At 68.4% G+C, this 56,214-nt stretch carries 50 protein-coding genes and 1 tRNA gene (2 of these 51 running past the window's edge); 24 read left to right on the top strand and 27 right to left on the bottom strand.

The window, feature by feature from the left end:
• Positions 1-27, top strand: partial view of a 4-hydroxy-tetrahydrodipicolinate synthase gene (gene dapA, locus J2P76_RS20520; RefSeq protein ID WP_207409691.1) — the end only. 873 nt of this gene lie to the left of the window's left edge; the window shows 27 of its 900 coding nt (coding positions 874-900); its start codon lies off the left edge, out of view; the stop codon is at positions 25-27.
• A 9-nt stretch (positions 28-36) separates the two neighbouring features.
• Positions 37-1,164 (top strand): outer membrane protein assembly factor BamC, encoded by a 1,128-nt coding sequence (gene bamC, locus J2P76_RS20515; RefSeq protein WP_207409690.1) that lies wholly within the window; start codon positions 37-39, stop codon positions 1,162-1,164.
• Between the two features lie 100 nt (positions 1,165-1,264).
• Here bamC and J2P76_RS20510 read toward each other — a convergent pair whose 3' ends face one another.
• The 3 genes from J2P76_RS20510 to mutS form a co-directional block, all read right to left on the bottom strand.
• On the bottom strand, positions 1,265-1,468 hold the full coding sequence (locus tag J2P76_RS20510) for an endopeptidase (RefSeq protein ID WP_207409689.1): 204 nt from the start codon (positions 1,466-1,468) through the stop codon (positions 1,265-1,267).
• Between the two features lie 291 nt (positions 1,469-1,759).
• Positions 1,760-2,956 (bottom strand): cupin domain-containing protein, encoded by a 1,197-nt coding sequence (locus tag J2P76_RS20505; RefSeq protein ID WP_207409688.1) that lies wholly within the window; start codon positions 2,954-2,956, stop codon positions 1,760-1,762.
• The gene (gene mutS, locus J2P76_RS20500; RefSeq protein ID WP_431603445.1) at positions 2,953-5,601 is read right to left on the bottom strand and encodes a DNA mismatch repair protein MutS; all 2,649 of its coding nucleotides are present in this window, start codon (positions 5,599-5,601) and stop codon (positions 2,953-2,955) included. The genes J2P76_RS20505 and mutS overlap by 4 nt, the downstream gene beginning before the upstream one ends.
• Positions 5,602-5,847: 246 nt before the next feature.
• On the opposite strand from mutS, the gene J2P76_RS20495 reads away from it, so the two are divergent.
• Positions 5,848-6,066, top strand: a complete 219-nt coding sequence (locus J2P76_RS20495; RefSeq protein ID WP_207409687.1) for a dodecin — start codon at positions 5,848-5,850, stop codon at positions 6,064-6,066.
• A gap of 79 nt (positions 6,067-6,145) precedes the next feature.
• On the opposite strand, the gene J2P76_RS20490 is transcribed toward J2P76_RS20495, so the two are convergent.
• Both J2P76_RS20490 and J2P76_RS20485 read right to left on the bottom strand, forming a co-directional pair.
• Complete coding sequence (locus tag J2P76_RS20490; protein ID WP_207409686.1) at positions 6,146-7,984, bottom strand: PhoX family protein; 1,839 nt, start codon at positions 7,982-7,984, stop codon at positions 6,146-6,148.
• 168 nt (positions 7,985-8,152) lie between these two features.
• Complete coding sequence (locus tag J2P76_RS20485) at positions 8,153-8,707, bottom strand: NADPH-dependent FMN reductase (protein WP_207409685.1); 555 nt, start codon at positions 8,705-8,707, stop codon at positions 8,153-8,155.
• Between the two features lie 251 nt (positions 8,708-8,958).
• On the opposite strand from J2P76_RS20485, the gene J2P76_RS20480 reads away from it, so the two are divergent.
• The 6 genes from J2P76_RS20480 (at position 8,959) to J2P76_RS20455 (ending at position 15,701) form a co-directional block, all read left to right on the top strand.
• Positions 8,959-9,504, top strand: coding sequence for an antibiotic biosynthesis monooxygenase (locus J2P76_RS20480; protein WP_207409684.1), 546 nt, complete (start codon positions 8,959-8,961; stop codon positions 9,502-9,504).
• A 124-nt stretch (positions 9,505-9,628) separates the two neighbouring features.
• Positions 9,629-10,927, top strand: coding sequence for an imelysin family protein (locus tag J2P76_RS20475; RefSeq protein WP_207409683.1), 1,299 nt, complete (start codon positions 9,629-9,631; stop codon positions 10,925-10,927).
• Positions 10,924-12,432, top strand: a complete 1,509-nt coding sequence (locus J2P76_RS20470; protein ID WP_347565350.1) for a di-heme oxidoredictase family protein — start codon at positions 10,924-10,926, stop codon at positions 12,430-12,432. The genes J2P76_RS20475 and J2P76_RS20470 overlap by 4 nt, the downstream gene beginning before the upstream one ends.
• Positions 12,433-12,455: 23 nt before the next feature.
• On the top strand, positions 12,456-13,529 hold the full coding sequence (locus J2P76_RS20465) for an imelysin family protein (RefSeq protein ID WP_207409682.1): 1,074 nt from the start codon (positions 12,456-12,458) through the stop codon (positions 13,527-13,529).
• Positions 13,519-14,616, top strand: coding sequence for a DUF1513 domain-containing protein (locus J2P76_RS20460; RefSeq protein ID WP_207409681.1), 1,098 nt, complete (start codon positions 13,519-13,521; stop codon positions 14,614-14,616). Before J2P76_RS20465 ends, J2P76_RS20460 begins: the two co-directional genes overlap by 11 nt.
• A 245-nt stretch (positions 14,617-14,861) precedes the next feature.
• Positions 14,862-15,701 (top strand): mechanosensitive ion channel family protein, encoded by an 840-nt coding sequence (locus J2P76_RS20455; RefSeq protein WP_207409680.1) that lies wholly within the window; start codon positions 14,862-14,864, stop codon positions 15,699-15,701.
• Here J2P76_RS20455 and J2P76_RS20450 read toward each other — a convergent pair whose 3' ends face one another.
• The gene (locus tag J2P76_RS20450) at positions 15,702-16,460 is read right to left on the bottom strand and encodes an IclR family transcriptional regulator (RefSeq protein ID WP_207409679.1); all 759 of its coding nucleotides are present in this window, start codon (positions 16,458-16,460) and stop codon (positions 15,702-15,704) included.
• Positions 16,461-16,632: 172 nt separating this feature from the next.
• Between J2P76_RS20450 and J2P76_RS20445 the strand changes: the two genes are divergently transcribed.
• Positions 16,633-17,625, top strand: coding sequence for a Bug family tripartite tricarboxylate transporter substrate binding protein (locus J2P76_RS20445; protein ID WP_207409678.1), 993 nt, complete (start codon positions 16,633-16,635; stop codon positions 17,623-17,625).
• A 57-nt stretch (positions 17,626-17,682) separates the two neighbouring features.
• Here the strand turns inward: J2P76_RS20445 and J2P76_RS20440 are convergent, their stop codons facing one another.
• A complete protein-coding gene (locus J2P76_RS20440; RefSeq protein ID WP_207409677.1) occupies positions 17,683-18,450 on the bottom strand; it encodes an RNA methyltransferase in 768 nt (255 codons plus the stop codon).
• A 120-nt stretch (positions 18,451-18,570) separates the two neighbouring features.
• On the opposite strand from J2P76_RS20440, the gene J2P76_RS20435 reads away from it, so the two are divergent.
• The 3 genes from J2P76_RS20435 to J2P76_RS20425 all read left to right on the top strand — a co-directional run bounded on the left by J2P76_RS20435 (position 18,571) and on the right by J2P76_RS20425 (position 21,992).
• Positions 18,571-19,353: an inositol monophosphatase family protein gene (locus J2P76_RS20435; protein WP_207409676.1), complete on the top strand. Its 783-nt coding sequence runs from the start codon at positions 18,571-18,573 to the stop codon at positions 19,351-19,353.
• Positions 19,354-19,520: 167 nt separating this feature from the next.
• Complete coding sequence (locus J2P76_RS20430) at positions 19,521-21,107, top strand: TerC family protein (protein WP_207409675.1); 1,587 nt, start codon at positions 19,521-19,523, stop codon at positions 21,105-21,107.
• Between the two features lie 21 nt (positions 21,108-21,128).
• Positions 21,129-21,992, top strand: a complete 864-nt coding sequence (locus J2P76_RS20425; RefSeq protein WP_207409674.1) for an undecaprenyl-diphosphate phosphatase — start codon at positions 21,129-21,131, stop codon at positions 21,990-21,992.
• Positions 21,993-22,070: 78 nt separating this feature from the next.
• Here J2P76_RS20425 and J2P76_RS20420 read toward each other — a convergent pair whose 3' ends face one another.
• The 3 genes from J2P76_RS20420 to J2P76_RS20410 form a co-directional block, all read right to left on the bottom strand.
• Complete coding sequence (locus tag J2P76_RS20420; RefSeq protein ID WP_207409673.1) at positions 22,071-22,841, bottom strand: UDP-2,3-diacylglucosamine diphosphatase; 771 nt, start codon at positions 22,839-22,841, stop codon at positions 22,071-22,073.
• Positions 22,834-23,343, bottom strand: a complete 510-nt coding sequence (locus J2P76_RS20415) for a peptidylprolyl isomerase (RefSeq protein WP_207409672.1) — start codon at positions 23,341-23,343, stop codon at positions 22,834-22,836. Before J2P76_RS20415 ends, J2P76_RS20420 begins: the two co-directional genes overlap by 8 nt.
• 134 nt (positions 23,344-23,477) lie before the next feature.
• Positions 23,478-24,167 (bottom strand): tetratricopeptide repeat protein, encoded by a 690-nt coding sequence (locus J2P76_RS20410; protein ID WP_431603435.1) that lies wholly within the window; start codon positions 24,165-24,167, stop codon positions 23,478-23,480.
• Positions 24,168-24,442: 275 nt separating this feature from the next.
• Between J2P76_RS20410 and cysS the strand changes: the two genes are divergently transcribed.
• The 7 genes from cysS to J2P76_RS20375 all read left to right on the top strand — a co-directional run bounded on the left by cysS (position 24,443) and on the right by J2P76_RS20375 (position 31,565).
• Positions 24,443-25,903 (top strand): cysteine--tRNA ligase, encoded by a 1,461-nt coding sequence (gene cysS / locus J2P76_RS20405; protein WP_207410619.1) that lies wholly within the window; start codon positions 24,443-24,445, stop codon positions 25,901-25,903.
• Positions 25,904-25,916: 13 nt separating this feature from the next.
• The gene (locus J2P76_RS20400; protein ID WP_207409671.1) at positions 25,917-26,561 is read left to right on the top strand and encodes a DNA-3-methyladenine glycosylase family protein; all 645 of its coding nucleotides are present in this window, start codon (positions 25,917-25,919) and stop codon (positions 26,559-26,561) included.
• Between the two features lie 33 nt (positions 26,562-26,594).
• Positions 26,595-27,560 (top strand): acetyl-CoA carboxylase carboxyltransferase subunit alpha, encoded by a 966-nt coding sequence (locus J2P76_RS20395; RefSeq protein ID WP_207409670.1) that lies wholly within the window; start codon positions 26,595-26,597, stop codon positions 27,558-27,560.
• Positions 27,561-27,701: 141 nt separating this feature from the next.
• On the top strand, positions 27,702-28,676 hold the full coding sequence (tilS, locus tag J2P76_RS20390; protein WP_207410618.1) for a tRNA lysidine(34) synthetase TilS: 975 nt from the start codon (positions 27,702-27,704) through the stop codon (positions 28,674-28,676).
• 247 nt (positions 28,677-28,923) lie between these two features.
• A complete protein-coding gene (locus J2P76_RS20385) occupies positions 28,924-30,189 on the top strand; it encodes an aspartate kinase (RefSeq protein ID WP_207409669.1) in 1,266 nt (421 codons plus the stop codon).
• Positions 30,190-30,259: 70 nt separating this feature from the next.
• Positions 30,260-30,352: transfer RNA gene (locus J2P76_RS20380), tRNA-Ser, on the top strand.
• A 298-nt stretch (positions 30,353-30,650) separates the two neighbouring features.
• Positions 30,651-31,565 carry an acetyltransferase gene (locus J2P76_RS20375; protein ID WP_207410611.1) on the top strand — a complete coding sequence of 305 codons (915 nt, stop codon included), beginning with the start codon at positions 30,651-30,653 and terminating at the stop codon, positions 31,563-31,565.
• Here the strand turns inward: J2P76_RS20375 and J2P76_RS20370 are convergent.
• The 3 genes from J2P76_RS20370 to ppc all read right to left on the bottom strand — a co-directional run bounded on the left by J2P76_RS20370 (position 31,549) and on the right by ppc (position 37,686).
• Positions 31,549-33,099, bottom strand: coding sequence for an ATP-binding protein (locus J2P76_RS20370; RefSeq protein ID WP_242697628.1), 1,551 nt, complete (start codon positions 33,097-33,099; stop codon positions 31,549-31,551). The genes J2P76_RS20375 and J2P76_RS20370 overlap by 17 nt on opposite strands.
• Before the next feature lie 156 nt (positions 33,100-33,255).
• The gene (locus tag J2P76_RS20365) at positions 33,256-33,819 is read right to left on the bottom strand and encodes a cysteine dioxygenase (protein ID WP_207409667.1); all 564 of its coding nucleotides are present in this window, start codon (positions 33,817-33,819) and stop codon (positions 33,256-33,258) included.
• A 1,011-nt stretch (positions 33,820-34,830) separates the two neighbouring features.
• Positions 34,831-37,686, bottom strand: coding sequence for a phosphoenolpyruvate carboxylase (ppc, locus tag J2P76_RS20360; protein ID WP_207409666.1), 2,856 nt, complete (start codon positions 37,684-37,686; stop codon positions 34,831-34,833).
• Between the two features lie 164 nt (positions 37,687-37,850).
• On the opposite strand from ppc, the gene queC reads away from it, so the two are divergent.
• On the top strand, positions 37,851-38,564 hold the full coding sequence (gene queC, locus J2P76_RS20355; protein WP_207409665.1) for a 7-cyano-7-deazaguanine synthase QueC: 714 nt from the start codon (positions 37,851-37,853) through the stop codon (positions 38,562-38,564).
• Between the two features lie 6 nt (positions 38,565-38,570).
• On the opposite strand, the gene J2P76_RS20350 is transcribed toward queC, so the two are convergent.
• Together J2P76_RS20350 and J2P76_RS20345 are read right to left on the bottom strand one after the other, a co-directional pair.
• Positions 38,571-39,743 (bottom strand): MFS transporter, encoded by a 1,173-nt coding sequence (locus J2P76_RS20350; RefSeq protein WP_207409664.1) that lies wholly within the window; start codon positions 39,741-39,743, stop codon positions 38,571-38,573.
• A 9-nt stretch (positions 39,744-39,752) separates the two neighbouring features.
• On the bottom strand, positions 39,753-40,307 hold the full coding sequence (locus tag J2P76_RS20345) for a GNAT family N-acetyltransferase (protein ID WP_207409663.1): 555 nt from the start codon (positions 40,305-40,307) through the stop codon (positions 39,753-39,755).
• Between the two features lie 130 nt (positions 40,308-40,437).
• On the opposite strand from J2P76_RS20345, the gene J2P76_RS20340 reads away from it, so the two are divergent.
• Positions 40,438-41,331, top strand: a complete 894-nt coding sequence (locus tag J2P76_RS20340; RefSeq protein WP_207409662.1) for a LysR family transcriptional regulator — start codon at positions 40,438-40,440, stop codon at positions 41,329-41,331.
• Positions 41,332-41,417: 86 nt separating this feature from the next.
• The gene (gene ilvD, locus J2P76_RS20335) at positions 41,418-43,277 is read left to right on the top strand and encodes a dihydroxy-acid dehydratase (protein WP_207409661.1); all 1,860 of its coding nucleotides are present in this window, start codon (positions 41,418-41,420) and stop codon (positions 43,275-43,277) included.
• Positions 43,278-43,499: 222 nt separating this feature from the next.
• Here ilvD and J2P76_RS20330 read toward each other — a convergent pair whose 3' ends face one another.
• The 3 genes from J2P76_RS20330 to J2P76_RS20320 all read right to left on the bottom strand — a co-directional run bounded on the left by J2P76_RS20330 (position 43,500) and on the right by J2P76_RS20320 (position 46,425).
• Positions 43,500-44,309 (bottom strand): SDR family oxidoreductase, encoded by an 810-nt coding sequence (locus tag J2P76_RS20330; protein ID WP_207409660.1) that lies wholly within the window; start codon positions 44,307-44,309, stop codon positions 43,500-43,502.
• 70 nt (positions 44,310-44,379) lie between these two features.
• Complete coding sequence (locus tag J2P76_RS20325) at positions 44,380-45,213, bottom strand: aldo/keto reductase (RefSeq protein ID WP_207409659.1); 834 nt, start codon at positions 45,211-45,213, stop codon at positions 44,380-44,382.
• 48 nt (positions 45,214-45,261) lie between these two features.
• A complete protein-coding gene (locus J2P76_RS20320; RefSeq protein ID WP_207409658.1) occupies positions 45,262-46,425 on the bottom strand; it encodes an MFS transporter in 1,164 nt (387 codons plus the stop codon).
• Positions 46,426-46,533: 108 nt separating this feature from the next.
• Here J2P76_RS20320 and J2P76_RS20315 point away from each other — a divergent pair, with 108 nt between their 5' ends.
• Positions 46,534-47,415, top strand: coding sequence for a LysR family transcriptional regulator (locus J2P76_RS20315; protein WP_207409657.1), 882 nt, complete (start codon positions 46,534-46,536; stop codon positions 47,413-47,415).
• A gap of 127 nt (positions 47,416-47,542) precedes the next feature.
• Here J2P76_RS20315 and J2P76_RS20310 read toward each other — a convergent pair whose 3' ends face one another.
• From J2P76_RS20310 to J2P76_RS20270, 9 genes are all read right to left on the bottom strand, one after another.
• The gene (locus J2P76_RS20310; protein ID WP_207409656.1) at positions 47,543-48,253 is read right to left on the bottom strand and encodes a 4-carboxy-4-hydroxy-2-oxoadipate aldolase/oxaloacetate decarboxylase; all 711 of its coding nucleotides are present in this window, start codon (positions 48,251-48,253) and stop codon (positions 47,543-47,545) included.
• A gap of 32 nt (positions 48,254-48,285) precedes the next feature.
• Positions 48,286-49,176, bottom strand: a complete 891-nt coding sequence (locus J2P76_RS20305; RefSeq protein WP_207409655.1) for a TauD/TfdA dioxygenase family protein — start codon at positions 49,174-49,176, stop codon at positions 48,286-48,288.
• A gap of 139 nt (positions 49,177-49,315) precedes the next feature.
• Positions 49,316-50,653: an NAD(P)H-dependent oxidoreductase gene (locus J2P76_RS20300; protein ID WP_207409654.1), complete on the bottom strand. Its 1,338-nt coding sequence runs from the start codon at positions 50,651-50,653 to the stop codon at positions 49,316-49,318.
• Positions 50,650-51,525 (bottom strand): phytanoyl-CoA dioxygenase family protein, encoded by an 876-nt coding sequence (locus J2P76_RS20295; RefSeq protein WP_207409653.1) that lies wholly within the window; start codon positions 51,523-51,525, stop codon positions 50,650-50,652. The genes J2P76_RS20300 and J2P76_RS20295 overlap by 4 nt, the downstream gene beginning before the upstream one ends.
• Before the next feature lie 81 nt (positions 51,526-51,606).
• A complete protein-coding gene (locus tag J2P76_RS20290; protein ID WP_207409652.1) occupies positions 51,607-52,278 on the bottom strand; it encodes a GntR family transcriptional regulator in 672 nt (223 codons plus the stop codon).
• Positions 52,279-52,353: 75 nt separating this feature from the next.
• A complete protein-coding gene (locus tag J2P76_RS20285; RefSeq protein ID WP_207409651.1) occupies positions 52,354-52,914 on the bottom strand; it encodes a 5'-3'-deoxyribonucleotidase in 561 nt (186 codons plus the stop codon).
• Positions 52,915-52,967: 53 nt separating this feature from the next.
• On the bottom strand, positions 52,968-53,534 hold the full coding sequence (gene thpR, locus J2P76_RS20280) for an RNA 2',3'-cyclic phosphodiesterase (protein ID WP_207409650.1): 567 nt from the start codon (positions 53,532-53,534) through the stop codon (positions 52,968-52,970).
• Positions 53,535-53,728: 194 nt separating this feature from the next.
• The gene (locus J2P76_RS20275; RefSeq protein ID WP_207409649.1) at positions 53,729-55,201 is read right to left on the bottom strand and encodes an efflux transporter outer membrane subunit; all 1,473 of its coding nucleotides are present in this window, start codon (positions 55,199-55,201) and stop codon (positions 53,729-53,731) included.
• A 15-nt stretch (positions 55,202-55,216) separates the two neighbouring features.
• On the bottom strand, positions 55,217-56,214 hold the final stretch of the coding sequence (locus J2P76_RS20270; protein ID WP_207409648.1) for an efflux RND transporter permease subunit. It continues 2,188 nt past the right edge of the window; the window shows 998 of its 3,186 coding nt (coding positions 2,189-3,186); its start codon lies off the right edge, out of view; the stop codon is at positions 55,217-55,219.

Genomic DNA, 56,214 nt, shown 5'->3' with positions numbered 1-56,214 from the left:
GCGCTCCAGGAAACGGGCCTGCTCTAAATAGTGAGGATGCGTATGAATCAACGTCATGCCGCTGCGTCGGCATTGATGGCCCTGGCATTGTTGGCAGGCTGCAGTGATGTCAACGAATTGCTGGGCAACGACGAGTCGGTCGACTACAAAAGCACGCGGCGTGGCGAACCGCTCAGCATTCCGCCCGACCTGACCCAGGCTTCCAGCGATCCGCGCTACCGCGCGCCCGCGTCGGGCAGCACCACCTATTCGCAATACCAGCAGCAGGGGCAGCAGCAGGTGGCCTCGGCCACGCAAACCAGCAATGTGCTGCCGCAGCGCAACGACATGCGTGTCGAGCGCGACGGTGACCTGCGCTGGCTGGTGGTCGACCGGCCGCCCGAAGAAGTCTTCCCCAAGGTGGTCGACTTCTGGACCGAAACCGGTTTTACCGTCAGCACCAACAGCCCCAAGGCCGGCCTGGTTGAAACCGACTGGGCGGAAAACCGCGCCAAGATCCCCGAAAGCTGGCTGCGCCAGGCGCTGGGCTCCATCCTGGACACCGCCTGGGATAGCGGCGAACGCGAAAAATTCCGCACCCGCGTCGAACGCGTCGACGGCCACACCGAAATCTACATCTCGCACCAGCAGATGATAGAAAAGCGCACGGGCCCCGATGACGCCCAGGTGGCCTGGGAACACGGCGACGAAGACCCGGGCCTGAACGCCGCCATGCTGGCGCGCCTGATGGTCTACCTGGGCACCGACGTCGATAGTGCCCGCAAGCTGGTGGCCCAGGCCGAGGCCGCGCCGCAGGCTCCCAAGGTGCAAGACGTGCGCGCCAACGGCGCGATGCTGGTGGTCGACGAATCCTTCGACCGCGCCTGGCGCCGCGTGGGCGTGGCGCTCGACTCCGGCGGCTTCGCCGTCGACGACCGCGATCGCTCGGCCGGCGAATACTTCGTGCGCTACGTCGACACCGATACCGGCGCCAAGCAGGATCAGCCCGGCTTCTTCAGCCGCCTGTTCTCGGGCGACAAAAAGGCCCAGGCCGCGCAGTACCGCATCCACCTGGCCCAGGACGGCGCCCAGACCCAGGTCACGGTGCTCGACAGCTCGGGCCAGCGCGACAACAGCGCCACGGCGCAGCGGCTGCTCAGCGTCCTGAAAGACAAAATGACCTGATCCGCCCCGGGCCCCGCGCCCACGAAAAAGGCCGCGACAATGTCGCGGCCTTTTTCGTTGCCTGGCCCCGCCTGAGGCGGGGCGGCCAGGCGGGGTGCTATCAAGACCCCGGGGTGGTCGAGCCGCCGCCGGGCGCCGGCGTGGTCGAGCTGCCCGGAGCCGGCGTCGTGGGGGCCGGGCTGGAAGGCGCGGGCATGGTGGTCGACGGCTCGGAGCCGGCCGGGCTCGCGGTGTCTTCCTTCTTGTCGCAAGCGGTCAGCGCGACGGCAACCACCGAAGCAAGAATCAAGGTTTTGCTGATCATGTTGGACTCCTGTTAGATGACGATCATGCGGCCCTGTTAGGGGAAACCAGTGTCCCTGTTAGGGGAAACCAGTAGTCAGGCTACAGGAATCAGCGGGGTGCTGACGTGTGGAAATTAAAGCGGTGGCATCCAGAACGTAACAATCTTTACTTATAAGTGTGGAGCATTTCTTGATGTTTCAACGTGCGCGTAGACCTTAGCGTTCTGTGCGAGATAGACACGCTTAAGTGTCCGGATCGTACAAAACTGCGTGGTTTACCGGCATATTGCGGGCCGGTTGTGGCGTTTGGGTCACACATCGGGCCGATAGTGCAGCCAGCCGGCGTCCAGCCAATCCGCCAGGCATTCCCGGGCCGCGCTGCCCAGGCGCCGGCAGCGCGGGTCGGCGCAGGCCAGGCGGCGGGCATCGGCCAGCGCGCGCAGGGCGGGGTCGGCGGGCGCCTGGGCGGTTTCGCCGTTGATGAACACTTGCTTGCCGCGGTAGAGCATGCGGCTGCGCCGGTCGAGTTCCAGCGCGCCGCTGGGCGGCCAGTGCGATGCCAGGTCGATGCCGGCGGGCGGCGCGGAGTCGAACACGGCCAGGTTGCTGGGCTCGGTCAGCCAGCAGCCCAGAAAGCGCGCCGCCAGCGCGTCGTCGAAGCGGACCTTGGCCAGGGTATCGAGGGTGGCTTGCACCAGCGCGTCGGGCAGGGCGGCCGGCGTGTCGACGGCAGCCTGGCCGGGGTCGCGGTACAGGGCGTCCAGGCGCGGGCCGGGCAGCGGCGGCTCGCCGTAGGGGCCGCCCAGCAGGCCGACGCGGGCCATGGCCTGGTCAGCGGCGGCTTCCAGCAGGCCGCGCGCCAGCGCCGCCTGCGTGGGCGCGCGAAAGCCGATCGAGATGGTCATGCAGCCGTCGCCCAGCGCGATGCCGTCGTGCGCGGCTTGCGGCGGCAGGTACAGCATGTCGCCGGGCTCGAGTACGACGTCGTGCTCGGGCGTGAAGCGGCTGAGTATCTTCAGGGGCAGGCCGGGCTGCAGCGACAGGTCTTGCTGGCGCCCGTAGCGCCAGCGCCGGCGGCCGGCCGCCTGCAGCAGGAAGACATCGTAGCTGTCGAAATGCGGCCCCACGCCGCCGCCGTCGGACGCCACGCTGATCATGATGTCGTCGAGCCGGGCGTCGGGAATGAAGCGGAACTGCTGCAGCAGCGCCGAAGCCGCGTCGCTGTGCAGGTCCACGCTCTGCACCAGCAGCGTCCAGTCGGGCTCGCCCGCCTTGGGCAGGCGTGCGAAGGGGCCTTGTTCCATCTGCCAGGCGCCGTCTTCGCGCCAGATCAGGCGCGATTCGACATCGTCGCGGCGGGCCAGTTTTTTCAGGGCGGCGATGTTCAGCGGCGGCTTGAAGCCGGGCATGGCCTGCCGGATCAGCAGGGGCTTGCGCTGCCAGTAGCGGCGCATGAAGTCCGCGGGGCTGAGCCCGCCGAGCAGCGGCAGGGGCAGGTGGGTTTTCATGGCATGCAGGCCTTCAGGCGGTACAGCGCATCCAGCGCTTCGCGCGGCGTCAGGCTGTCGGGGTCGATCTGGGCGAGTTCGTCGCGCAGTGCGTGCAGAGCGTCGGACTCGTCGGACTGGTCGCTGGCGGCGCCGGCCTGCGCATCGGCGTCGATGGCGGCGGCGAACAGGCCCAGCTGCGGGGTGGGCGCGCCTTGCGCTTCCAGGCGTTCCAGCTCGCGCGAGGCATGGCGGATCACGGCGGCCGGCACGCCGGCGCGCTGCGCCACCTGGATGCCGTAGCTGCGGCTGGCGGGGCCGTCGCGCACTTCGTGCAGGAACACGATGCCGCCCGCCGATTCGGCGGCGGCCAGGTGCACATTGGCCGCGGTGGCCTGCTCGGCCGGCAGCCGCGTCAGCTCGAAATAGTGGGTGGCGAACAGCGTCAGCGCGCGGTTGTGGGTGACCAGGCGCAGCGCAATGGCCCACGCCAGGGCCAGGCCGTCGTAGGTGGAAGTGCCGCGGCCGATCTCGTCCATCAGCACCAGGCTGTGCGGCGTGCTGGCCGCCAGGATGGCCGCCGCCTCGGTCATTTCCATCATGAAGGTCGACCGCCCGCCGGCCAGGTCGTCGGCCGCGCCGATGCGGGTGAAGATGCGGTCGAGCTTGCCGATGGTGGCGCGCTGCGCCGGCACGAAGCTGCCGGTGCGCGCCAGCAGGGCGATCAGCGCCACCTGGCGCATGTAGGTGGACTTGCCGCCCATGTTGGGGCCGGTGATCAGCAGCATGCGGCGCGTGGCGTCCAGGCGGCAGCCGTTGGGCGTGAAGCGTTCGATGGCGCGTTCCACCACCGGATGGCGGCCGGCTTCGATATCGAGTTCGGCCTGCTCGGTAAGTTCGGGGGCGGTCCAGCCATGGCGCCGCGCATGTTCGGCCAGGGCGGCCAGGGTATCCAGCTCGGCCAGTGCGCCCGCGCAATCGGACAGCGGGCGCACGTGCTCGGCCAGCGTGTCCAGCACCTGCTCGTACAGCCATTTTTCGCGCGCCAGGGAGCGGTCTTGCGCCGACAGCACCTTGTCTTCCCAGGACTTGAGCTCGGGGGTGATGTAGCGTTCGGCGTTTTTCAGTGTCTGGCGCCGGCGGTAGTCTTCGGGCACCTTGTCGGTCTGCCCTTTGGTGACTTCGATGTAGAAGCCGTGCACGCGGTTGAATTCGACGCGCAGGTTGCCGATGCCGGTGCGTTCGCGTTCGCGGGCTTCCAGCTGCACCAGGAAGTCGCCGCCGTCGGCGGCCAGGGCGCGCAGCTCGTCCAGATCGGCGTCGAAGCCGGCGGCGATGACGCCGCCGTCGCGGATGGCCACTGCGGGCTCTTGGGCGATGGCGCGGCGCAGCAGGTCGGCAATGGCGGGGTCCGGAGACAGGTGCCCGGCCAGTTCGGCCAGGCGCGGCGAGGCGGCCAGCGGCGCCACCAGCTCGCGCAGCGCCGGCAGGGCGGCCAGGGCATCACGCAGGCTGGCCAGTTCGCGCGGCCGCACCGAACGCAGCGCCAGCCGCGACGAGATGCGCTCGACATCGGGAAAGGCGTCCAGCGCGTCCCGCAGGGTTTCCAGCAGGCCGGCCGCGCCGAAGGCAGGGGCGACGTCCGTGCGGCCGGCCAGCAGGGCCGAGATGGCCTGCTGGCGCGCCAGCGCGGGGGCGTTGTCGCGCAGCGGGTGATGCAGCCAGCGCCGCAGCAGCCGGCTGCCCATGGGCGTGCGGCAGCCGTCCAGCAGCGAGAACAGCGTGGGCGATTCTTCGCCGCTGAGGGTCTGGGTAAGTTCGAGATTGCGGCGCGTGACCGGGTCCATCAGCACGTACTGGCCGGGCCGGTCGACCGCGATGCCCTGCACGTGGGCCAGCGCCTGCGATTGCGTGCGCGCGGCGTAGCGCAGCAGCGCGCCGGCCGCGCAGATGGCGGCCGGCATGTCGTCGACGTCGAAGCCGGCCAGGGTGTCGGTCTTGAAGTGGGCCAGCAGGTGCGCCCGCGCGCCGTCGCTTTCGAAGTGCCAGTCGGGCACGCGGGTGCGCGCGCCGTCGAAGGCCAGCGCCAGTTCGGCGCTGTCGGCGCACACCAGTTCGGCGGGTGCGATGCGGTGCAGTTCGGATTCGAGCTGGGCGGGCGCGCATTCGGTGACGCGGAACTCGCCGCTGGCCAGGTTCAGCCAGGCCAGGCCGGCGCGCAGGTTGCGCGCCTTGCCGCCCAGGAACACGGCCCCCAGGGCGCGGTCGGCCTTGGCCGGCAGCAGGGCTTCGTCGGTAAGCGTGCCGGGGGTGACGATGCGCACGATGCGCCGCTCGACCGGCCCCTTGGCGGCGGCCGGGTCGCCGATCTGTTCGCAGATGGCCACCGATTCGCCCAGGGCGACCAGGCGCGCCAGGTATTGCTCCATGGCGTGCACGGGCACGCCCGCCATGGGAATGGGCGTGCCGTTGGAGGCGCCGCGCTTGGTCAGCGTCAGGCCCAGCAGGCGCGCGGCGCGTTCGGCGTCTTCGTAGAACATTTCATAGAAGTCGCCCATGCGGTAGAAAAGCAGCAGCGGCCCGGCCTCGGCCTTCAGGCGCAAATATTGCTGCATCATGGGGGTATGGCCCGCCAGGCTGTCAGTGGAAGGGGAGCGGGCTTCCATGCCGGCGTGGTGGTTGTTCGCGCGTTGCTTCGACATTGGGAACGGGTTCGTCAATCCTGGGTGATCCAACATCACCTATTAGAACCCATCCGCGGACTGATTCGCGCATGCCGGCCCGCGTCCGGCACGCCGCTTGCGCATAGGCAGGCGCGCCGCGGCGTGCCACAATGGGTCGACCCGGCCGGGCAGGCCGGGCCGGCGGCCCGCCGCCCCGGCTTGCCGCTACTTTCTTGCGGGAGACGAACAATGTCCAACAGCCATGTCTACAAACAGATCGAACTGGTGGGGTCGTCCACCAAGTCGTCCGATGATGCTGTCGTGCAGGCCATTGCGCGCGCCTCGGAAACCCTGCGCAATCTGGACTGGTTCGAAGTCACCGAGGTGCGGGGCCACATCAAGAACGGCAAGGTCGCGCACTGGCAGGTCGGGCTGAAGATCGGCATGCGGCTCGAAGAAGGCGACTGAGCCGCGGCCGCCGTGGGCGGCCGTGGGAAAGAAGCCGGGGCGGCGGCGCGGGCCGCCGCCCCGTTGCGCGGCGCCTGGGTCAGGCGCCGACCGGCTTGCCGTCTTCGCGGCGCACCACCACCGTGGCCGAGCGGGCGTCGCCGCCGCCGGCCCGCACGGTGTTCCATGCGCCGTTCGGGTGCTGGATGTTGATGAAGAACGTGGTCAGGTCTTCGTTGTAGGCGATGCCCGTGATTTCGCAGCCCACCGGGCCCACCAGGAAGCGCTTCGATTCACCGGTCTTCTGGTCGATGTAGTACATGGCGTTGTGGCCGAATTCGGCGGCGTCGGTATAGCCCGAATCGGTCTGCACCCACAGGCGGCCGCGCGGGTCGACGCGGATGCCGTCGGGGCTGGAGAAGGTGTCGCCATTGATGGTGCCGGTGACGTTGGCGGCCTGGCCCTGCGACTCGTCATAGCCGGCCAGCAGCAGCAATTCCCACTCGAAGGTCGTGGCCAGCGGCGAATCGCCGCGTTCCTTCCAGCGCACGATCTGGCCGTGCGCGTTGTTGGTGCGCGGGTTGGCGGCGCTGGTGCGCTGGCGGCCGCCGTTGTTGGTCAGCGTGCAGTACACGGTCTTGTCCTGGCCGACCGTGACCCACTCGGGGCGGTCCATCAGGGTGGCGCCGGCCACGCGCGCCGCGGCCTTGGTGTTGATCAGCACATCGGCCTGCGAATTGAAGTCGATGAGCGTCTGCGTCGGCAGCGAGCCGGGGGCGACCTGCGTGTAGTTGCCCGGGTCCACGGCGCCGGCGGTCAGGCCGTTCTTGCCGACCGTCAATTCCACCCAGTTGCCCGAGCCGTCATCGTTGAAGCGCGCCGCGTACAGCGTGCCTTCGTCCAGCAGGCCGGCGTTGTTGGCGCGGTTCGACGGATCGTAGGCGCGCGAGGGAATGAATTTGTAGATGCAGCCGGGCGTGCCGTCATCGCCCATGTAGAAGGCGACGCGGTTGTCCTTGTCCACCATGTAGGCGGTGTTTTCGTGGTCGAAGCGGCCCATCGCGGTGCGCTTGACGGCCGTCGAGGTCGGCTGGTACGGATCGATCTCGACCACCCAGCCATAGCCTTCCTCGGGCTGCGTGGTGTCCCAGTAGTTGTCCGTGGTTTCTTCGCAGGTCAGGTAGGTGCCCCACGGCGTGTTGCCGCTGGAGCAGTTGTTCAGCGTGCCGACCACGGTGGCGCCGATGGTGGCCGCGGCCGGGCCGCTGACGTCATAGACAGTGTTGCCGGTGTAGCGCTTGTTGTACGACGAATTGGGGTTGACCGACCAGGTGCCGTCATCGGCGCGCGCGATCTCGATGACCGACACGCCCACGTTCGACAGGTTGGTGCGAACCGCGTCCGTGGCCAGGTCCAGGGTCTGGCCGTCGACGTTCTCATGGTTCAGAACCAGCAGGCCGCCCTTTTTGGGGTCCACGCCTTCCAGGGCGTAGAAGTGCATGCCGTCGTGCTGGCCGCCGGACTGGTTTTCGGTGGCGGGATACGACTGCGGGATGCCCGTGTAGCCCAGCGAGCCGATCATGCACTTGTCGCCGGCCGAATACAGTACCTCGGCCACGTAGCCTTCCGGAACCAGCACGGTATCGGGCGTCAGGTTGTCGGCCAGCGGCGTGAAGTTCACCGAGTAAGCGGCGCCGGAAGGATCGGCGCCGCCGTCATTGCCGCCGGAGGCGTCGTCATCGTCGTCGTCGCTGCCGCTGCCACAGCCGGCCAGCGTCGCGCCGAATACAGACAGCAGCGACAGGCCCACGCTGTTCTTCAATAGCGTGCGCCGGGCGGGGTTTGCGGCGACGATGTCGTCGAACATCTGGCCCGGCACCGTGACTTCCCCTTCGGCCTCACGACGCGGAGCACGCAACTTGTCTGTCAAGTAGGACATTAGAACCTCTCTCAGTTGGCGGTTGTTTAAGCTGGGTTTCAGCGAAACAGGGCGAGAGGTTAAGTGGCGAGTATGACGAGGTGATGGCTGCGCCGGCGGCGTCGGCCAGACATCCGGATGAATGAAAAAGGCCCCGTTCGGGGCCTTTTGCGGGTTGCGGGCCTTGCTTCAAGCGCAATGCTTGGCTACCCAGGCCACGTAGCGGTCCAGCCAGCCCTGCAGGAATTTGCGGGTGCCTTCGTTGGTGATGGTGTATTGGTCGTCGATCAGGCCCTCGGTGGTCTGCAGGAAGACTTCGGGCGTGGTCAGCACGCTGACGCCTTCGGCGGCCAGGATGTTGCGCAGGTGCTGCTGCGCCATGGCCGTGCCGGCCGCGCTGGGCGAGGTGCCCACGATGCCGCCGACCTTGCCGGTCCAGGAATTCTTGCCCCAGGGGCGCGAGCCCCAGTCGATGGCGTTTTTCAGCGCCGCGGGAATCGAGCGGTTGTGCTCGGGGGTGACGAACAGCAGGCCGTCGGCATTGGCAATCAGCTCTTTCAGTTTGGCGGCCGCGGGCGGCATGGACATTTCGTTGTCCTGGTTGAACAGCGGGACGTCTCCCAGGCTGGCGTATTCGAACTTGACGTTCTCGGGCAGCAGTTTTTCCAGTGCACGCGCCAGGCGCAGGTTGATAGATGCGGCCCGCAGGCTGCCGACAAAAACCGCAATCTTGTAGGTGCTCATTGCACATGCTCCTCGGGTTGAGAGATCGACCAGTGTAGACCTGCGCTGTGGCAGGCTCAATATCGCACCGGCGCGGTGCATTGCCGCGCGCCGCCGCGGCGCCGCATTGCGCGCGGCGGTGCATGGCGGTACGGGCCGGCCGCGTCCGTGCGGGGGCGCGCCGGGGCCGCTGCTTGGCACAAGGTTTGCTTGGGAATGGCAGAAGACCTCGCACCGTTGCAAGCGAGGCCGCACGCAGCAAGGAGTTCCGCATGAACACAAGTCTTCCCGCCCCGGTCACCATGCTGGTGACGCGCCATATTTCCCCCGACCGCTACGGCGACTTCCTGGCGTGGCTGCGCCAGGGCGAGATCCTGGCCGCGGGCTTTCCGGGATTCCTGGGGTCGGGGGTGCTGCAGCCGCCCGAGGGAGGCGACCAGTACCAGATCGTGCTTCGCTTTAACGACGCGGCCAGCCTGGCGCACTGGGAAAATTCGCTGCCGCGGCGCATGTGGCTCGAGCGCGGGACAGGCCTGGTGCGCGCCAGCCGCGTGCATCGGGCCAGCGGCATGGACGCCTGGTTCGGGCCGCCGCGCAGCGCGCCGCCGCGCTGGAAGCAGGCGGTCAGCATCTGGCTGGCGTATTTCCCCATGCTGCTGCTGTTCAGCACGCTGTTCAACACGCAACTGAGCGCCTTGCCCTTGTTCTGGCGTGTACTGGTCACCACGGCCTGCATGACACCGGTGCTGTCGTTCGTGTGCATCCCGGTGATCACCCGCTTGCTGCGGGGCTGGCTGCAGCCGGCCGTGCAAAGCTGAGCGCAATTTCTGACATTCCACTGAATATTGAACGAAAATTGTTTACACTTGCATCGGTGATCCTCACTCAAGAAAAGCGCGGCCACGCGGGGCGCGCTTTGCTCAAACAAAGGAGAGTATTCCGATGCGCAAGTTGCTCTACGGCGCGCTGCTGGCGGCCGCCCTGACCGGAGGCGCGGCCCGGGCGGCCGCCGACCCCAAGGCGGTGGTGCAGACCTATTCCGATATCGCGCTGGCCGGCTATGAAGATTCGCTGGCCTCGGCCAAGGCATTGCGCACCGCGATCGAGGCCCTGGCCGACAAGCCCAGCGCCCAGGCGCTGCAGGCCGCGCGCGCGGCCTGGCTGGCGGCGCGGGTGCCTTACCAGCAGACCGAAGCCTTCCGCTTCGGCAACCCGGTCGTCGACGACTGGGAAGGCAGCGTGAATGCCTGGCCGCTGGACGAGGGCCTGATCGACTATGTGGATGCGTCGTACGGCACCGAGAGCGACCAGAACGCGTTCTACGCCGTGAACGTGATCGCCAATTCGAAGATCTCGGTGGGCGGCAAGACCATCGACGTCTCCGTCATCACGCCCGAACTGCTGGCCGAGACGCTGCACGAGGCCGACGGCAACGAGGCCAACGTCGCCACCGGCTACCACGCTATCGAATTCCTGCTGTGGGGCCAGGACCTGAACGGTTCCGGCCCGGCGCCGGCCGACCGCCAGGGCACGCCCCAAGAGCGCCATGCCGGCAACCGCCCGCACACCGATTTCGATCCCGCCCAGTGCACGGGCGGCCATTGCGAGCGCCGCGTGCAGTATCTGCGCGCCGTGTCCGACCTGCTGGTGGCCGACCTGGAAGAAATGGTCGGCAACTGGAAGGCGGACGGCGAGGCCCGCAAGGCGGTCGAGCAGGACCCCAAGGCGGGCCTGATCGCCATGCTGACCGGGCTGGGCAGCCTGTCATACGGCGAACTGGCCGGCGAGCGCATGAAGCTGGGCCTGATGCTGCACGATCCCGAAGAAGAGCACGATTGCTTCTCGGACAACACTCACAATTCGCACTACTACAACCAGATCGGCATCCGCAACGTGTACCTGGGCAGCTATGCCCGGGTGGACGGCAAGACCGTCTCGGGCGCCAGCGTGTCCGATCTGGTGAAGGCGCGCGATCCGAAGCTGGACGCCGAAATGCGCAGCAAGCTGGATGCCACCGTGGCCGCCATGCAGGCCATGCGCGACCGCGCCGACAAGGTGGAAACCTACGACCAGATGATCGCCAGCGGCAACGCCGAGGGCAATGCGGTGGTGCAGGCCGCCATCGATCGCCTGGTCGACCAGACCCGCAGCCTGGAGCGCGTGATCGCCGTGCTGGAGCTGGGAGAAGTGGCGCTGGAAGGTTCGGACAGCCTGGACAAGCCGGAAGCCGTATTCCAGTGAGCAAGATCGCAGTGGCAGTATTGGCGGCGCTGGCCACGGCCGGCGCCGCCGCGGCGCCCGGCCAGCGCGACGACCTGAGCGCCCAGGACCGCGAGCGCGTGTCCCGGGTTACCGCGCCGGCCCGCGATTTTTCGCGGGCCGAGCCGTTCGAGACGCTGCCGGCCGGGGCCGGCACCACGCGCAAGCTGGTCAACGCCGACATCTTCTCGCACCCCTCGGCCAACCTGACCTTCGAAGGCCGCCAGGAATTCCTGGTGGGCAACGGCCTGTTCCGCAAAGACTGGGTCTCGGCGCCATCGTCGACCCAGGCGTCGGACGGCCTGGGGCCGCTGTTCAACGCGCGCTCATGCCAGGCCTGTCACACCAAAGACGGCCGCGGCACCGTGCCGGGCTTCGATCCGCTGGAGCGCACCGACGCCGTGGCGCTGTTGCTGCGCCTGGCCGTGCCGCCCAGCACCGACGAGCACCGCCGCTTGCTGGCGTCGGGCGAGCTGCCGTTCGTGCCCGAGCCGGTGTATGGCTCGCAATTGCAGAACTTCGCCGTGGCCGGCCTGCCGGCCGAAGGGCGGCTGGAAATCGAATATGAGCCGGTGCCGGTGCAGCTCAACGGGGGCGAGACCGCCACGTTGATGAAGCCGGCCTACCGCATCGAAGACCCGGGCTACGGGCCGCTGCGCGCCGACGTGCAGATCTCGCCGCGCCTGGCGCCGCCGATGATCGGCCTGGGCCTGCTCGAGGCCGTGCATCCGGCCGACATCCTGGCCAACGCGGCGGCCGACCATGGCGACGGCATCAGCGGCCGGCCCAACTGGGTGCGCGACGCGCGCACCGGCAAGCCCGCGCTGGGCCGCTTCAACTGGAAGGCCAGCCAGCCCACGGTCGAACAGCAAAGCGCAGTGGCGTTTTCCAATGACATGGGCCTGTCCACCCCTTTGTTTCCCAGCCATTATGGCGAATGCACCGCGGCCCAGCCGGCCTGCTTCGACATGCCGCACGGCGCGCAGCCGCGCCTGGGCGAACACGAAGTGCCCGGCGAACTGATGGATTTCGTTTCCACGTACGCGGTCAATCTGGCGGTGCCGCAGCGGCGCGACGTCGACGACGCGCGCGTGCTGGCCGGCAAGAAACTGTTCTACGAAGCCAATTGCGTGGCCTGCCATGTGCCCAAGTACGTGACCCGCCGCGATGCGGCGCGCCCGGAACACCGTTTCCAGCTGATCTGGCCCTACACCGATCTGCTGCTGCACGACATGGGCGAGGGCCTGGCCGACGGCGTGTCCGAAGGCCAGGCCAGCGGCAGCGAATGGCGCACGCCGCCGCTGTGGGGCATCGGCCTGACGCGCACCGTCAACCCCAATGCGACCTGGCTGCACGACGGCCGGGCGCGCACGCTGCTCGAGGCCATTCTGTGGCACGGCGGCGAAGCCCAGGCGGCGCGCGACCGCGTGGTGGCCATGACGCCGCAGCAGCGCGCCGACCTGATCCGTTTTCTGGAGTCGCTATGAGCGGCCCTGCAAGGAGTATGACAATGCCGACAAGCAAGTGGCTGCTGGCGGCCGCCGCGGCGCTGGCGCCGTTCGCCGCGCCGGCGGCGCCGCCGGCCGACCTGGGCCAGCGGCTGGCCGATGGCTACGCGCGGCCCGCCGTGGCCAGGCTGGCGCAGCAGGCGCAAGGCCTGGAAAAAACCCTGGCCGCCTGGTGCGGGAAAGGGGGCGGGCCGGCCGGCGCGCCGGCGGTGCGCCAGGCGTTCAGCCAGACTGCGCTGGCCTGGTCGGGCGTGGAGTTCCTGCGCTTCGGGCCGCTGGTGCAGGGCAATCGCTACGAACGGCTGGTGTTCTGGCCGGACACGCGCGGCGTCATGCAGCGCCAGGTGCGCGCGCTGCTGGCGCAGGCCGATCCGGCCGCGCTGCAGCCCGGCGCGCTGGCCAGCCGCAGCGTGGCCATGCAGGGCCTGCCGGCGCTGGAATACGTGCTGTACGACGAGCCGGGCCTGCTCGAGGCGCCGGCCGGCAAGGCGCCGGATTACGCCTGCCGCTATGCCGTGGCGGTGGCCGCCAATATCGCCGGCGTGTCGGACGAACTGCGGCAGGCCTGGAGCCCGCGCGGCGACTTCGGCGGGCAATTCACGGCCCCGTCGGCCGGCAACGACCTGTACCGCAGTCAGCAGGAAGTGGCGGCCGAAGCCGTCAAGGCCTTGTCCACCGGCCTGCAATTTGCCCGCGACATCAAGCTGGCGCCCGTGCTGGGCGACTCGCCCCAGGCGGCCCGTCCCAAGCGCGCCGCGTTCTGGCGCAGCGGCATGGCGCTGCCCATGCTGGCGGCCAGCGTGCGCGGCATGCGCGCGTTCTACGATGCGGGGGGCTATCGCTACGCTGCCGACGAGGACTGGATCGACCCGTCGGTGCGCGGCGAGCTCGACCGCGCCGCCGCCGCCATCGAGGCGGTGGACGCTCCGCTGCCGCAGGCCGTGGCCGATGCCGGCACCTGGCAGCAGCTGGCGCTGGCCGCGCTGATCCTGAAAAACGCCAAAGACATCGTCGACCAGCATTTCGCGCCCGCGCTGGGCGTCACCATAGGGTTCAATGCGCTCGATGGAGATTGACCGCCGCCGCTTTCTGGCGCTGGCCGCCGCGGCCGGCCTGGCCCCGGCCACGCTGCGCGCCGCCGGCCAGGCGCCCCTGTACCTGGCGGCGCGCCGCGCCGGCGAACGCTACGAGGCGGTCGTGCTGGATGCGCAGGGCCGCGACCGCCAGGTGGTGCCCATGCCGGCGCGCGGACACAGCTTCGCGCTGGACCCGGCGCGCGGCCGCGCGGTGGTGTTCGGCCGCCAGCCCGGGTTTTTCGCCGTGGCCTTCCGCATCGACGGCGCGCAGCCGCCGATGGCCCTGCAGGCGGCGCCCGGGCGCCATTTCTTTGGCCATGGGGTCTTCCTGCCCGATGGCCGGCGCATGCTGGCCACCGAGAACCACTATGAAGCCGGGCAGGGCGTGCTGGGCGTGTACGACGCGTCGGCCGGCGGCGGCTACCGCCGCATCGGCGAATTCGCCACCGGCGGCATCGGCCCGCACGAAGTGGTGCTGCTGCCCGACGGCAAGACGCTGTGCGTGGCCAACGGCGGCATTCTTACCCACCCCGACTACGGCAAGCTGGAACTGAACCTGGACACCATGCAGCCTTCGCTGGCCTATGTGGACGCGGCCGATGGCCGGCTGCTCGAACAGGTGCGGCTGCCGCCGCAATACCACCGCCTGTCGATCCGCCACCTGGCCCTGGCGGCCGACGGCGCCGTGTGGTTCGGCTGCCAGCACACCGGGCCGGCCGGCGAGCGGCCGCCGCTGGTGGGGCGCCACCGCCGCGGCCGCCAGCCCGAGCTGTACGCCGGCCCGGACGAAGTGCTGCGCGGATTCCGCAATTACGTGGGGTCGGTGGCGGCAGACCCGTCCGGCGCCGTCATCGCCACCAGCAGCCCGGTAGGCGGCCAGGTGGTGTACTGGGACACCGCCAGCGGGCGCTGCCTGGGCTTGACGCGCCTGGCCGACGGCTGCGGCGTGGCGCCGCTGGCGTCCGAGCGCTTCCTGGTCAACAGCGGCATGGGGGCGCTGGTGCGGGCCGGCCCCGAGCTGTCCGCGCAGCCCATCCTGCCGCCGTCGCCCAGCCTGTCCTGGGACAACCATTTCCGGCGCGTGTGAAGCGCGCCGGGCGCGTCGCCAGGTGTCAGTGCAGCACCGCGCGCTGCAGCAATGAAAACAGGTGTGGCCGGATCGGGGACGCCGCGGAGCCGGCTTTGCCGGTCCGCCAGCGTCGCCCCCTTGAGGGGGAAGCGCGCAGCGCTTCGGGGGTGGGCGTCACTTCTTTCTGATAAAGTTTTCAGACATTCAACGCCAGCGCGTCCGGGCATGGCCCCGGACGCGCGCTGTACAGGGTGGGAGCCCGCATGAACGAATACCTCGCAAGCCTCGAAACCCTGATGCCGCGCCTGGCCGACGGGGCCTTCAACATCGTCATGGCGCTGGCGATACTGCTGATCGGCTGGTGGGTGTCGGCGCTGCTGGGCCGCTGGGTGCGGCGCGCGGCAACGCGCTCGCCGCGCATCGATCCCACCATCGTGCCCATGTTCTACAGCGTGGTGGTCTGGGCGGTGCGCATTTTCACCGTGATCGCCGTGCTGGCGCGCTTCGGCGTGCAGACCGCCAGCCTGATCGCGGTGCTGGGCGCGGCCGGCCTGGCTGTGGGCCTGGCCCTGCAGAACACGCTGCAGAACATCGCCGCCGGCATCATGCTGCTGATCCTGCGCCCCCTGCGCGCCGGCGAATACGTGGCCCTGAGCAGCGGCACCGAAGGCACCGTGGCCGAGGTCGGCCTGTTCCTGTGCCGCCTGGTGCAGGGCGACGGCATCCACATTACGCTGCCCAACAGCGTGGTCTGGAACGCCACCATCACCAACTACAGCCGCAACGTCACGCGCCGCCTGGATATCCCTGTCACTATCCACTACGACGACAACCTGGACCAGGCGCTGGCGCAGCTGAACCAGGTGGTGGCCGCCCATCCCATGGTGCACAAAGACCCGGCCCCGCAGATCAAGGTCAGCGAATACAAAGACAACGGCACGGTCATCAATGTGCGCCTGTGGTGCGCGGCCGCCCAGTACTGGGACCTGCGCTGGGACCTGTTCCACCAGATCCGCCAGGGGCTGGGCACGGCCGGTTTCAAGCCGCCCATCCCCGTGCGCGAAATCCAGGGCGCGCCTAAAGAAGGCGCCCCGTCCGCCTGATCAGGCGCGCAGCGACAGGCGCGCCAGCTCGGCGTGGATCCAGCCGGCGATTTCGCGCTGGCGCGGCGCCGGCATGCGGTCGATGATGGCCGTGACGCTGATGGCCAGGATCGGCGCGCCCTGCGGGTCCAGCAGGGCGCACCCCACCCCCAGCGCGCCGCGCACCGCATGGTTGCCCACCACCGCGTAGCCGCGCGCCCGGGTGTTCTCGATCAGCCGGTGCATCTCGTGCGGCGTCATGCCGCCGTATTCGTCCAGGAAGCCCGAATTGCGCTCGACGATGCAGTGCGCCATGGAATCGGGCAGGGCGGCCAGCAGCGCCATGCCTCCCGACCCCACCCCCAGCGGCTGGCGCTTGCCGGCGTAGGTGGCCAGTATCTGCACCGGGTAGCCGCCTATTTCGCGATGCAGGCTGACGGATTCGTCGCCCTCGCGCACCACCAGGAAGACAGCGTCGCCGGTGCGCTCGGCCAGGCGCCGCAGAATCGGCAGGGTCTGGCTGACGCGCGGGTCGGGCGTCGCCGTATCGGCGCAGGTGGCCCATTGTGCCCGGTATTTCTTGGTGCCCGGTACCGCCAGCACCAGCCCCGAGTCCAGCAGCGCGGCCAGCAGCCGGTAGATGGTGGGGCGCTGGATCGCCGTCATGCGGGCCAGGTCGGTAACGCTGAGCCCGGTGGCGCCCTGGTCGCGCAGGGCGGCCAGTACGGCCAGCCCGCGGCGCAGCGTGCGCGGGCCGGAAGAATTCTCTGAAGTCGACATGCAACCCTCGGTAAACCTCAACAAATCAAAGCCGTGGAGCAGGGGGCAGGGAAAACCCACTGTCCGTAGCGTGGACTCTACCTTGCCGAAAATGCCTTGACTAGTGGAAAATCGCCCCCGTAACAAAGTTCAGTGCGTCCGTTCCATGGACAATTTCACAGGAGACTATTACATGACCAAAGGTCAGAAACCGCGCTTGCTGCGCCACGCCGTAACGCTGCTCGCGGGCGCCTTGGGCGCGCTTGCGCTCGGCGCCAATGCCCAGGCGGCCTATCCGGACAAGCCCGTGCACATCGTGGTCGGCTTTTCGGCAGGCGGCACCACCGATGTGATCGCCCGCATCATGGCCAAAGAACTCACCCAGGAACTGAAGCAGTCGTTCGTGGTCGAGAACAAGCCCGGCGCCGGCAGCAACATCGCCACCGACTACGTGAAGCGCGCCGATCCCGACGGCTACACGCTGCTGTTCGTGGCCGTTACCAGCGCCATCAACCAGACGCTGTACAAGAACATCTCGTTCGACCTGACCAAAGACTTCGCGCCGGTGGCGCTGGGCGCCAAGGTGCCCAACATCCTGGTGGTCAACCCCCAGGTGCCCGTGAAATCGGTGAAAGAACTGGTCGACTACGCCAAGGCCAACCCCGGCAAGCTGGCGTTCGCCTCGTCCGGCAGCGGCACGTCCATCCACATGGCGGGCGAACTGTTCAAGCTGCGCGCCGGCCTCGACGTGCTGCACGTGCCTTACAAGGGCAGCGCCCCGGCCGTTACCGACCTGATCGGCGGCCAGGTGCAGTTCATGTTCGACAACATGCCGTCGTCGTGGCCCCACGTGAAGGGCGGCAAGCTGCGCGCCCTGGCGGTTACCACGGCCAAGCGCTCGCCCACCGCCCCCGATCTGCCCACCATGCAGGAATCGGGTTTCGACAAATTCGACGTGTCGTCCTGGTTCGGCCTGATCGCGCCGGCCGGCACGCCGCCGGAAGTCATCGAAAAGCTCAACGCCGTGATCGTCAAGGCGCAGGACAACCCCGAAGTGCAGAAAGCCTTCGCGGGCCTGGGCGCCGTGGGCGAGAAGACCACGCCGGCCGAGTTCGGCGCCTTCATCAAGTCCGAAGTCGAGAACTGGGCCCCCGTGGTCAAGGCCTCGGGCGCGCAAGTCGACTGAGCCCCTGCGGCATAGCCAGGTGCCAGGCCCCTGCGGGGCCTGGCATTTTTTTGCGCCTTACTTTTTGCGCAGCATCGCCGTGCAAACGCCCCGCAGCATGTCGATTTCGTCGCGGGTGAGGGCGCTGCGGCTGAACAGGTGGCGCATGCGCGGCATCAGCTTCTTGGGGTGGGCCGGATCCAGGAACTGCACATGGACCAGCGCTTCCTGCCAGTGCGCCAGGAATGCCTGCACCGCCTCGCCCGTGGCCAGGGCGGCGCCGGGATCGGGCTGGTGCGCGGCCGATGGCGGCAGCAGGGCCGCGCCGTCGGCCTGCAGCAGGGCGTAGCGCAGTTCCCAGGCCGCCAGCTGCAGGGCCTGGGCGACATTCAGCGAACTGTATTCGGGGTTGGCCGGGATATGGCAGATGCGCTGGCACAGGGCAATCTGGGCGTTGGTCAGGCCGGCCCGCTCGGTGCCCAGCACCACGGCGGCGCAGCCCGACCCGGGCGCGGCCAGGTGCTGGCTGGCCAGCCCGGCGGCCTGGCGGATGTCACAGGGCGGGGGCCCCAGGTCGCGCACCCGGGCCGTCAGCGCAAAGGCCAGCGTCACCGGGGCCAGGGCCTCTTCCAGGGTGGCGCAGACCCGGGCCCGCTGCAGCACGTCGGTGGCGCCGCTGGCCAGGGCCACCGCCTCGGGCTGCGTGGTCATGTCCGGGTAGCGGGGCTCGACCAGCACCAGGTCGGCAAAGCCCATGGTCTTGATGGCCCGGGCCGCAGAACCCACGTTTCCGGGGTGGCTGGGCTGTACCATGATGAACTGGACACGTGAAAATGCTTGAGTCATTTAAAATGGCAAGTTTGGCTTAACGCCTTCCTGGTTTTTCGGGTCGTTGCCGCGGGGAAATCCCGTTTTTTCGGCAAGGCCGCCCGGGTGGCAGCCCTTACTGCATACGTACGGAATTTTATGCACCCGATGCTCAATATCGCCATCAAGGCGGCCCGGCGTGCCGGCACCATCATCAACCGTGCCAGCCTGGATTTGGAACGACTCAGCGTGGCTCGCAAGGGGCCGCGCGATTATGTCACGGAAGTCGACCGCGCCTCGGAAGAGTCCATTGTCGAAACCCTGCGCGCCGCCTACCCCGACCACGCCGTGCTGGGCGAAGAATACGGGCTGCAGGGCCCCGAGCAGGCCGAATTCCAGTGGATCATCGATCCGCTCGACGGTACCACCAATTTCATCCACGGCCTGCCCAACTATGCCGTGTCCATCGCGCTGACGCAGCGCGGCCAGGTCACGCAGGCGGTCGTCTACGATCCGTCCCGCAACGAACTGTTCACCGCCAGCCGCGGCAGCGGCACGTTCCTGAACGACCGCCGCGTGCGGGTGTCGGGCCGCTCGCGCTACAGCGAGGCCCTGCTGGGGGCGCACTGGCCCAAGTCGGGCGACATCGACGCCGGCGGCGGGCGCTTCCGCCAGCTGACCGAAGGCAGCACCGGCGTGCGCCGCCTGGGCTCCACCGTGCTCGACCTGGCCTACGTGGCCGCCGGGCGGCTCGACGGCTTCTGCGGCGTGCGCCTCAAGCCCTGGGACCTGGCGGCGGGCAGCCTGCTGGTGCAGGAAGCCGGCGGCCTGGTGGGCGACTTCGACGGCGAGCAGGGCTGGCTCGATTCCGGCAACGTGCTGGCCGGCAGCCCCAAGATCTTCACCCAGATGCTGGCTGCCCTGCAGCCCAGGCAAGACTGAAACCGACGGCGCGCCGCGCTGGGCGCGCCAATTTGGCCTGCAAGCCGCGCCAGCACTCGATCTGGCGTTCAAAACCCCATGTTTTGCAGGCCATCTGCCGGTATGTTGCCGGCATGTGACGCCATTTCCAGGTACGATTGGCGGTTCCGCAACTTTTGGAGCACTCGATGGAGTGGCTGCTGGACCCCGCCGCGTGGGTCGGCCTGCTTACCCTGGTCGTCCTTGAAATCGTCCTGGGGATCGACAACCTGATCTTCATCGCCATCCTGGCTGACAAGCTGCCCCCCTCGCAGCGCGACCGCGCGCGCATCGTGGGCCTGTCCCTGGCACTGCTGATGCGCCTGGGCCTGCTGTCGGTCATGTCCTGGCTGGTCACCCTGACCGCACCGCTGTTTTCCATCGGCCCCATGACATTCTCGGGCCGCGACCTGATCCTGCTGGTCGGGGGGCTGTTCCTGCTGTTCAAGGGCACGCTCGAGCTGCACGAGCGCCTGGAGGGCAGCCAGGGCGTGCAAGCCTCGGGCCCGCGCGTGTACGCCAGCTTCTGGGTCATCGTCACGCAGATCGTCGTGCTCGACGCCGTGTTTTCGCTGGACTCCGTCATTACCGCGGTGGGCATGGTCGATCACCTGGCCATCATGATGATCGCGGTTTCGGTGGCCATCGGCATCATGCTGCTGGCGTCCAAGCCGCTGACCCGCTTCGTCAATGCGCATCCCACCGTGGTGGTGCTGTGCCTGGGCTTCCTGCTGATGATCGGCTTTTCGCTGCTGGCCGAGGCTTTCGGCTTCAAGGTGCCCAAGGGCTACCTGTATGCCGCCATCGGCTTCTCGGTGGCCATCGAGCTGCTCAACCAGGTGGCGCGGCGCAACCTGCTGCGGCTGGACGCCACCCGCCCCATGCGCGAGCGCACGGCCGGCGCCGTGCTGCGCATGCTGGGCAAGCGCCCGCCCGACAGCGAAGAAGTCGCCGCTTCCAGCGCCGACCAGCCCGCCGTGCCGGCCTTCGGCGTGGAAGAGCGCAACATGGTCAGCGGCGTGCTGACGCTGGCCGAGCGCTCCATCCGTTCCATCATGACGCCGCGCACCGATGTGTCCTGGATCAATATCGACGACGACGCCGAGACCATCCGCCGCCAGCTCACCGAGGCCCCGCACAGCTTCTTCCCGATCTGCCGCGGCTCGCTGGACGAGGTCATCGGCATCGGCCGCGCCAAAGACCTGGTGGCCGACCTGATCACCGACGGGCAGGTGCGCCGCAACCGCCTGCGCGACCCGATCATCGTGCACGAGTCCATCGGCATCCTGCGGCTGATGGACACCTTGAAGCGCTCGCGCGGCCAATTGGTGCTGGTGGCCGATGAGTTCGGCGCCATCGAAGGCCTGGTGACGCCCATCGACGTGTTCGAGGCCATTGCCGGCGAATTCCCCGACGAGGACGAACTGCCCGACATCACTGCCGAGCAGGACGACGTCTGGAAGATCGACGGCGCGGCCGACCTGCACCATGTCGAGCAGGTGCTGGAAACCGAGGGCCTGATCGACGACTCGCAAGACTACTCCACTCTGGCCGGCTACCTGCTGGCCCGTTTCGGGCATCTTCCCCAGCCGGGCGACAGTTGCGAGTACGATGGTTCGCACCATCATTTCCGCTTCGAAGTGCTCGAGCTCGACGGCCGCCGCATCGCATCGGTGCGGGTCGAGCGCATGCCGCTCGCGCCCGCCGAGGCCGAAGCCGAGGCCGACAGCCATTAACCCCACATTCCGCCGCGCACCGTGACCGACAGCACGCTATACCTGATCAAGGCTTTCTTCCTGGGCATCATCGAAGGGCTGACCGAGTTCATTCCGGTGTCCAGCACCGGCCACCTGATTCTCATCGGCGACTGGATCAACTTCGCCTCGAGCTCGGGCAAGGTGTTCGAAGTGGTGATCCAGTTCGGGTCCATCCTGGCCGTCATGTGGATATTCCGCGCCCGCCTGTGGCAGCTGATACGCGGCACCCTGACCGGCGTGCCGGCCGAAGTGTCCTTCACCCGCAACCTGCTGCTGGCCTTCCTGCCGGCCGCCGTGGTGGGCGCCATTTTCATCAGGAGCATCAAGCAGGTGTTCTACCACCCCGGCGTGGTGGCGGTGACCCTGGTGCTGGGCGGCCTGATCATGCTGTGGGTCGAGCGCAAGACCCATCACACACCGGGCGACGCGCCCGGCGCGGCCGACGACACCGCCTCGGACGAGCGCGCCTCGGCCCATACGCTGGAACAGATCAGCTGGAAGCAGGCCCTGGGGGTGGGCGTGGCGCAGTGCGTGGCCATGGTGCCCGGCACCTCGCGCTCGGGCGCCACCATCATCGGCGGCATGATCGCCGGCATCCAGCGCAAGACGGCCACCGAGTTCTCGTTTTTCCTGGCCATGCCCACCATGCTGGGCGCCGCCACGTACGACCTGTACCGCAATATCGATCTGCTCAGCCAGCACGACCTGTCGGCCATCGCGGTGGGTTTCGTGGCGGCCTTCATCAGCGCGCTGGTAGTGGTGAGGGCGGTGCTGCGGTTCGTGTCCAACCACACCTATCGTGGGTTCGCCTGGTACCGCATCGCGTTGGGCATCGTCGTGGCCATCTGGCTGATGAGCAAATAAAAACCGGGCCCGCTTGTGCGGGCCCGGTTTTTCAGGGCGGCACCGTTGCAAGGTGCCTGACACCTGGCTGCAGCAGGTTCAGGCGGCGTCCAGGTCGTAGAACGCCAGCCCGTCGCGGTCGATGACCAGCCAGCCGCCGCGCGGCGGGCTGGCATGGTCGCAATCCCAGTCGGGCAGCACCCAGCGTTCGCAGCGGCGTCCGTCGACTTCGAGCACGTGGCGCGCGGGCCGGTGCGTATGGCCATGCACGATGGTATCCACCTGGGCTGCGCGGAAGGCGCTTTCGACGGCCTGGGCGTTCACATCCATGATCTCGGCCGACTTCATCTGGTTGGCCGCCTGGCTTTCGCCGCGCGCCTGCTGGGCCATGGCCAGGCGTTCGGGAATGCTTTTGGCCAGGAACTGCTCTTGCCACTGCGGGTTGCGCACCATGGCGCGGAACTGCTGGTAGGCGGCGTCGTCGGTGCAGTATTCGTCGCCATGCGTGAGCAGCACGCGGCCGTAGTCGGTTTCCAGCAAGACGGGCTCGGGCAGCAGCCGGGCGCCCAGCGCATCGGCCAGGGCGGCGCCCATCAGGAAGTCGCGGTTGCCGCGGCCCAGCCATAGCGGGATGCGCGCGGCAGTGCGCTTGAGCCCCTGCAGCGCCGCCGCCAGCCAGGGCGGGGCGGCCTGGATGACATCGTCGCCGATCCAGGCGTCGAAAATATCGCCCGGCAACAGCAGGGCGGCGGCCTCGTCGGCCGCCGCTTCCAGAAAGCCCAGGAACGCCTCGGAGGTGGCCGGCGTGGCCGGCCCCAGGTGTACGTCGGAGGCCAGCCAGACCGGGCCCTGCAACGCGACCTTATTCAAGGATCTCGGCCTTCTCGATGATCACGTCTTCGACCGGCACGTTCTGGTGGAAGCCGCTGTTGCCGGTTTTCACGCCCTTGATCTTGTCGACCACGTCGGTGCCTTCGGTGATCTTGCCGAACACGGCATAGCCCCAGCCGTTGGGCGTGGGGGCGGTGAAATTCAGGAAATCGTTGTCGGCGACGTTGATGAAGAACTGCGCGGTGGCCGAGTGCGGGTCGCTGGTGCGGGCCATGGCCACCGTGTACTTGTCGTTCTTCAGGCCGTTGTTGGCCTCGTTCTCGATGGGCGCCTGGGTGGGCTTCTGCTTCAGGCCGGGCTCGAAGCCGCCGCCCTGGATCATGAAGCCGTCGATGACGCGGTGGAAAATGGTGCCGTCATAGAAGCCGCTCTTGACGTAGCTGAGGAAGTTCTCGACGGTCTTGGGCGCTTTCTCCGCATCCAGGGTAATGACGATGGCGCCCTGGTTGGTCTGCAGTTTGACGCGGGGAGTGGTGCTCATGGGTTGTGTGCCTTCTGAGGTAGAGGGGGTGGATGAGGCGGCCGGCTGCGCGCCGGCCGTTGCCGGCACGATCGTGGCCAGCGCGAAGGTGCACGCCATCAGGCGCAGCAGATGAAGCGGAGAGTAGCGCGAAATCATCGTTGTTGGCTTTCCTTCAGCAGGTTTTCGATTTCACGTGCCTTGGCCTGCATGCCGGGCACGCCCTGGTTCGCAGCATTGCGGTAGGTGCGCAGCGCCATCATCAGCTGGATGTCGCCCATGTTGGCGCGCGCCTCGGGGTAGTTGGGATTGGCGCGCAAGGCCATTTCCAGCGCCTCGTGGGCCTGGTCCAGGTCGCCCTGCTTGGCGTACAGGGCAGCCAGATTATTCCAGGGCTCGGGCAGTTCGGGATAGCGCGTCGTCATGTCGGTATACATGGCGATGGCTTCGGCGGTGCGGCCCAGCGCGGCCAGGGCGCGCGCATGCTGGAACATCAGCTGGACGTCGGTGCCGCGCTGGCCTTCGGTTTCGGCCAGGCGCTTTTCGATAAGTTCCAGGGCTTCCTGGTTCTTGCCGCCGTTGAGCAGGCGTTCGATGTGGGCGGTGATCTGCGAGGGCGTCGGATCGAGGCGGGTGTCGACCCCCGGCTTGAGGGCTTCGAGCAGGTTGGCCAGCGCCTTCCAGCCGCGTTCGGGGGGCGGCGGGTCGAGCTTGGTGAGCGTGGAGCTGCGGTCGTTGGGCAGGCTGCTGCCGCCGCCCATCGACTGGCCCAGCACGGCGCCGCCCGGCAGGGCGGCCAGCGCCGATACCAACAGGATATTGCGGGACAGGCGGTTGATGGTCACAAGGGCATCCGTTGAAAATTAGCCAGGGGCGCTCGGCGCGCGAGCAGGCCGCTTGCTATACTTGACGACCGCCATTTTAGCCCCGGTTGCGTTCGTGGTTTTCCAAAGGCCGAAGCACGGGGCGCATAGCGGGCTGAAGGGCCGGGGAAGGGCCGGAGAGGGGCCGGGGAACCGGGCGGCGCATGCCGCGTCCCGTCGTGCCGCCGGCGCCTTGCGCCGGCACCCGCCGCCCCGCGGGGTCCACATCGCAATATACCGAGGCCAGCCAGAGCGTCATGCTGCACATCTACAACACGTTGTCGCGTACCAAAGAACCTTTCAAGCCGGCCCGGCCCGGCCAGGTGCGCATGTACGTGTGCGGCATGACCGTCTACGACTACTGCCACCTGGGCCATGCGCGCATGCTGGTGGCGTTCGACGTGGTGCAGCGCTGGCTGCGCGCCAGCGGCCTGGCGGTCGACTACGTGCGCAACATTACCGACATCGACGACAAGATCATCCGGCGCGCGGTCGAAACCGGCCGCCGCATCGGCGAGGTCACTGAATACTATATCGCCGCCATGCACGCCGACGAGCGCGCGCTGGGCGTGCAGCAGCCCGACCGCGAGCCGCGCGCCACGCAGTACGTCGGCCAGATGCTCGACATCATCGGCCGGCTCGAACAGAACGGGCTGGCCTACCGGGCCGACGACGGCGACGTCAACTACGCGGTGCGCGGTTTCGCCGGATACGGCAAGCTGTCGGGCAAGGCGCTCGACGACCTGCGCGCCGGCGAGCGCGTGGCGGTGGGTTCGGCCAAGCGCGACCCGCTCGATTTCGTGCTCTGGAAAGCCGCCAAGGCCGACGAGCCCGACGACATCAAGTGGCCTTCGCCGTACGGCCTGGGCCGGCCCGGCTGGCACATCGAATGCTCGGCCATGAGCCATGCCCTGCTAGGCCTGCCGCTCGACATCCACGGCGGCGGCCCCGACCTGAAATTCCCGCACCACGAAAACGAAATCGCCCAGACCGAAGGGGCGTTCGGCGGCGTGCTGGCCAATATCTGGATGCACTGCGGCCCGCTGATGGTCGACGCCGACAAAATGTCGAAGTCGCTGGGCAACTTCCGCACCATCCGCCAGACCATCGCCCAGGGCGAGGCGCCGGCCGACCAGGCCGAATACGCCGCCAACCCGCGCGAAGCCGAGATGCTGCGGTTCTTCATCGTGCGCAATCACTACCGCAGCCCGCAGAACTACACGCCCGACAACCTGGCCGACGCGCAGAACGCCCTCGACCGCCTGTATCAGGCCCTGCTGAACGTCGCGCCCGACGACGCCGGCCTCGACTGGAACGAACCGCAGGCGCAGGCCTTCAAGGCCGCCATGGACGACGATTTCAACACCTCGGGGGCGGTGGCCGCACTGTTCGAGCTGGCTTCCGACGCCAACCGGTCGCGCAGCGCGCGCAGCGCCGGCCAGCTCAAGGCCCTGGCCGCGCTGCTGGGGCTGCTGCAGCAAGATCCGGCGCGCTATTTCCAGTGCGCCACCCGGTACTCGGCGGCGGGGCTGGCCCAGGCGGCCGCGCCGGCGGCGTCGCTGGACGCCGCCCAGATCGAGACCCTGGTCGCTGCGCGCGCGGCCGCCAAGCAGGCGCGCGACTATGCCCAGGCCGACCGCATCCGCGCCCAGCTGCGCGAAGCCGGCGTCGAGCTCGACGACAAGCCCGGCGGCCAGACACAATGGCGCCGCGCCTGAGGAATCCCGCACCATGCCCGCCGCCGACATCGCCGCCGCCAAGCCGCACTACTGGGAAGAAGCCGTCGCCCACTTGATGCGGCGCGACCGCATCCTGAAAAAACTCATCCCGCAGCATGCCGAGGTCTGGCTGACTTCGCGCGGCACGCCCTTTGTGACGCTGGCGCGCGCCATCGTGGGCCAGCAGATCTCCAACAAGGCCGGCGACGCCCTGTGGCAGCGCCTGCTCGACACCGTGGGCAAGCGTCCCACGCCGGCCGGGGTGCTGGGGGTGCGCACCGAAGCCCTGCGCCAGGCGGGCCTGTCGCAGCGCAAGTGCGAATACCTGCAAGACCTGGCGGCTCATTTCGGCGAACGCCGCGTGCGCCCCGAAAAATGGGCCGCCATGGACGACGAAAGCGTGGTCTCGGAACTGGTCGCCATCCGCGGCATCGGCCGCTGGACGGCCGAGATGTTCCTGATCTTCAACCTGCAGCGGCCGGACGTCCTGCCGCTGGACGATCTGGGATTGCTCAAGGCAATCTCGCTACACTACTTCAGCGGAGAGCCTGTCTCGCGCTTCGAGGCCCGCGAGGTCTCGTCGGCATGGCAGCCCTGGCGTACCGTGGCAACCTGGTATTTGTGGCGCAGTCTGGAATCGAAGCCGGTTCTGAACTGAGTCACCAGGCGCCCAATAACGGAACCATACTTCATGCGCAATACATTCCTTGAATTCGAACAACCGTTGTCCGAGCTTGAAAACAAGATCGAGCAGCTGCGCTATGTACAGGCCGATTCTGCGGTAGACATTTCCGACGAGATCGGCCGCCTGCAGCAGAAAAGCCAGACCCTGGCCAAGGAAATCTACGGCAAGCTCACGCCCTGGCAGACCGCCCTGGTGGCGCGCCACCCGCAGCGGCCCTACACGCTGGACTACGTGCGCGAGATGTTCACCGACTTCCACGAACTGCACGGCGACCGCATGTACGCCGACGACCAGTCCATCGTGGGCGGCCTGGCGCGCTTCAACGGCGCTTCGTGCATGGTCATCGGCCACCAGAAGGGCCGCGACACCAAAGAGCGCGCCGCGCGCAACTTCGGCATGCCGCGCCCCGAGGGCTACCGCAAGGCGCTGCGCCTGATGCGGCTGGCCGAGAAATTCAACCTGCCGGTGTTCACCTTCATCGACACCCCGGGCGCCTATCCCGGCGTGGGCGCCGAAGAACGCGGCCAGTCCGAAGCCATCGGCCACAACCTGTACGCCATGGCCGAGCTCAAGGTGCCCGTCATCGCCACCGTCATCGGCGAAGGCGGCTCGGGCGGGGCCCTGGCCATTGCCGTGGGCAATGCCGTGCTGATGCTGCAGTACGCCACTTATTCGGTCATTTCGCCCGAGGGCTGCGCGTCCATCCTGTGGCGCAGCGCCGACAAGGCCTCCGACGCCGCCGAGGCGCTGGCCATTACCGCGCCGCGCCTGAAAGACCTGGGCCTGATCGACCGCGTCGTCAACGAACCCGTGGGCGGCGCGCACCGCGACCCGCGCGTCATGGCGCGCCTGCTGCGCCGGGCCCTGGGCGACGCGCTGCGGCAGTTCCGCGGCATGACGCCCGACGAGCTCATCGAGCAGCGCATGCAGCGCCTGCTGTCCTACGGCAAGTTCCAGGAAGTTCGCGCCTGACGCGGCCGCCGGGCGCCCAGCCCGGCCCGCGCGGCGCCTGGCGCCTGTTCCATGAAACCCGCCGAGCCGCCTGCTCCCGCCACGCCGGCCGACGCGCAGCCGGGCGGGCAAGCGTTCCCGTCGGCCACCCTGGCCGCCGCTCTGCAGGCCGCCATGCGGCCCCTGGCCGGCGCGGCGGCGCGCCTGGCCGTGGCGGCCAGCGGCGGGGCCGATTCGGCCATGCTGGCCGCCCATGCGGCGCCGCTGGCCCGCCGGCTGGGCATCGACCTGCTGATTTTCCACGTGCACCACGGCCTGCAGGCCGCGGCCGACGATTGGGCCGCGCAGGTCCGTGAACTGGGCCGCATCCTGCAGGTGCCCGTGCACACCGCGTGGGCGCAGGTGCGGGCCGACAGCGGCCTGGGCATCGAAGCCGCCGCGCGCGAGGCCCGCTATGCCGCGCTGGCCGGCCTGGCCGGGCAGCACGGGGTGGGCCACATCCTGCTGGCCCACCATCAGGGCGACCAGGCCGAAACCGTGCTGTTGCGGCTGCTGCGCGGCACCGGCGTGCAAGGCATGGCCGCCATGGCGCCCAGCATGCCGCGCGACGGCCTGGTCTACCTGCGGCCCTGGCTGAACCAGCCCCGGGCCGACATCTTGCGCGCGGCCCGGGCATTCGCCGCGCTGCATGGCTGGCAGCCGGTGCAAGATCCCACCAATGCCGATCCCCGCTACACGCGCGCCGCCGTGCGCGAGCTGCTGGCGCCGGCGCTGGATGCCCGCTGGCCCGGCTGGCAGGCCCGGCTGGCCGACCATGCCCGCCACATGGCCGAGGCCGCCGGCATTCTCGACGAGGTGGCGCGCGCCGACCTGGCCGCGCTGCAGCCTGCGGCCGACCTGGCCAGCTTCGCGCTGGCGCCGTGGCGCGAGCTGCCGGCGGCCCGCCAGGCGCAGGTGCTGCGCTACTGGCTGGGCCTGCACGGCGCCCGCATGCCCACCGAAGCGCGTCTGGCCGACCTGCTGCGCCAGCTGCGCCAATTGCACAGCCTGGGCCATGACCGCCAGATGCGCGTGGCGCATGCGCGGCACCTGATCCGCTGCCACCGCGGCCGGGTCTGGATCGAACCGCGAGAATAGGGGCCTTCGAAGGTGTCTGGCTCCGCAGGCGCCAGACACCGGAGTGTGCAGAGGCTGTCGGCCTATTGCCAGGTGTCCGACTCCCGCAGGGTGTCGGACACCGTACGACTGAGACGGCTGCGACTTACTTCGGTGTCAGGCACCTGGCGGAAGCGCATCTCGGCGGGCGCCTGCGCAAAATTTCACCGCGCGTTAAAATGCCAAGCTTTGCCTGCCCGGTGGGGCGGGTTTCCAGCCAGAGCACGAGATGTCCCTGATCGTTCACAAATATGGCGGTACTTCGATGGGCTCGGTCGAGCGCATCCGCAACGTGGCGCGCCGCGTTGCAAAGTGGCATGCCGCCGGCCACCAAGTGGTGGTGGTGCCGTCGGCCATGGCCGGCGAAACCAATCGCCTGCTGGGCCTGGCCCGCGAAATCGCGCCCCAGCCCGATCCCCGCGAGCTCGACATGATCGCCGCCACCGGCGAGCAGGCCAGCAGCGGCCTGCTGGCCGTGGCCCTGCAGGCCGAAGGCGTGCCCGCCCGCAGCTACACCGGCTGGCAAGTGCCGGTGCGCACCGATTCCTCGTTCACCAAGGCCCGCATCACGTCCATCGAAGACGCCCGCGTCCGGGCCGACCTGGACGCCGGCCGGGTCGTCATCGTTACGGGCTTCCAGGGCATCGATCCCGAAGGCCACATCACCACCCTGGGCCGCGGCGGCTCCGACACCTCGGCGGTGGCCGTGGCGGCCGCGCTGGGCGCCCACGAATGCCTGATCTTCACCGACGTCGACGGCGTGTACACCACCGATCCGCGCGTGGTGCCCGAAGCGCGCCGCATGTCCGTGGTGTCGTTCGAAGAAATGCTCGAAATGGCGTCGCTGGGTTCCAAGGTGCTGCAGATCCGCTCGGTGGAATTCGCCGGCAAGTACCGCGTTCCCACCCGCGTGCTGTCGTCGCTGACCGACCCGCTCATCCCGCTCGAAGAAGAAATGGCTTCGGGCACGCTGATTACTTTTGAGGAAGACGAAAAAATGGAAGCCGCCGTTGTCTCCGGCATCGCCTTCAGCCGCGACGAAGCCAAGATCACCCTGCTGGCCGTGCCCGACAAACCCGGCATCGCCTACTCCATCCTGGGGCCGGTGGCCGGCGCCAACATCGATGTCGACATGATCGTGCAGAACCAGTCGGTGGCCGGCACCACCGACTTCTCGTTCACGGTCAACCGCAACGAGTTCCAGCGCACCATCGACCTGCTCAAGCGCGAAGTCATGCCGGCCGTCGAAGCCCGCGAACTGGTCACCGACGACAAGGTCGCCAAGGTATCCATCGTGGGCATCGGCATGCGCTCGCACGTGGGCGTGGCCAGCCTGATGTTCCAGACCCTGTCGCAGGAAGGCATCAATATCCAGATGATCAGCACCAGCGAAATCAAGACCTCGGTGATCATCGACGACAAGTACATGGAACTGGCCGTGCGCGCCCTGCACAAGGCGTTCGGCCTGGACCAGGCGCCCGCCGAAAAGGCCTGACCGCCTGGCATTCCCGGCCGGCGCCGGCAGGCGCGGGCCGGGAAAATCATGCTAGAATCGCAAGTTCTGCGGAGACGTGCCCGAGAGGCTGAAGGGGCTCCCCTGCTAAGGGAGTATGTGGCCAAAAACTGCATCGTGGGTTCGAATCCCACCGTCTCCGCCAAGAACAATTCCAAGTAGTGCCGACCAGCCCCGCCCAGTTTCTGCGCGGGGCTTTGTCATGGGCGAACGGTAGCCGCGCGCCCGCGGGCATTCGGGGCCATAGCGCGGAACTGGCTGAAGGTGAAGCTGCCCGCCAAGTCGGTTTTTGATCTTGCGCAGATCATTTCCGGTCCAGGGGCTGCAAACTGGCGCCCATGACTTTTTCAGACCAGTCCTCAGACGTGGACCGTACCGCCGCCACCGCCGAAGGCAGCGCGCCCGGATTTGGCGAAACCCCGCCGCAACGCCGTGCATTCCCGGTGCCGCGCGGCCGGCTTGCCTGGCTTACCGGCGTGATCAGCATCATTCTTCTCGGCGCCAGCACGCTGTTCTGGTGCCTGCTGCTGCTTCCCGTGGCGCTGCTCAAGCTGATGCTGCCTTTCCCGGCGGTCAGGCGGCGCGTCGACCCGGTGCTCAACGCCATAGCCACCGCCTGGGTCTCGGGCAACGCCGGCTGGTTCCAGCGCATCCAGCGGGCCCCCTGGGACGTTCAGGGCCATGCCGGGCTGCGCTACGCCGACTGGTATCTGGTCAATTGCAATCACCAGTCGTGGGTGGACATCTTCGTGTTGCAGTGGGCGCTGAACCGGCGCATTCCCTTGCTGAAGTTCTTCCTGAAGCAACAGCTGATCTACGTGCCGGTGATCGGCCTGGCCTGGTGGGCGCTGGATTTTCCGTTCATGAAGCGCCACGGCAAGGCCGAGCTGCGCCGCAATCCGGCTTTGGGCCGCGAAGACCAGGAAGCCGCGCGGCGCGCCTGCGAGAAGTTTTCGCTGGTGCCCACCAGCGTGATGATTTTCGTGGAAGGCACGCGCTTTTCCGAAGCCAAGCGGGTTGCGCAGTCTTCGCCATACCGCCATCTGCTCAAGCCCAAGGCGGGCGGCCTGGCGGTGGCGTTGAACGCCATGGGCAAGCGCTTTCACTCGATGGTGGACGTTACCATTGCCTATCCGGAAGGAATACCCCGCTTCTGGGACCTGGCATGCGGCCGCATCGGGCCGGTGGCCGTGCGCATTCGGCAGGTGCCGGTGCCGCCCGGGTTCTGCGACGCTGACTACACCCGCGACAAGGCCTTCCGCGCCGAATTCCACCACTGGCTGGGCCAGCAGTGGCAAGCCAAAGACGAAGAGCTCGAACGGCTGGCGGCGCGTGGCCGTTCTAGGCCCGCGGGATAGCGTCGATCACTTTGGTCAGGGCTTCTATCGAGTAGGGCTTGTGCAAAAGGTGGAAGTCGGCCGGCCCCAGTTCGGCCAGGGTGAGGGTGTATCCGGTGGCCAGCACGATGCGCAGGCCAGGCCACTGTTCCTGGATATGGCGGGCGAGATCGATGCCGTTCAATTCGGGCATCACGATATCGGTAATGACCAGGTCGAACGCGCCGTCCTGCTGGCGCAGAATCTCCAGCGCCGCATTGCCATGGCGCGCCAATACCACGTCCTGGCCCAGGTCCTGCAGCAGGTTTTTCACGATATCGCTGACTTCGGCGTTGTCGTCCACCAGTAGAATCTTGTGCCTGGGGCGTTGGGTGATGCCGGAGATATCGGCCTGGGGCGAAAGAAGGTCTTCGAGTCCGGTCGGCTGGGCTTTGGCCAGGTACAAGGTAAACACCGTGCCGCTGCCGGGCGTGCTGGCGACGTCGACATGGCCCCCGGACTGGCTGACAAATCCGAACACCTGGCTGAGCCCCAGCCCCGTTCCGTGGCCAGGAGCCTTGGTTGTGAAAAAGGGCTCGAACACCCGGTCTACCACGTTGGGCGCGATGCCCGACCCTGTATCGGCGATCGAGATGGCCACGTGAGGGCCATGCACGGCGCCGTGATGGCGCGTTGGCGGCGTTTCATCGACGCAGGTAACGGCTATGGTCAGCGTGCCCCCGGACGGCATGGCATCGCGCGCGTTGATGACGATGTTCAGGATGCAGGTTTCGAGCTGGTTGCGATCGACGTGCACACAGCAGGGATCAGGCGGCAGTTCGTACTGAACCTGGACGGCCGAGCCCGTGGTGGCGTGGAACAGATCCTGCATGCCTTCTATGCAATTGCGTACGTCGAAGGTGGTGGGGCGCAGGGGCTGCTTGCGCGCGTAGGCCAGCAGCTGCCGCGTTAGGTGCCCGGCCCTGTCCGAGGTGGTGCATATGGCATCGATATAACGCTGGCGTTTGCTGTCACTGAGCGTGGGTTGGCGCAGCAGCTCGGCGGACCCGCGTATCACCATCAGCAGATTGTTGAAGTCATGCGCCACCCCGCCCGTAAGCAGGCCCAGCGCTTCCAGTTTCTGTGATTGGTGCAGCGCCTCGCGCGCCGAAAGCAGGTCGTCGGCGGCCTGTTTCTGCGCTGTGATGTCGCGGGTGATTTTTGCAAAGCCCAGTAATTTTCCGGAGGCGTTGCGGACCGGGTCGATGACCACGCTGCTCCAGAATTGCGATCCGTCTTTGCGTACGCGCCATCCTTCGGCTTCGAACCGCCCCTCGCTGGCGGCTGTTTGCAGGGCCCTGGCCGGCAGGCCGGCGGCCCGATCCTGTTCGGTATAGAAGCAGGAGAAATGCTTGCCGATGACCTCGTGGGCCTGGTAGCCCTTGAAACGCGCGGCGCCGGCGTTCCAGCTGCTGATGTAGCCGTCCGGGTCGAGCAGATAGATGGCGTAATCCATGACCGCTTCCACCAGAAGCTGGTAGCGGTACGCTTCGTCTACTTCGGACAGATTGCTCAATTGCGCACCGATCGCGCGCGGCTTGCGTTCCGAGGGCATACGACAGCATGTAATAGGAGGAGAGTGCGTACTATTAGGCGGCCCCGGCCAAAAGGGAATAGGGGCCGGAAGAACACGCCTGCCGCCCCGGAAAAGGCGGAAAAGCCTGCCTTTGGATCAGCCTGCGCCGGGCGCCGAATAGCCCGACACGAAGGTCTTCGGCGGCGTTCCGTCTTCATAGTAGACATGCCGCCTGACCTGGCCGATATCCGCCCCGTAGCAGTGGATGCTGATGGCTACCTGGTCGGCGCTGGCATTCTGCACGCGATGCACGTCGCCGATGGCGGGCGATACCTGTTCCACCTGGCCGGTTTGCAGCACCTGCGCCGGGCCGTCGGCGACTGCGCGGTGGCCGTCCCGCAGGCGGTAGCGAGTGCCGATCTCGGCGCCGCGCAGCATGCCGATGACGCCCCAGACGGTATGGTCGTGGATGGGCGTGCGCTGTCCGGGGCCCCAGACAAAGCTGACAACCGAGAAGCGTCCGGCGGGGTCCAGGTGCAGCAGGTATTGCTGGTAGTGTTCGGGGTGCGGCACGGTACAGGGCGCGGCCAGCCAGCTGTCGTCTTCGACCAGCCGCCGCATGGCCGAACTGACCGCGGCCAGCACCTCGGCTTCGGCGGCGCGGCCGGCGCCCAGGGCGCTGTCCACTGCGTTTACGAAGGCATTCAGCCGGGGGTTCATGTCGATCATCCTTTGAGGGCCGCCGTGCGCGAGCCATGCGAGTATGGCTCGACTATAGAGAGGTGTGGCGGGGTGGGCAAATTGGAGGTATCTGTGCGGGTTCGGTTTGAGTTCTGGCCCCGTCCCGCGGCGTNGGAATCAGTATGTTCTATATACGAACATTTGTACGTATCTAGAATTCATTGATAGTACTAAGAAATGGGGGTGGGCGACAAATTAAGGGTCTTTGTCTGGCGCTGAGGGGTGTTGGGTTCTTGAGGCGTCGCGGCGGGCTGGGGGGGGGGGATGGGGCTTCACGGGGCCGGTCGGCCGCCTTCGCGGCCGACATCGCTGCGTCAACCTCGTCGGCCTGCGGCCTCCTACGGTTTCCCTCGCTCGACCCCGAGGCGCCCCATCCCCACCCCCCAGCCCGCCACGACTTGCGGAAGATCTGGTTCCCCATGGCGCTGGGAAGGACTGGGTTCTTGCGTGTTTGCCGCCGGGGGTGGAAAGGAAAAACATCGTGCCGGGCCGCCGGATGAAGCCGCCCAGCGCGGCTTCATCCGGCATTCGGGTGGGGGGGGGCGCGATTTGCTGGTTTAGGTGTCTGACTGCCGGAGGGTGTCAGACACCGCAGGCTGAAACAGCTGTCGCACACAACAGTGTCCGACACCCTCCGGGAGTCAGACACTTGAAAACATCTAAAGACCAAAAACAGCCAACACCCGACCACCCCCTCGAATGCGCGGGAAGGCCGCGCTGGGCGGCCTTCCCGCGCGGCCCCGCCATGTCTTCTTCTTAAAAGGCGCCTGACGAAAGAATGCAAGAACTCCATCAGGCCCAGCGATGCGGCGAGTCAGCGCTAATGCAGCCGCGGCGGGCGCGCGGGGCCGGTAAGGCGCCTCGGGGCCGGGCCCGGGCGCGCGGGGCGCCCGGACGGCACCGTGAAGCCGAACCGGCCCCGCGCGCCCGACGCGGCGTCAGCAGAAAAGATCCAATCGAACAAACCCATTCCGGACAAACCCCACAACGTCAGCCCGAATTCCGCAGTCCCGCCGCAATCCCGTTGATGGTCAGGTGAATCGCACTCCGCACGCGCTTGTCCGGCTCTCCGCGACCGTCAAGCTGCGCCTTCCGGTAGCGGCGGATCAGTTCGATCTGCAGGTAGTTCAGCGGGTCGATGTAGGCGAAGCGTTCGCGCAGCGAGGCCAGCAGCGCGGGGTTGTCGGCCAGTAGTTCGCGTTGGGTGAGCAGGCGCAGCATGGATACGGTGCGGGCGTGCTCGGCGCTGATCTGGCCGAAGATGCGCTTGCGCAGGGCCCGGTCGGGCACCAGCTGCGCATAGCGCGCCGCGATGGCCAGGTCGGATTTGGCCAGCACCATTTCCATATTCGACAGCAGGGTGCGGAAGGCCGGCCATTCGCGCGCCATTTCGCGCAGTTGCGCCAGCCGCGCGCGGCGCGAGCGGGGCGTGCCGGCAGCGCCGGTTTCCAGGTAGGCCTCGATGGCCGAGCCCATGCCGTACCAGCCGGTCAGCATCAGGCGGCACTGCGCCCACGAAAACCCCCATGGGATCGCGCGCAGGTCGTCGATGTGCTGGCCCTGTTTGCGCGAGGCGGGGCGCGACCCGATGTTCAGCCCGGCGATTTCGCTGACGGGCGTGGACGCGAAGAAGTATTCGGCAAAGCCGGGGGTGTCGTACACCAGGCCGCGGTAGCTGCGCTGCGCGGCATCGGACATGAACGACATGGCCGGGCCGTAATGCGCCATGTGCGCGTCTTCGGCGCTGGTGGCGGCCGCGCGCGGCGCCAGGGTCGATTCCAGCGTCGCGGCCACCAGCAGTTCCAGGTGCCAGCGGCCCACCTCGGCGTCTTTGTACTTGCTCTGGATGACTTCGCCCTGCTCGGTCAGGCGCAGCTGGCCGGCCACCGTGCCCGGCGGCTGCGCCAGGATGGCGTCGAAGCTGGAGCCGCCGCCGCGGCCCACCGAGCCGCCGCGGCCGTGGAACAGCCGCAGCCGCACGCCGCGCGCGCTGAACACATCGACCAGCGCGCGTTCGGCCTGGTACAGCGACCAGTTCGAGGTAAGAAAGCCGCCGTCTTTGTTGCTGTCGGAATACCCCAGCATGACTTCCTGGGTGCCGTCCTGGGCATGCTTGACGCGCTGGCGCAGCTCGGGAAGATCGAGCCAGGCCGCCATGATGTCGGGGCCGCGCTGCAGGTCGGGAATGGTCTCGAACAGCGGCACCACCATCAGGCCGTCGCCGGCGGCGATGGCCGCGCCGGGCTCGGGGTCGACGATCAGGCCGGTTTCTTTCTGCAGCACCAGTACTTCGAGCAGATCGCTGAGGGTTTCGGTGTGCGACACGATGGTTTGCTGAACGGCCAGCTTGCCGTAGCGGGCGCGGCCGGCGGCGGCGGCGCGCAGCACGGCCAGTTCGCGCGTGGTTTCTTCGCTGTAGGGCAGCCAGGGCGAGACCAGCGGGCGCGCCAGCGCCAGTTCGGCGCGTAGCAGCGCCACCCGGGCGTCTTCATCCAGGCGGGCGTAGTCCACCGGTTTGCCGTCGTGCTGCGCCCCGGCGCGCTTGAACAGTTCGGTCAGCACGCGTTCGTGCACGTCGGAGCTTTGCCGCAGGTCGACCGTGGCAAGGTGAAAGCCGAATACTTCCACGGCCTGCTGCAGGCCGGTCAGGCGCAGCCGCGCGATGGGCGCGGCATGGTGCGCCGACAGCGACGCGGCGATGACGGCCAGGTCTTGCGCCAGTTCTTGCGGCGCGCCATAGGCGGGCGCCGGATGGGTGACGCGGCGCGCCAGGTCGCGGCCGGTAAGCTGCTGCGCGGTGGCGGCCAGGCGCGCGTAGATGCCGACCAGCGCGCGGCGGTAGGGCTCGTCGCGCCGGTGCGGCGAATCGTCGCCGCCGCTTTCGGCCAGCGCCTGCAGGGCCGGGTCGGCATCGATCAGCAGCGTGGTGATCGACAGCTCGGCGCCCAGGGCATGCACTTCTTGCAGGTAGTGCTCGAACAGCACCGTGGCCTGGCGCAGCAGCGCCAGTTCCAGGGTGCCGGCATCGACGTTGGGGTTGCCGTCGCGGTCGCCGCCGATCCAGCTGCCCATGCGCAGGAAGGGTTCCAGCGGCGCGGGCGGCGCGGCGAAGGGCTTGGCCGAGTCGCGCCCAAGCAGGCGCGACAGTTCGCCATAGACGCGCGGGATCACGTTCAGGAAGGTGCTGCGGTAGTACGACAGGGCATTTTCGATTTCGTCGGCCACCGTCAGGCGCGTATAGCGCAGCATGCGCGTCTGCCACAGCGTGGCCACGCGGCCGAGCAGGGCCAGGTCGAGATCGGCGATTTCTTCGGCGGTCAGCGGGCCTTCGCGCTGCAGCAGCACGGCGGCGATTTCGCGGTGCACGTCCAGCGTGCTTTTGCGCTGCACTTCGGTGGGGTGCGCGGTCAGCACCGGCACGACGCGGGCCTCGGCCAGCAGGCGGCGGATGCGGGCGCTGCCCACGCCCTGTTCTTTCAGCAGCGCGAAGGCTTCGCGCAGGCTGCCGCGCGCGGGCGTGTCGTCGGCCAGGGCGCGCATGCGCTGGGCGCGGTTCTGGTCGCGGTCTTCGGCGATGTTGGACAGGTGCAGGAAGTAGCTGAACGCGCGCGCCACCGAATTCGGGTCGTTGTCGCGCAGGCGCTTGACGCGCTGTTCCAGCAGCTTGCCGTCGGCTTCGTTGCCTTCGCGCCGGAATCGCACCGCCGTGCGGCGCAGCGTCTCGATGGTGTCGAATACCCGTTCGCCTTCGCAGGCCTGGATGACTTCTCCCAGTAATCGGCCCAGCAGCCGGATGTCGTGGCGCAAGGGTTCGGCAGTGGCGGACTGCGGGCGGATGGCTTTCATCGGGTAAGGAATCCGTCGGACGAAGGGGTTGGAAACAGGAGGCGGGCGATACGGAAAACAGCAATTACAGTGACGCCGGCCATTTTACGCAGGCATTCTTACGGCCGGCCTTGCGGTACAGTTCCGCCATGGCGCCTTGCCTGTTTTCTTGCCCGAGACTGTCTATGCAGAATCATTCCCGCCGCGCGCTGGTCCTGTTTTCCGGCGGCCAGGATTCAACCACCTGCCTGGCGTGGGCGCTTGACCGGTACGCGCATGTCGAGACCGTGGCGTTCGACTACGGCCAGCGCCACCGCATCGAGCTCGATGCGCGGCTGAACGTGCTGCGCGAAGTGCGCGCCGGCTTTCCGCATTGGGCGGCGCGGCTGGGCGAAGACCATCTGCTCGACCTGCGGGTGCTGGGCCAGGTGGGCGACACCGCCATGACCAGCGACCGCGCCATCGAAATGCAGGCCAACGGCCTGCCCAATACCTTCGTGCCGGGCCGCAACCTGCTGTTCCTGACCCTGGCGGCCGCGCTGGGCTACCGGCGCCAGCTCGATGTGCTGGTGGGCGGCATGTGCGAAACCGATTTCTCGGGCTACCCCGACTGCCGCGACGACACCATCAAGGCGCAGCAAGTGGCGCTAGGCCTGGGGCTGGGGTCGCGCGTCACCATCGAGACGCCGCTGATGTGGATAGACAAGGCCGATACCTGGGCGCTGGCGCAGCAGCTGGGCGGCAAGGCGCTGGTGGACATCGTGGTCGAGCACAGCCATACCTGCTACCTGGGCGAGCGCGGCGCACGGCACGACTGGGGATATGGATGCGGGCAATGTCCCGCCTGCGCGTTGCGCAAGGCGGGCTGGGAACGCTGGAAGCGCCGGCAGGCGGCGTAGCGCGCTTTACCTGCGGAAGCGCACATACAGCCACGCCGACGCCGCCAGGATCACGCCGGCCAGCAGCATCGATGCCACCATCGCCGCCCGCGGCCCCTGCCAGGCGATCAATTCCCCGTAGGCCACCGGCGCCGCCGCCGTCAGCAGAAAGCCGGGCACCAGCAGCCGGCCCACCAGCGCGCCATACACCCGGTAGTCGAACAGAGCCAGCGGCAGCGTGCCGCGGGTAATGGTGAGCAGGCCGTTGCAGGCGCCGTACAGGCAGGCATACAGGGCGGCCGCCACCGGATGCCCGGCCAACGCGCCGGCCACGAAGCACAGCGGCATCACGGCGGTGGTGGCCAGGTTCAGCATCAGTGGATGCAATCGTCCGCCGAACAGCAGCTCCAGCAGGCGGGCGCTGACCTGGCCGATGCCCCACAGGGCCGAGATGCCGACCGCGGTCGACGCCGCCAGCCCCAGCCCGGTCAGCATGGCGATCAAGTGCGTGGCATTGGCGGCGGTCAGGAAGTTGGCCAGCATGGCGATCAGCGCATACAGGCCTTGCGCCAGCCGCTGGTCGGCCGGCGTGCGGGCCAGGCCGGGGCGCTCGGCGGCCTGTTCCGCCCCGGCCGCATAGCGGCCGCGCGGCAGCGCCAGGTACAACGGCAGGATCAACAGCGAGAACCCCGCATAGGCCAGCACCGCGCCGCGCCAGCCCAGCCACTGCGCCAGCAGTTGCCCCACCGGCCACATCACGGTGGACGCCAGCCCGCCGAACAGCGTGATCTGCGACATGGCGCGCCGCGCCTGCGGGCCGCCGATGCGGGCCAGCGCGGCGAAGGCGGCGTCGTACAGCGTCAGCCGCATGCCCACGCCCAGCACCACCCAGGCCGCATAGTAGGGCAGCGCCGCGTGCGCGGCGGCCAGCAGCGCGCAGCCCAGCGCCACCAGCACCGATCCGGCCGGCATGACGCGCTGGCCGCCCCAGCGGTCGATGGCGCGGCCCGCCATGGGCGAGGCGGCGGCCATGATCACGATGGCCAGCGAAAAGCCGCCGTAGATCTGCGCCACGCTCCAGCCCAGCTCGGCCTGCATGGCCGGGCCGAAATTGCTGATCAGGTAGAACGACACGCCCCAGTTCACCAGCTGGGTCAGGCCCAGGCAGATGACCGCGCGCGCGGGGATGACGGCAGGCACGCGCGCCGCTCAGCCGTGGCGTTCGGCGGGGGCGCTGTGGTCGCCGTTGCCCAGCGCCCGCTGCATCAGCACCGTGTCGCGCCACTGGCCGAACTTGTAGCCCACCGAACGCAGGGTGCCGGCCGGATGGAAGCCCTGGCTGGCGTGCAGGGCCAGCGAGGCCGCGTTGCGGCTGTCGCCCACCACGGCCAGCATCTGCCGCCAGCCGCCGGCGGTGCAGCGCTCGATCAGCGCGGCCAGCAGGCGCCCGCCGATGCCGTGGCCGGCTTTGCCCGGCTTCACGTATACCGAGTCTTCCACGGTGTGGCGGTAGGCCGGCCGCGGCCGGTACGGCGTGCAGTAGGCATAGCCGACCAATTCGCCGTCGAGTTCGGCCGCCAGGTAGGGCAGGCGCTGCGCCAGCACGGCTTCGCGCCGAGCCCGTATTTCGTCGGCCGACGGCGGCTCGAGCTCGAACGAGGCGGTGCCGTGCCGCACGTGATGGGCGTAGATGGCCTGGATGGCGTCGATATCGTCGGCGGTGCTGTCGCGCACGATCAATGGGGTGGATGCAGAGGCGGGCATAGGAAAGAAAGCCGGGTGGGAAAGGCGGGCAGGCCCCGCCGCTGCCTTGCAGTGTGCGCCAAACCAATGCATTAATAAAGCTTTGGTTTATTATGCAAAGCATAAGTAATTCTTTGGATTGGATTGCCCCATGCGCGGCCTGAACCTGGACCACCTGCGCATCTTCCTGGATGTGATCGAGCTGGGCAGCTTCTCGGCCGCCGCCGACAGGCACGGGCTGACCCAGCCGGCGGTCAGCCTGCAGGTGCGCCAGCTGGAACGCCGCTATGGCCTGCGGCTGGCCGAGCGGGTGGGCCGCAAAGTGGCCGCAACCGCTGCCGGCGCCGACCTGCTGGCCCACATCCGCGCCATCGACGCCGCGGTCGAGCAGGCCGAGCGCAGCATGCAGGCGCACAGCGCGCAGGTGGTCGGGCGGGTGCGGCTGGGCACCGGCGCCACCGCCTGTACCTATTTGCTGCCGCCCCTGCTGGCCGATCTGCGGCGGCGTTTCCCGGCCCTGGAAATCGTGGCCAGCACCGGCAATACCACTGACGTGCTGCGCGGCATCGAGGCCAACACCCTGGACATCGGCCTGGTCACGCTGCCCGCGCCCGGCCGCATGTTCCAGGTGACGCCGGTGCTCGACGACGAGTTCGTGGCCATTTTCCCGGCCAGCGGCAGGCTGCCGGCGCGCATCACGGCGCAGGCGCTGGCCGACCGGCCGCTGGTGCTGTTCGAGCCGGGCGCGCGCACCCGCGGGCTGGTCGACGACTGGTTCGAGGCCGCCGGCCTGCGGGCCCGGCCCGCCATGGAACTGGGCAGCACCGAGGCCATGAAAGAAATCGTGGCGGCAGGCCTGGGCTGCGCCATCCTGCCCCGCATGGCCATGCCCGCGGGCCGCGGCCGCCCCGGCCTGCGCGTACGGCCGCTGGCCCCGCGCCTGTCGCGCACCCTGGCGGTGGTGCTGCGCGGCGACAAGCCCCTGCACCGCGGATTGGGCCAGCTGCACGCGGCCCTGCTGGCCCTGGGCGGCGCGCGAGGCTGACCCGCGCCCGGCGGCGCAGGCGGCCGCCCCCGGCAATCCGGCGTATTATTTAGCACTTTGCGAACCCTACCCGCCCGAGAAAGACCATGCCGCAATACCGTTCCCGCACGTCCACCCACGGCCGCAACATGGCCGGCGCCCGCGCCCTGTGGCGCGCCACCGGCATGCAGGACGGCGATTTCGGCAAGCCCATCATCGCGGTGGTCAACTCGTTCACGCAGTTCGTGCCGGGCCACGTGCACCTGCGCGACCTGGGCGCGCTGGTGGCCAGGGAAATCGAAGCCGCCGGCGGCGTCGCCAAAGAATTCAACACCATCGCCGTCGATGACGGCATTGCCATGGGCCATGGCGGCATGCTGTATTCGCTGCCGTCGCGCGAGCTGATCGCCGATTCGGTCGAATACATGGTCAATGCGCACTGCGCCGACGCCATGGTGTGCATCTCGAACTGCGACAAGATCACTCCGGGCATGCTGATGGCCGCGATGCGGCTGAACATTCCCGTGGTGTTCGTTTCGGGCGGCCCCATGGAAGCCGGCAAGATCAAGTCGCCCACCGACGGCAAGGTCATCGCCAAGATCGACCTGATCGATGCCATGATCAAGGCCGCCGACCCCAACATCACCGACGCCGAGGCCGAGCAGTTCGAGCGCAGCGCCTGTCCCACTTGCGGCTCGTGCTCGGGCATGTTCACGGCCAATTCCATGAACTGCCTGACCGAGGCCATCGGCCTGGCGCTGCCGGGCAACGGCACCATCGTGGCCACGCACGCGTGGCGCCAGGGCCTGTTCGAGCAGGCCGGCCGCCTGGTTGTCGACCTGTGCCGCCGCTATTACGAACAAGACGACGCGTCGGTGCTGCCGCGCAGCATCGCCACCAAAAGCGCCTTCCAGAACGCCATGACGCTGGACGTGGCCATGGGCGGATCCACCAATACCGTGCTGCACCTGCTGGCCGCGGCGCAAGAGGCGGGCGTGGATTTCACCATGTCCGACATCGACCGCATTTCGCGCAAGGTGCCGTGCCTGTGCAAGGCGGCGCCGGCCACCGACAAGTACCACATCGAAGACGTGCACCGCGCCGGCGGCATCCTGGGCATCCTGGGCGAACTGGCGCGCGCCGACCTGCTGGACCTGAGCTGCGGCAACGTGCACAGCGGCACGCTGGGCGCCGCCATCGAGCAGTGGGACATCAACGGCGGCGCCGGCGAAGCCGCGCAGAAGTTCTTCCGCGCGGCGCCGGGCGGCATTCCTACCACCGTGGCCTTCAGCCAGGACGCCACCTTCCTGACGCTCGACCTCGACCGCCAGGCCGGCTGCATCCGCAGCAAACAACACGCCTATTCCCAGGACGGCGGGCTGGCCGTGCTGTACGGCAACCTGGCGCCCAAGGGCTGCATCGTGAAGACGGCGGGCGTGGATGAATCGCAATGGGTCTTCACCGGCCGCGCGCGCGTGTTCGAAAGCCAGGACGACGCGGTCGAAGGCATTCTGGGCGACAAGGTCGTGGCCGGCGACGTGGTGGTGATCCGCTACGAAGGCCCGAAGGGCGGGCCGGGCATGCAGGAAATGCTGTATCCCACCTCGTACCTGAAATCCAAGGGCCTGGGCAAGACTTGCGCCCTGTTCACCGACGGCCGCTTCTCGGGCGGATCGTCGGGCCTGGTCATCGGCCATGCCTCGCCGGAAGCGGCCGAAGGCGGCAACGTGGGCCTGGTCGAAGACGGCGACACCATCGAGATCGACATCCCCAACCGCAAGATCAACCTGGCCGTGTCCGATGACGAACTGGCCAAGCGGCGCGCCGCCATGGATGCGCGCGGCGCGCAGGCCTGGAAGCCGGTCGACCGCCAGCGCGTGGTCTCGCAGGCCCTGCAGGCCTACGCCGCCCTGGCCACCTCGGCCGACCGCGGCGCCGTGCGCGACGTGTCGCAACTGAAGCGCTAGGCCTAAAGCAGGTGTCTGGCTCCCGCAGGGTGCCAGACACCGAAGTGTGCAGAGATCGTCTCAATCGTACGGTGTCAGGCACCCTGCGGGAGCCTGACACCTGCCAGATCGACCCCGCCGCATGAAATAGATGTCCCTCGACCGGGAACGCCGCGGAGCCGGCTTCGCCGGTCCGCCAGCGTCGCCTCCCTGGGGGAAGCGCGTAGCGCTTCGGGGGGGGGGTCAGATCATTGCCGACGCGCCGCCATCCATCGGGATGATGGCGCCCACCACATACGATGCGCGCGCGCTGGCCAGGAACAGCGCCACGTCGGCGACTTCTTCAGCCTTGCCGTAGCGGCCCATCGGGATGCGCGCCTGGCTTTCGGCCAGGGCTTCGTCGCGCGTGATGCCGCGCCGGCTGGCGTCCAGGTCCAGCGCCTGTTCCACCCGCTGGGTGAAGATCGGCCCCGGATTGATCGCATTGATGCGTATGCCGTACTGCGCGTAGTGGGCCGCCAGGCCCACGGTGGACAGCATCAGCGCCGCATTGGCCGATCCGCCCGCCAGGTGGATGCTGGTGGGGCGCTTGCCGCCGTTGCCGATGATGTTCACCACAATGCCGTTGGTGGCGCCCGCCGGCCGCGTGGCCGCCCGGGCGCGCATGCGCGGCAGCACTGCGTCCTGCACATGGATGTACGGAAAGAACTTGGCGTCCATGGCAGCGCGCCATTTGGCCGCGTCCAGGTCTTCGGGTTCGTGCCGGCGCGCCGCGCCGGCGCTGTTGACCAGGATGTCGATGGGACCGATTTCGGTTTCGATGCGTTCGATGGCCCGCGCGGCGGCCTGCGGGTCGGACAGGTCGGCCGGAAACACCGCCACGTTGTGGCCGCTGGCCTGCAGCTGCGTGCGCGCCTGTTCCAGGCCTTCGGGATTGCGCGCGATGATGGCCACGTACGCGCCTTCGGCGGCGAACGCATTCGCCACCGCAAGGCCGATGCCCTTGCTGCCGCCCGTCACGACCGTTACCTTGCCGTTCAGTTTCAGATTCACCTTGCGCTCCCAAAGGACGATGGCGGTCAACGATACTCCATCCGCGCTTCGCCCTTCCGCGAGCCAGGGTTCAATCCCACTGCGGCGCGAGCCCGTCGGGCGACACCAGGCGGCCGTCCGGGCGCGCCAGCCCGGCCAGCGCACGCATGTCGGCGGCGTCGAGCTCGAAGTCGAAAATGCGTGCGTTGTCGGCCGCCCGGTCGGCGCGCAGGGTCTTGCTCAGGGCAATGACATTGTCCTGCTGCACCAGCCAGCGCAGCGCGATTTGCGCCGGCGTCTTGCCCAGGCGCCGGGCCATCTCGCCGATAACCGGATCTTGCAGCACCTTGCCGTCGGCCATGCCGTAGTAGGCGGTGATGCTCATGCCCAGGCGCTGCGCTTCGGCGCGCACGGCCGACTGATCCAGGTAGGGGTGGTATTCGACCTGGTTGTTGGCCAGCGGCGCGGCGCTCAGCGCCGCGGCTTCGCGCATCAACGCGGTGGTGAAGTTGCTGACGCCGATGTGGCGCGCGCGGCCGTCGGCGTGCGCCTCGTTCAGTGCGGCAATCTGCTCGGCCAGCGGCACTGCGCCGCTGGGCCAGTGCAACAGCAGCAGGTCGACGTAATCGGTGCGCAGCCGGTCCAGGCTGTCTTGCACCGACTGGCGGAAGTCGGCGCCGCGGTAGTGGTCTACCCAGACCTTGGTGGTCACGAACACCGCGTCGCGCGCCACGCCCGATTCAGCCAGGCCTCGGCCCACGTCGGCCTCGTTGCCGTAGATCTGGGCGGTATCGATATGGCGATAGCCCAGCTGCAGGGCGGTCTTGACCATGCGCGACGTGTCTTCGGCCGGCATGCGGAACACGCCCAGGCCCAGCGCGGGAATCGAGCCGCCGTCGCGGGACAGGGGTTTGGTGGGGATCATTGAATGGTTCCTGAAAGAAGATGAGTGGGTGGGGCAAGCCCGCAAGTGTCAGGCCGTGGCCAGCGCGCAGGGCCGGCGGTCCAGCCGCCAGCTGTACAGGGCGATGGCCAGGCCGCTGGCGGTGACGGCCGCGGCGACCAGGGGCGTGGCGGCCAGGCCGGGGCCGTGGTCGATGGTCAGGCCGCCCAGCCAGGCGCCGGCGGCATTGCCCAGGTTGAAGGCGGCGATGTTGAAGGCCGATGCCAGGTTGGGCGCATCGCCGGCTTTTTCCAGCACGCGCATCTGCAGCGGCGGCACGGTCGCGAAGGCGGCGGCGCCCAGCAGGGCTACCGTGGCGACGGCGGCGAACTTGGCGTGCACGGTCAGGCTGAACACCGCCAGCACCACGGCCAGCAGGGCCAGGCTGCCCACCAGGGTGGGCATCAGCCGCCGGTCGGCCAGCTTGCCGCCATAGGTGTTGCCCGCCACCAGCCCCACGCCGAACAGCAGCAGAATGGGCGACACCGCGCCCGGGCTGAAGCCCGCCAGCTCGGTCAGCAGCGGGGCAATGTACGTAAATGCCGTGAACACGCCGCCAAAGCCCAGCACCGTCATGGCAAAGCCCAACAGCACCTGCGGGCGGGTAAGGGCGCGCAGTTCGCCCATCAGGTTGCCGCCTTGGTCGCCGCGGCTGCGCGGCACCCAGGTGGCAATGGCCAGCATGGCCACGATGCCCACGCCGGTAACCGCCCAGAACGTGGCGCGCCAGCCCCAGGCCTGGCCCAGCCAGGTGCCGAAGGGCACGCCCAGCACGTTGGCCAGGGTCAGGCCGGTGAACATCAAGGCGATGGCCGAGGCCTGCTTTTCGGGCTTGACCAGGCTGGTGGCCACCACCGAGCCCACGCCGAAGAACGCGCCGTGCGCCAGCGAGGTCAGCACCCGCGCCGCCATCAGCGTGCCGTAGCCCGGCGCCAAGGCACAGGCCAGGTTGCCCAGCGTGAAGATCAGCATCAGGCCCAGCAGCAGCGTCTTGCGCGGCAGCCGGGTGGTCAGGATAGCGACGGGGGGCGCGCCGACCACCACGCCCAGGGCGTAGCCGGTAACCAGCAGCCCGGCGCTGGATAGCGAGACGCCCAGATCGGCGCCGACTTCGGGCAGCAGGCCCATGATGACGAATTCCGTGGTGCCGATGCCAAAAGCCCCCACGGCCAGCGCCCATAGCGCGATAGGCATTTCAATCTCCTGGAAATAACGGGTTTACCCTAGGAGCCGAATTGTGCGCCGCGCGATCTATGAGAAAAATAGGCCTACAATCACTTTACTTATGCGTGGAAGTCAAAAATGGCACTCAGCTCTGATGCTTTGCGCGTCTTTCTGGCGGTGGTGGACACAGGCAGCATGAGCGCCGCCGCCGAGTTCCTGGGGCAGACGGCCTCGGGCGTCAGCCGCAGCCTGTCGCGCCTGGAAACGCAGCTGGGGGTGACGCTGCTGACGCGCACCACCCGGCGCATGGAGCTGACCGAAGAAGGGCAGTTGTTCATGCAGCGCGCGCGCGGCATCGTGGGCGACCTGGACGACGCTGAAGAATGCATGCGCATCCGCCGCCAGCAGCCGGCCGGCAAGCTGCGGGTGGATGCCTCGGCGCCGGTCATGCTGCACTGTGTGGTGCCGCACATCGCCGAGTTCCGCCAGCGCTATCCCGAAATCGCCCTGGAACTGACCAGCAACGACCGCATCGTCGATCTGGTCGAGCACCGCACCGATATTGCGCTGCGCGCCGGCCCGCTGTCGGATTCCAGCCTGCACGCGCGGCCGCTGCGGCCGTCGCGCCGGCTGGTGGTGGCCAGCCCGGCCTACGTGGCGCGCCGCGGCGCGCCGGCCACGGCCGAAGCGCTGCGCCAGCACGAGCTGCTGGGCTTCACGCAGCCCGAAACCCTGAACGTATGGCCGCTGCGCCATGCGGGCGGCGCCGAATTCACCATCGTGCCCACCCTGGCGGCGTCCAGCGGCGAAACCCAGCGCCAGCTGGCCATCGACGGCGTGGGTATTGCCTGCCTGTCCGAATTCATGCTGAAGGCCGACTTGGCCGAGGGGCGGCTGGTGCAACTGCTGGAAGACGCCTGCACCGACTACGTGCAGCCCATGCATGCGGTGTACTACCGCAACACGCAGCTGGCGCGCCGCATCGCCTGCTTCCTGGATTTCTTCGCCGAACGTCTTTGACGCCTGAGCAGATGCGCGGCAGGTGTCCGACTCCCGCAGGGTGTCGGACACCGTACAACTGAGACGACTGCGGCCTACAGCGGTGTCCGGCACCCTGACGGGAGCCGGACATCTGCAATAGCCGGGCCTACTTCACGTCATCGAAGGCGGCGTCGATTTCCTGGATGTCCATCTTGGCGTAGCTGGCCGCCGCGCCGCTCAGGTCCCATACTGCGGCGCCGTTGGCCACTTCCTGGGCCATGGCGTCTTCTTTGCGCATGCGGGCCAGGGCGCGTTCCACCGATTGCGCCGCGTGCTCGCGCGGCACGCAGATCACGCCGTCGCCGTCGGCCACGATCAGGTCGCCGGGCGACACCGACACGCCGTCGCACACTAGCGGCGCGTTGACGCGGCCGTGCCCGGCCTTGTCCGGATGCGACGACAGCACGTGGGTGGACCAGGTCGGGCTGCCCAGTTCGCGCAGCATATCGGTGTCGCGCACGCAGCCCTGCACCACGATGCCGGCCAGGCCTTTCTTCAGCGCATAGCGCGCCGCCATGTCGCCCCATTGCGCGCCCGAGATCGCCGGCTCGCACACCACTACCAGCACGTCGCCCGGCTGCGCCAGGTACAGCGCCCGATGCATCATCAGGTTGTCGCCCGGGCCGCAATAGGCGGTGACGGCGGGGCCGGCGATGCGCCGGCCGGCCAGCACGGGCCGCATGCGGCTGGACATCAGGCCGCGCCGGCCGGCGGCGAACTCGGCCTCGTGCAGGTCGGACACGGTGGCTTCCTGCGCCTGCGCGCAAACGGCGGCGTCCACGCGGTTCACGCGCAGATAGACTAGGGATCGATTCACTTGGCTTCCTTTGCGGTGGATGCGATGGGGATTCAGTGCGGCGCGCAGTAGGCCTGGGGCGACAGCCGGAACGTGGTGCGCTTCATCAGGCGCGGCTGGTCCAGCCGCATTTCGTCGCGCCGGTGCATGGTGCAGCCGTTGTCCCACATGACCAGGTCGCCGTTGCGCACCTTGTGCCGGTACACCAGTTCGGGGCGGCTGCCCGCCTCGAACAGCAGCGGCAGCACGCGCTCGTTGTCGGCGTCGCTCAGGCCGTCGATCGCCACCAGCGTGGTCGGGTCGGCGTACAGCGCCTTGCGCCCGGTAATGGGGTGCGTCAGCACCAGCGGATGCGTGGCGTCGGGCAGGCTCAGCATCGCCTTGGCCTGGGCAGTGTCTTTTTTCAGTTCCAGCGGGTTCATGATGGCCATGCGCTTGGCATAGCGGTACGTGCCGGTGCGGCCTTCGATCAGCGCCTGAATGTCGGCCGGCAGGCTGTCCCAGGCGCCGTACTGGTTGGCCCAGTAGATGTCGCCGCCGCCCTTGGGCACTTCCACGCCGTACAGCATGGCGCCCGTGGCCGGCTGGCGCATGAAGGTCTGGTCCGAATGCCAGGCCACGTCATCGCCGCCGGCAAAACCGCCCACGCCCCGCCCGTCGGCATAGCGCAGCGTACTGAAGTAAATGACCTCGTCCTGGTAGGGCGACAGGATGTCTTTGCGGCTGATGACTTCGCAGGTGCCGAATTGCTGGCTGAACTGCACCTGCTCGTGCTCTTCGATGGACTGGCGCCGGAACACCATGACGGGCGCCTGCTGCCACAGCAGGCGCAGCTGCTCGATGGCGGCGGCATCCTGCAGCAGCTGCTCGATTTTCTCGTGTATTTCCACGACGAAGCCGTCGTGCAGTACCTGGTGGTCCAGGCTGATGCCGGGGTGTGCCATAAAGAGGTCCTTCCTGGTGAAATGCCGGGGCGGCAAGGGCGGGCCGCCGGTGGTCTTTGCCAGCATATCGGCGCCCTGCCGCGCTGCCCATAGCCACGGGCAGCAGAATTTCACCATCTGAACTTCTCGGGCCGCGCCTTCAGGCGAACGATTGTTCCATTTCGCGGCGGAACTGCACGGCCGGGGCGCGTTCGTCGAAGTCCACATCGTGCCAGCGGATGGGCTGCGACTGCTTTACCGGGTTCTTCAGCTTCACCTTGTGCGCCAGCCCCAGCGGCAGATAGCCGTCTTTGACCGAATCGCGCGCCGGCATCAGTTTGCCGTACACGGTATAGCCGCCCTCGCCGTCGAGTTCCTGGCCGACGGCAAGATCGCGCTTGGCGGTGGCCACCACATCGCCGTGCCAGCCCGAGGCCGAGCCGGTGGGTTCGTGGCGCAGGCCCACGCTGGCCACGCTGATGCCCAGTTCCAGACCGATCAGGTGATAGGGCTTGAACATGGCCGCGTAGTTGCCGGTGGGGTCGGTGACCAGGCCGTATTCCTTGAAGCAGCGCCGCACGTAGTCGCTGTCGGCCGCCAGGGTGACATAGACGCCCCAGCGCAGGTCGCGGAACACCGGGCGCCCGTCGCGTTCCAGCGACGAAATCACCTCGACCTGGCCGCGATGGTGCAGCATGCCGCCGTCGTCGCGCGGGCGCAGCACGCGGGCCAGGTCGTCCACGCCGCAGGGCGGGAAGTGCAGCCCCGACGGCGCCGGCAGCAGGCCGGTGGCGTTGGCCACCGCCGCCATCTCGATGGCGCTCTTGGTGCCGTCCAGGAAGCTGTTGAACATCTGCGCATTGAAATCGCCGGCGGCCACCATCTCGTCGGTAAAGCCGTAATAGGGCCACACGGTGTCCGGCGTCGAGGTGTGGAATTCGGGCAGGTACTTGGTGCCCTTGCCGGCGGCGATGACTTCGAAGCCGCTGGCGCGCGCCCAGTCGACCATTTCGCAGATCAGGGCGGGCTGGTCGCCGTAGGCCAGCGAATACACAATGCCGGCCTCGCGGGCGCGGCGCGCCAGCAGCGGGCCCGCCAGCGCGTCGGCCTCGACGTTGACCATGATGATGTGCTTGCCGTGCTCGCAGCAGGCCAGCACGTGCGCAATGCCGGCCGCGGCCTGGCCGGTGGCGTCGATCACGATCTCGACTTCCGGGCAGGCGATCACCGCGGCCGCGTCGTCGCTGAAATACACCCGGCCCGAGTGAACGGCATCCGCCGGGTTTTCGGCCCGCAGCGCGTCGGCGGGCCAGCCCACCCGGGTCAGCGCGGCGCGCGCCCGGTCGGGCCGCAGGTCGGCCACGGCCACCAGCTGGATGCCCGGCGTGCGTCGGGCCTGGCTGAGAAACATCGATCCGAACTTGCCGGCGCCGATCAGCGCCACGCGCAGCGGCTTGCCGTCTACGGCGCGTTGCTTGAGCATGCGGTGCAGATTCATTGCGCAGTCTCCTCGAGGCGCTCGAGCGAGGTCCGTGCCGCCTCGGCCGGCGTGCCATCTTGCCATGGCAGTTCCACAGCATAGTCCTTTTGCAGGCAGTCGTCGGGCAGGCATTCGATGGGGGCGAAATTTCTATGCGCAATCCATTCCGGGCGCTTGAAGCGCCGGATGTGGTTCGACACCGCGCACAGGCTCAGGTAGACGCTGACGCGGTTCCAGGGGCTGAGATTGGACGACGACGCGTGCACCAGGCAGGAATGGAACAGCAGCATCGATCCGGCCGGGCCTCGCGGGGCGACGATGCCGCCGTCGCGGCCGCCGGCCTTCTCTACCATGGTGCGGATGTTGTCGTTGTTGATCGTCCACAGCGGGTAGCTGGTGGTGGTGGTGTCGTGCCCCGCCTCGAGCACGCCCAGGCGGTGGCTGCCGGGAATGAACATCAGCGGCCCGTTGTACTCGTTGACCTCGTCCAGGAAAATCGCCACGTTCATGGCCCGCGGCGAAGGCATCAGGTCGTCGTTCAGCCAGGTGCCGTAGTCCTGGTGCCACTGCCATACGTCGCCGTCGAACGCGTTCTTGCCGTTGACCTTGAACTGGTGCATGTACACGGGCTCGCCGAACAGCTGTTCCACCGGGCGCACCATGCGGGGGTGGCGCGCCAGGCGCGCGAACGGCGCGCTGTACAGGTGGGCCGCGAAGTTGGTCCGCACCGCGCCGCCATGCTTTTCGCGCACGTTCTCGGCCCGGTCCTGTGCATACAGGCGCGGCACCTCGTCGGTGAGCATGGCGATTTCCTGCGGCGAGAACAGGGCGGGAAAGAACAGATACCCGTCCCGGTCGAATTGCTGGCGTTGCGCTTCGGTAAGTTGCATCGTCGTCTCCGGGTGGGGCCGGCTGGCGCCGGCTCTGGTGTTTCCGGCGTCTCGCGCCGGTGCAGGGGAAGGGGGCGCGCCTTACGCGCGCGGTGTCGCAAGGCGCGGAATCAGCCCCGCCGCGGCCCGCTCGGCGTGCTCGCGCGACAGCGTGGCCGCGCGCTCGTCGTCGCCGGCGTTGATCGCGGCCACGATGGCGCTGTGTTCGTCCCACAGGCCCGCCCGGACGGCGGCCGGCTCGCATACGGCGCACATCACGCGTTCCAGGTGGCCCCATTGCGGCCGCATCACCGAGGCCAGCAGACGGTTGGCCGAGGCCTCGTAGATGGCGTGGTGCAGCTGCGTGTCGGCGGCGATCAGGGCCGGCATGCGGCCGCGCCGCAGGGCGGCCAGCCCGCGTTCGACCAGCGCGGCGGGCAGCGGCGGCGTGGCGCCGGCCGCCACGCGCCGGGCGGCAAGGCGCGCCGCCAGGGCGTCGACTTCGGCGCGCAGCTGGTAGAACTCGGCCACAAGCTGCGGGTCGAGCGGCGCCACCTGCAGGGTGCCGCGCCCGTCGGCGCGAATGGCCAGCCCATCGCGTTCCAGGTGGGCCAGGGCCTGCAGCACCGGCTGGCGCGAAATCCCGAAGCGGGCGGCGAGCTCTTCCTGGCCCAGCCGCAGGCCGGGCGCCAACTGCCCTTCGATGACGGCTTCGCGCAGTTGCGTGTAGACGGTGTGTGCCAGGTCGCTGGCGGCGGGCAACGGTTTCAGCATGGCGGCCTTCCGTGGATTTCTGTATTCAGAATACAGAAATCCACGGCCGTGTCACGCTGCGGCGCCGCATTGGCGCTAGCGGTCTGCCGTATACAGCTCGCCGGCCAGCACGTTGCGCCAGTTGGCCCAGGTAAGCCGCGGGCGGTCGGTTTCCTGGCGGTTGTAGGGCGTGTCGTACACGATGTGGCGCCAGCTGGGCCGCACCGCGCCCTGGATGCGCGGCTTGTCATCAATGAGCAGGTCGCCGCGCACCAGGGTCTTGTCGCGGGTCAGGACCAGGCGTTCGGTGGCCGCGCGGCCCAGGTGGCGTTCCACCCACAGGTATTTCTCGGCCACGCAGTTCTCGAACTGCAGCAGGGGCGAGGTGCAGATGCGCACGTCCATGCCCAGCGCCAGCAGTTCGCGGTAGGCCTCGACCGCGCCGGGCACCGGCGGCAGGTCGCGGATGAAGCCGGGGGCGGTATAGATGGCCTCGGCGCGGGCGCGCAGGTCGGGCGGGTAGTCGTCCAGGATGCGGAACGACCGGCGGCTTTCGTAGGGCACGGGCGCGATGTCGGGGTGGCGCGCGCGCCAGGCATCCAGGAACGCATGCTCGAAGTCGGCCAGGACGCCGTCTTGGTCCAGCAGGATCAGCATGATGTGCGCAGGGCGGGAACGGGCCCCGATTGTGCCACGCGCCGGGTGGGCGGTCAGCCTGCCGAGCGGGCCAGCACCTGGTAGTGGGCCACGCCCTCGCGGGGACGCGACTGCACCAGCACATAGCGGCGGTACTGCCATTGCACCGGCGGCGGCGCGGCCGGCGTGCCGTCCAGGCGCGCGGCCCGCCGCAGCAGGGTGACGTGCGGCTTGAACGCCTGCGCGGGCCGCGGCCAGCCCAGCGGTTCCAGCCAGTCCCACAGGGCGTCGTGGGTGTGCTGCAGCGCCGGCGGCACTTCGGCGGGGCCGGCCCACACAATGCCCTGGCGCGCGAACGTGCCGTAGCGGTCCAGGGTGATGCTGCCCGGCCGGGCGCGCTGCCGGGCGGTGGCAGCCACCAGCGCGGCGGCGCGCTCAGCGTCGACCGCGCCCAAAAATGCCAAGGTCAGGTGCAAGGTGTCGGGCCGCATGGCGCGCCCGCCGCAGGCGGCCTGGGCTTGTGCGGCCCAGCTTGCCAGCGTGGCGGCCAGTGCGGGCCCAGGCCATAACGCGAAAAACAGGCGGACGCCGGCCGGGGCGGCCGCAGCGACAGGCGCAGCGGAACGGGAAAAGGCGGGCATGACGCCACATTATGGCCGACTCCAGGCAAGGAATGCTACGTGGACATTGCCGCCACAGGTGTCTGACACCCGTAGGGTGTCAGACATCGACGCTTAGACTAGGCCTTCTGCACACAGAGCGGTGTCTGACACCCTTCGGGAGCCACCACCTGGCATAGCGGGTGGTGACACCGCCGCGTATGCAAAGCACGGCCTCATCGTTGCGCCAGGGACGGCGGCAGCGGCGTGTCCCAGCCGCCGCCCAGCGCCCGCACCAGGTTCACGGCCGAACGGGCGCGTTCGCCGTCCAGCTGCACCGACACGCGCTGCTGCGCCAGCACCGTGCGGTCGGCCTCGATCACATCCAGGTAGCTGATCGAGCCTTCGCGGTACTGCGTGTGCGAGATGCGCGCCGCGCGCTGCGAAGCCTGCAGCGCGGCGTCCTGGGCCGAGGTCTGGCTGGACAGGATGCGCAGGTTGGCCAGGTTGTCTTCCACTTCGCGGAAGGCCGTCAGCACGGTCTGCCGGTAGTTGGCCACGTCTTCTTCATACACCGCGCGGGCGCGGTCCAGGCCGGCCTGGCGGCGGCCGCCGTCGAAAATCGGCAGCGACAGCGCCGCGCCCACCAGCGGCCCCAGCAGGAAGGTGCGGCTGGACCACTCGAACAAGTCGCCCAGCTCGGCCGATTCGAACCCCGCCGCGCCCGTGATGTTCAGGCTGGGGAAGAACGCCGACTTCGCCACGCCGACGCGCGCATTGGCGGCCGCCATGGCGCGTTCGGCCGCGGCAATGTCGGGGCGGCGTTCCAGCAGGGTGGACGGCAAGCCGGCCGGCACAGTGACCGCGATCCGCGACAGCGGCTGCGAAGGCAGGCTGAATTCGGACGGCGCCTTGCCCAGCAGCACGGCCAGCGCGTGTTCGGCATTGGCGCGGCGGCGTTCGAAGCCCAGGGCCTCGGAACGCGCCGATTCCAGTTCCGAGCGGGCGCGCGCCAGGTCCAGTTCGCTGATGTCGCCCGCGTCGTAGCGGCGCTGGATCAGCTGCAGGGTCTCGGCGCGCAGGTCCACGGTCTGCCGGTACAGCTGCAGGCCGGCGTCCAGCTCGCGCACCTGGAAGTAGGCCTGCGCCACGTCGGCCTGCAGGGCCAGCAGCACCGAACGGTACAAGGCCTCGCTTTGCTGCGCGTCGGCGGTGGCGGCGTCCACGGTGGATGCCACGCGGCCGAACAGGTCTACTTCATAAGATACGCTTGCCTGGGCGCGCCACAGCGTCGACGGATCGGTCGAATCGTTGGCCGACAGGCCCTGCGAGGCCGGCGAAGGGCGCTGGCGCGTGGGGCCGAAGCCGGCGTCCACGGTGGGAAACCGCTGCGAGCGCGCATCGCCCAGCAGGGCGCGCGCCTGCTTCAGGCGGGCCGCGGCGGCCTGCAGGCTGTGGTTGGCCTGCTGCGCCTGGTCTTCCAGCGCGTTCAGCGTGCTGTCGCCGAACAGCTTCCACCATTCGCCGCGCAGCGCCTGCTCGGCCGGCTGGGCCGCCTGCCACGAGCCGGCTTCATGCGCCGGCAGGGCTTCTTTGTAGGCCGCCGGCGTGTCGACTTCGGGCCGGTGGTACTCGGGGCCCACCGCGCAGCCTGCCAGCACCAGCAGCGCGGCCAGCAGGGCGGGGGCACGTGTCAATAAGTGCTTCATGATCAATGTTTCTCTTCAATGGCCGGTATGCGGCGCGGTGACCGGCGCCTCGTGTTGCGCGGCCGAGTGCAGCTTGCGCGCGCTCAGGGTCCGCAGCAGTACGTAGAACACCGGTGTCAGGAATAGGCCGAACAGCGTCACGCCCAGCATGCCGAAGAACACCGCCACACCCATGGCATGCCGCATTTCCGAGCCGGCGCCCGAGGACAGCACCAGCGGCACCACCCCCATGATGAATGCGATCGAGGTCATCAGAATCGGGCGCAGGCGCAACCGGCTGGCCTCGATGGCCGCCTTCAGGGGCGTGCTGCCCTGCATTTCCAGCTCGCGCGCGAACTCCACGATCAGGATCGCGTTTTTGGCCGACAGCCCCACCAGCACCATCAGGCCGATCTGCGTGAAGATGTTGTTGTCGCCGCCCGTCAGCCATACCCCGGTCAGCGCCGCCAGAATGCTCATCGGCACGATCAGGATCACCGCCAGCGGCAGCGTCAGGCTTTCATACAGCGCGGCCAGCACCAGGAACACCAGCAGCACGCTGATGGGGAACACCCAGATGCCGGCGTTGCCCGCCAGAATCTGCTGGTAGGTCAGGTCGGTCCATTCGAACTTCACGCCGCGCGGCAGCGTTTCGGCGGCGATGCGTTCGGCCGCGTCCTGCGCCTGGTCAGACGAATAGCCCGGCGCCGGGCCGCCGTTGATGTCGGCGGCCGTGTAGCCGTTGTAGCGAACCACCATTTCCGGGCCGAAGGTCTGCTTCACGTCCACCAGCGCCGACAGCGGCACCATCTGGCCCGTGTCGCTGCGGGTCTTCAGCTGCAGGATGTCGTCGGGGTGGGCGCGGAACGGCGCGTCGGCCTGGGCCCGCACCTGGAACACGCGGCCGAAACGGTTGAAGTCGTTCACGTACATCGAGCCCAGGTAGATCTGCAGGGTGTCGAACACGTCTGTCACCGGCACGCCCAATTGCTTGGCCTTGACGCGGTCCAGGTCGACGTCGAGCTGCGGCACGT

Source organism: Bordetella petrii (genome assembly GCF_017356245.1).
Classification (GTDB): Bacteria; Pseudomonadota; Gammaproteobacteria; order Burkholderiales; family Burkholderiaceae_B; genus Bordetella_A; species Bordetella_A petrii_D.
The sequence above is the reverse complement of the archived record's forward strand: the minus strand, read 5'-3'. Positions and strand labels throughout refer to the sequence as shown.

What these genes read in the sequence shown, in the direction of transcription:
- J2P76_RS20445 (WP_207409678.1), top strand. Translation starts at nt 16,633, where the DNA reads ATGACCAAAGGTCAGAAACCGCGCTTGCTGCGCCACGCCGTAACGCTG.
- J2P76_RS20490 (WP_207409686.1), bottom strand. Translation starts at nt 7,984, where the DNA reads ATGTCCTACTTGACAGACAAGTTGCGTGCTCCGCGTCGTGAGGCCGAA.
- mutS (WP_431603445.1), bottom strand. Translation starts at nt 5,601, where the DNA reads ATGGAAGCCCGCTCCCCTTCCACTGACAGCCTGGCGGGCCATACCCCC.
- J2P76_RS20465 (WP_207409682.1), top strand. Translation starts at nt 12,456, where the DNA reads ATGCCGACAAGCAAGTGGCTGCTGGCGGCCGCCGCGGCGCTGGCGCCG.
- J2P76_RS20365 (WP_207409667.1), bottom strand. Translation starts at nt 33,819, where the DNA reads ATGAACCCCCGGCTGAATGCCTTCGTAAACGCAGTGGACAGCGCCCTG.
- J2P76_RS20275 (WP_207409649.1), bottom strand. Translation starts at nt 55,201, where the DNA reads ATGAAGCACTTATTGACACGTGCCCCCGCCCTGCTGGCCGCGCTGCTG.
- J2P76_RS20290 (WP_207409652.1), bottom strand. Translation starts at nt 52,278, where the DNA reads ATGCTGAAACCGTTGCCCGCCGCCAGCGACCTGGCACACACCGTCTAC.
- J2P76_RS20295 (WP_207409653.1), bottom strand. Translation starts at nt 51,525, where the DNA reads ATGCAACTTACCGAAGCGCAACGCCAGCAATTCGACCGGGACGGGTAT.
- thpR (WP_207409650.1), bottom strand. Translation starts at nt 53,534, where the DNA reads ATGCCCGCCTTTTCCCGTTCCGCTGCGCCTGTCGCTGCGGCCGCCCCG.
- J2P76_RS20415 (WP_207409672.1), bottom strand. Translation starts at nt 23,343, where the DNA reads ATGAGCACCACTCCCCGCGTCAAACTGCAGACCAACCAGGGCGCCATC.
- J2P76_RS20505 (WP_207409688.1), bottom strand. Translation starts at nt 2,956, where the DNA reads ATGAAAACCCACCTGCCCCTGCCGCTGCTCGGCGGGCTCAGCCCCGCG.
- J2P76_RS20400 (WP_207409671.1), top strand. Translation starts at nt 25,917, where the DNA reads ATGCCCGCCGCCGACATCGCCGCCGCCAAGCCGCACTACTGGGAAGAA.
- J2P76_RS20485 (WP_207409685.1), bottom strand. Translation starts at nt 8,707, where the DNA reads ATGAGCACCTACAAGATTGCGGTTTTTGTCGGCAGCCTGCGGGCCGCA.
- J2P76_RS20285 (WP_207409651.1), bottom strand. Translation starts at nt 52,914, where the DNA reads ATGCTGATCCTGCTGGACCAAGACGGCGTCCTGGCCGACTTCGAGCAT.
- J2P76_RS20315 (WP_207409657.1), top strand. Translation starts at nt 46,534, where the DNA reads ATGGCACTCAGCTCTGATGCTTTGCGCGTCTTTCTGGCGGTGGTGGAC.
- J2P76_RS20430 (WP_207409675.1), top strand. Translation starts at nt 19,521, where the DNA reads ATGGAGTGGCTGCTGGACCCCGCCGCGTGGGTCGGCCTGCTTACCCTG.
- J2P76_RS20325 (WP_207409659.1), bottom strand. Translation starts at nt 45,213, where the DNA reads ATGATCCCCACCAAACCCCTGTCCCGCGACGGCGGCTCGATTCCCGCG.
- J2P76_RS20305 (WP_207409655.1), bottom strand. Translation starts at nt 49,176, where the DNA reads ATGGCACACCCCGGCATCAGCCTGGACCACCAGGTACTGCACGACGGC.
- bamC (WP_207409690.1), top strand. Translation starts at nt 37, where the DNA reads ATGCGTATGAATCAACGTCATGCCGCTGCGTCGGCATTGATGGCCCTG.
- J2P76_RS20440 (WP_207409677.1), bottom strand. Translation starts at nt 18,450, where the DNA reads ATGACTCAAGCATTTTCACGTGTCCAGTTCATCATGGTACAGCCCAGC.
- ppc (WP_207409666.1), bottom strand. Translation starts at nt 37,686, where the DNA reads ATGAAAGCCATCCGCCCGCAGTCCGCCACTGCCGAACCCTTGCGCCAC.
- J2P76_RS20435 (WP_207409676.1), top strand. Translation starts at nt 18,571, where the DNA reads ATGCACCCGATGCTCAATATCGCCATCAAGGCGGCCCGGCGTGCCGGC.
- J2P76_RS20320 (WP_207409658.1), bottom strand. Translation starts at nt 46,425, where the DNA reads ATGCCTATCGCGCTATGGGCGCTGGCCGTGGGGGCTTTTGGCATCGGC.
- cysS (WP_207410619.1), top strand. Translation starts at nt 24,443, where the DNA reads ATGCTGCACATCTACAACACGTTGTCGCGTACCAAAGAACCTTTCAAG.
- J2P76_RS20385 (WP_207409669.1), top strand. Translation starts at nt 28,924, where the DNA reads ATGTCCCTGATCGTTCACAAATATGGCGGTACTTCGATGGGCTCGGTC.
- J2P76_RS20340 (WP_207409662.1), top strand. Translation starts at nt 40,438, where the DNA reads ATGCGCGGCCTGAACCTGGACCACCTGCGCATCTTCCTGGATGTGATC.
- ilvD (WP_207409661.1), top strand. Translation starts at nt 41,418, where the DNA reads ATGCCGCAATACCGTTCCCGCACGTCCACCCACGGCCGCAACATGGCC.
- J2P76_RS20455 (WP_207409680.1), top strand. Translation starts at nt 14,862, where the DNA reads ATGAACGAATACCTCGCAAGCCTCGAAACCCTGATGCCGCGCCTGGCC.
- J2P76_RS20450 (WP_207409679.1), bottom strand. Translation starts at nt 16,460, where the DNA reads ATGTCGACTTCAGAGAATTCTTCCGGCCCGCGCACGCTGCGCCGCGGG.
- J2P76_RS20480 (WP_207409684.1), top strand. Translation starts at nt 8,959, where the DNA reads ATGAACACAAGTCTTCCCGCCCCGGTCACCATGCTGGTGACGCGCCAT.
- J2P76_RS20495 (WP_207409687.1), top strand. Translation starts at nt 5,848, where the DNA reads ATGTCCAACAGCCATGTCTACAAACAGATCGAACTGGTGGGGTCGTCC.
- J2P76_RS20345 (WP_207409663.1), bottom strand. Translation starts at nt 40,307, where the DNA reads ATGCCCGCCTCTGCATCCACCCCATTGATCGTGCGCGACAGCACCGCC.
- J2P76_RS20475 (WP_207409683.1), top strand. Translation starts at nt 9,629, where the DNA reads ATGCGCAAGTTGCTCTACGGCGCGCTGCTGGCGGCCGCCCTGACCGGA.
- queC (WP_207409665.1), top strand. Translation starts at nt 37,851, where the DNA reads ATGCAGAATCATTCCCGCCGCGCGCTGGTCCTGTTTTCCGGCGGCCAG.
- J2P76_RS20460 (WP_207409681.1), top strand. Translation starts at nt 13,519, where the DNA reads ATGGAGATTGACCGCCGCCGCTTTCTGGCGCTGGCCGCCGCGGCCGGC.
- J2P76_RS20510 (WP_207409689.1), bottom strand. Translation starts at nt 1,468, where the DNA reads ATGATCAGCAAAACCTTGATTCTTGCTTCGGTGGTTGCCGTCGCGCTG.
- J2P76_RS20395 (WP_207409670.1), top strand. Translation starts at nt 26,595, where the DNA reads ATGCGCAATACATTCCTTGAATTCGAACAACCGTTGTCCGAGCTTGAA.
- J2P76_RS20300 (WP_207409654.1), bottom strand. Translation starts at nt 50,653, where the DNA reads ATGAATCTGCACCGCATGCTCAAGCAACGCGCCGTAGACGGCAAGCCG.